The sequence below is a fragment of the Paenibacillus sp. J31R98 genome, from assembly GCF_056269245.1.
Window position 1 is genome coordinate 57,672 of the sequence record NZ_JBWDNO010000002.1, and the last position, 57,671, is coordinate 115,342.

The 57,671-nt window shown below is 45.3% G+C and carries 47 protein-coding genes and 3 pseudogenes (1 of these 50 only partly in view); 13 read left to right on the forward strand and 37 right to left on the reverse strand.

What is annotated here, in order from left to right:
- The 3 genes in view from AC0YNX_RS08520 to AC0YNX_RS08530 are tightly spaced (at most 60 nt apart) and all read right to left on the reverse strand, a layout consistent with a single transcriptional unit that may run on beyond the window.
- On the reverse strand, positions 1-395 hold the 5' end (the start) of the coding sequence (locus tag AC0YNX_RS08520) for a DMT family transporter (protein WP_475815263.1). Its footprint begins 490 nt before the window's first position; only the first 395 of its 885 coding nucleotides appear in the window; it begins with the start codon at positions 393-395; its stop codon lies beyond the left edge, outside the window.
- 60 nt (positions 396-455) lie between these two features.
- Positions 456-1,919 (reverse strand): MFS transporter, encoded by a 1,464-nt coding sequence (locus AC0YNX_RS08525; protein ID WP_475815264.1) that lies wholly within the window; start codon positions 1,917-1,919, stop codon positions 456-458.
- A 25-nt stretch (positions 1,920-1,944) separates the two neighbouring features.
- The gene (locus AC0YNX_RS08530; RefSeq protein ID WP_475815265.1) at positions 1,945-2,382 is read right to left on the reverse strand and encodes a helix-turn-helix domain-containing protein; all 438 of its coding nucleotides are present in this window, start codon (positions 2,380-2,382) and stop codon (positions 1,945-1,947) included.
- A gap of 163 nt (positions 2,383-2,545) precedes the next feature.
- Between AC0YNX_RS08530 and AC0YNX_RS08535 the strand changes: the two genes are divergently transcribed.
- The gene (locus AC0YNX_RS08535; RefSeq protein WP_475815266.1) at positions 2,546-2,716 is read left to right on the forward strand and encodes a hypothetical protein; all 171 of its coding nucleotides are present in this window, start codon (positions 2,546-2,548) and stop codon (positions 2,714-2,716) included.
- Positions 2,717-2,786: 70 nt separating this feature from the next.
- On the opposite strand, the gene AC0YNX_RS08540 is transcribed toward AC0YNX_RS08535, so the two are convergent.
- The 4 genes from AC0YNX_RS08540 to AC0YNX_RS08555 form a co-directional block, all read right to left on the reverse strand.
- Positions 2,787-3,623, reverse strand: coding sequence for an alpha/beta hydrolase (locus AC0YNX_RS08540; RefSeq protein WP_475815267.1), 837 nt, complete (start codon positions 3,621-3,623; stop codon positions 2,787-2,789).
- 962 nt (positions 3,624-4,585) lie between these two features.
- Positions 4,586-5,686 (reverse strand): alanine racemase, encoded by a 1,101-nt coding sequence (locus tag AC0YNX_RS08545; protein WP_475815268.1) that lies wholly within the window; start codon positions 5,684-5,686, stop codon positions 4,586-4,588.
- A gap of 123 nt (positions 5,687-5,809) precedes the next feature.
- Entirely contained in the window at positions 5,810-6,169 is a 360-nt protein-coding gene (locus tag AC0YNX_RS08550; RefSeq protein ID WP_475815269.1) for a hypothetical protein, read from the reverse strand.
- Positions 6,170-6,265: 96 nt separating this feature from the next.
- Entirely contained in the window at positions 6,266-7,105 is an 840-nt protein-coding gene (locus AC0YNX_RS08555; protein ID WP_475815270.1) for a phytanoyl-CoA dioxygenase family protein, read from the reverse strand.
- A 175-nt stretch (positions 7,106-7,280) separates the two neighbouring features.
- On the opposite strand from AC0YNX_RS08555, the gene AC0YNX_RS08560 reads away from it, so the two are divergent.
- From AC0YNX_RS08560 to AC0YNX_RS08575, 4 genes are all read left to right on the forward strand, one after another.
- Entirely contained in the window at positions 7,281-8,285 is a 1,005-nt protein-coding gene (locus AC0YNX_RS08560) for an ABC transporter substrate-binding protein (RefSeq protein ID WP_475815271.1), read from the forward strand.
- Between the two features lie 89 nt (positions 8,286-8,374).
- Positions 8,375-9,160: an ABC transporter ATP-binding protein gene (locus AC0YNX_RS08565; RefSeq protein WP_475816207.1), complete on the forward strand. Its 786-nt coding sequence runs from the start codon at positions 8,375-8,377 to the stop codon at positions 9,158-9,160.
- Entirely contained in the window at positions 9,157-9,993 is an 837-nt protein-coding gene (locus AC0YNX_RS08570) for an ABC transporter permease (protein ID WP_475815272.1), read from the forward strand. Before AC0YNX_RS08565 ends, AC0YNX_RS08570 begins: the two co-directional genes overlap by 4 nt.
- A 105-nt stretch (positions 9,994-10,098) precedes the next feature.
- Positions 10,099-10,425: a hypothetical protein gene (locus AC0YNX_RS08575; protein ID WP_475815273.1), complete on the forward strand. Its 327-nt coding sequence runs from the start codon at positions 10,099-10,101 to the stop codon at positions 10,423-10,425.
- A gap of 374 nt (positions 10,426-10,799) precedes the next feature.
- Here AC0YNX_RS08575 and AC0YNX_RS08580 read toward each other — a convergent pair whose 3' ends face one another.
- The 3 genes from AC0YNX_RS08580 to aroC all read right to left on the reverse strand — a co-directional run bounded on the left by AC0YNX_RS08580 (position 10,800) and on the right by aroC (position 13,398).
- Entirely contained in the window at positions 10,800-11,459 is a 660-nt protein-coding gene (locus tag AC0YNX_RS08580; protein WP_475816208.1) for an HAD family hydrolase, read from the reverse strand.
- Positions 11,460-11,488: 29 nt separating this feature from the next.
- Positions 11,489-12,256: an AAA family ATPase gene (locus tag AC0YNX_RS08585; RefSeq protein WP_475815274.1), complete on the reverse strand. Its 768-nt coding sequence runs from the start codon at positions 12,254-12,256 to the stop codon at positions 11,489-11,491.
- 86 nt (positions 12,257-12,342) lie between these two features.
- Positions 12,343-13,398, reverse strand: a complete 1,056-nt coding sequence (gene aroC / locus AC0YNX_RS08590) for a chorismate synthase (RefSeq protein ID WP_475815275.1) — start codon at positions 13,396-13,398, stop codon at positions 12,343-12,345.
- Positions 13,399-13,500: 102 nt separating this feature from the next.
- Here aroC and AC0YNX_RS08595 point away from each other — a divergent pair, with 102 nt between their 5' ends.
- Entirely contained in the window at positions 13,501-14,397 is an 897-nt protein-coding gene (locus AC0YNX_RS08595) for a LysR family transcriptional regulator (RefSeq protein WP_475815276.1), read from the forward strand.
- Positions 14,398-14,587: 190 nt separating this feature from the next.
- On the opposite strand, the gene AC0YNX_RS08600 is transcribed toward AC0YNX_RS08595, so the two are convergent.
- Positions 14,588-16,282, reverse strand: a complete 1,695-nt coding sequence (locus AC0YNX_RS08600) for a M3 family oligoendopeptidase (RefSeq protein ID WP_475815277.1) — start codon at positions 16,280-16,282, stop codon at positions 14,588-14,590.
- Between the two features lie 724 nt (positions 16,283-17,006).
- Between AC0YNX_RS08600 and AC0YNX_RS08605 the strand changes: the two are divergent.
- Positions 17,007-17,360, forward strand: a pseudogene (locus AC0YNX_RS08605) (IS110 family transposase); the annotation flags it as partial.
- Between the two features lie 918 nt (positions 17,361-18,278).
- Here AC0YNX_RS08605 and AC0YNX_RS08610 read toward each other — a convergent pair.
- The 5 genes from AC0YNX_RS08610 to AC0YNX_RS08630 all read right to left on the reverse strand — a co-directional run bounded on the left by AC0YNX_RS08610 (position 18,279) and on the right by AC0YNX_RS08630 (position 25,950).
- On the reverse strand, positions 18,279-19,631 hold the full coding sequence (locus tag AC0YNX_RS08610; RefSeq protein ID WP_475815278.1) for a hypothetical protein: 1,353 nt from the start codon (positions 19,629-19,631) through the stop codon (positions 18,279-18,281).
- A 306-nt stretch (positions 19,632-19,937) separates the two neighbouring features.
- Complete coding sequence (locus AC0YNX_RS08615) at positions 19,938-20,660, reverse strand: hypothetical protein (RefSeq protein ID WP_475815279.1); 723 nt, start codon at positions 20,658-20,660, stop codon at positions 19,938-19,940.
- A gap of 1,281 nt (positions 20,661-21,941) precedes the next feature.
- Positions 21,942-23,894 (reverse strand): peptidoglycan-binding domain-containing protein, encoded by a 1,953-nt coding sequence (locus tag AC0YNX_RS08620; RefSeq protein WP_475815280.1) that lies wholly within the window; start codon positions 23,892-23,894, stop codon positions 21,942-21,944.
- Positions 23,895-24,581: 687 nt separating this feature from the next.
- A complete protein-coding gene (locus tag AC0YNX_RS08625) occupies positions 24,582-24,839 on the reverse strand; it encodes a WapI family immunity protein (RefSeq protein WP_475815281.1) in 258 nt (85 codons plus the stop codon).
- 298 nt (positions 24,840-25,137) lie between these two features.
- Positions 25,138-25,950: a class I SAM-dependent methyltransferase gene (locus AC0YNX_RS08630; RefSeq protein ID WP_475815282.1), complete on the reverse strand. Its 813-nt coding sequence runs from the start codon at positions 25,948-25,950 to the stop codon at positions 25,138-25,140.
- 85 nt (positions 25,951-26,035) lie between these two features.
- Between AC0YNX_RS08630 and AC0YNX_RS08635 the strand changes: the two are divergent.
- Positions 26,036-26,176, forward strand: a pseudogene (locus tag AC0YNX_RS08635) (sporulation protein YhbH); the annotation flags it as partial.
- Between the two features lie 53 nt (positions 26,177-26,229).
- Here AC0YNX_RS08635 and AC0YNX_RS08640 read toward each other — a convergent pair.
- The 9 genes from AC0YNX_RS08640 to AC0YNX_RS08680 all read right to left on the reverse strand — a co-directional run bounded on the left by AC0YNX_RS08640 (position 26,230) and on the right by AC0YNX_RS08680 (position 37,333).
- Complete coding sequence (locus AC0YNX_RS08640; RefSeq protein WP_475815283.1) at positions 26,230-28,269, reverse strand: glucosidase family protein; 2,040 nt, start codon at positions 28,267-28,269, stop codon at positions 26,230-26,232.
- A gap of 102 nt (positions 28,270-28,371) precedes the next feature.
- Positions 28,372-29,643 carry an alpha-L-rhamnosidase-related protein gene (locus tag AC0YNX_RS08645; RefSeq protein WP_475815284.1) on the reverse strand — a complete coding sequence of 424 codons (1,272 nt, stop codon included), beginning with the start codon at positions 29,641-29,643 and terminating at the stop codon, positions 28,372-28,374.
- 35 nt (positions 29,644-29,678) lie between these two features.
- Entirely contained in the window at positions 29,679-30,575 is an 897-nt protein-coding gene (locus tag AC0YNX_RS08650; RefSeq protein WP_475815285.1) for a carbohydrate ABC transporter permease, read from the reverse strand.
- A 19-nt stretch (positions 30,576-30,594) separates the two neighbouring features.
- Positions 30,595-31,440 (reverse strand): ABC transporter permease, encoded by an 846-nt coding sequence (locus tag AC0YNX_RS08655; RefSeq protein WP_475815286.1) that lies wholly within the window; start codon positions 31,438-31,440, stop codon positions 30,595-30,597.
- A gap of 137 nt (positions 31,441-31,577) precedes the next feature.
- Positions 31,578-33,284 carry a type 2 periplasmic-binding domain-containing protein gene (locus tag AC0YNX_RS08660; protein ID WP_475815287.1) on the reverse strand — a complete coding sequence of 569 codons (1,707 nt, stop codon included), beginning with the start codon at positions 33,282-33,284 and terminating at the stop codon, positions 31,578-31,580.
- A gap of 137 nt (positions 33,285-33,421) precedes the next feature.
- A complete protein-coding gene (locus tag AC0YNX_RS08665) occupies positions 33,422-34,459 on the reverse strand; it encodes a response regulator transcription factor (RefSeq protein WP_475815288.1) in 1,038 nt (345 codons plus the stop codon).
- Positions 34,434-36,266, reverse strand: coding sequence for a sensor histidine kinase (locus AC0YNX_RS08670; RefSeq protein WP_475815289.1), 1,833 nt, complete (start codon positions 36,264-36,266; stop codon positions 34,434-34,436). Before AC0YNX_RS08670 ends, AC0YNX_RS08665 begins: the two co-directional genes overlap by 26 nt.
- A gap of 379 nt (positions 36,267-36,645) precedes the next feature.
- The gene (locus AC0YNX_RS08675) at positions 36,646-36,885 is read right to left on the reverse strand and encodes a DUF7660 family protein (protein WP_475815290.1); all 240 of its coding nucleotides are present in this window, start codon (positions 36,883-36,885) and stop codon (positions 36,646-36,648) included.
- 73 nt (positions 36,886-36,958) lie between these two features.
- The gene (locus tag AC0YNX_RS08680; RefSeq protein WP_475815291.1) at positions 36,959-37,333 is read right to left on the reverse strand and encodes a YhfM domain-containing protein; all 375 of its coding nucleotides are present in this window, start codon (positions 37,331-37,333) and stop codon (positions 36,959-36,961) included.
- A 285-nt stretch (positions 37,334-37,618) separates the two neighbouring features.
- Between AC0YNX_RS08680 and AC0YNX_RS08685 the strand changes: the two genes are divergently transcribed.
- Positions 37,619-38,338 (forward strand): alpha/beta fold hydrolase, encoded by a 720-nt coding sequence (locus AC0YNX_RS08685; RefSeq protein WP_475815292.1) that lies wholly within the window; start codon positions 37,619-37,621, stop codon positions 38,336-38,338.
- Positions 38,339-38,996: 658 nt separating this feature from the next.
- On the opposite strand, the pseudogene AC0YNX_RS08690 reads toward AC0YNX_RS08685, so the two are convergent.
- The 4 genes and pseudogenes from AC0YNX_RS08690 to AC0YNX_RS08705 form a co-directional block, all read right to left on the reverse strand.
- A pseudogene (locus AC0YNX_RS08690) lies at positions 38,997-39,584 on the reverse strand (DNA/RNA non-specific endonuclease); the annotation flags it as partial.
- A 504-nt stretch (positions 39,585-40,088) separates the two neighbouring features.
- On the reverse strand, positions 40,089-41,249 hold the full coding sequence (locus AC0YNX_RS08695) for a hypothetical protein (RefSeq protein WP_475815293.1): 1,161 nt from the start codon (positions 41,247-41,249) through the stop codon (positions 40,089-40,091).
- Between the two features lie 18 nt (positions 41,250-41,267).
- Positions 41,268-41,618 (reverse strand): hypothetical protein, encoded by a 351-nt coding sequence (locus tag AC0YNX_RS08700; protein WP_475815294.1) that lies wholly within the window; start codon positions 41,616-41,618, stop codon positions 41,268-41,270.
- A gap of 136 nt (positions 41,619-41,754) precedes the next feature.
- Entirely contained in the window at positions 41,755-41,916 is a 162-nt protein-coding gene (locus AC0YNX_RS08705; protein ID WP_475815295.1) for a hypothetical protein, read from the reverse strand.
- A gap of 323 nt (positions 41,917-42,239) precedes the next feature.
- On the opposite strand from AC0YNX_RS08705, the gene AC0YNX_RS08710 reads away from it, so the two are divergent.
- Positions 42,240-44,303: a hypothetical protein gene (locus AC0YNX_RS08710; protein WP_475815296.1), complete on the forward strand. Its 2,064-nt coding sequence runs from the start codon at positions 42,240-42,242 to the stop codon at positions 44,301-44,303.
- 79 nt (positions 44,304-44,382) lie between these two features.
- On the opposite strand, the gene AC0YNX_RS08715 is transcribed toward AC0YNX_RS08710, so the two are convergent.
- The 3 genes from AC0YNX_RS08715 to AC0YNX_RS08725 form a co-directional block, all read right to left on the reverse strand.
- Positions 44,383-45,177, reverse strand: coding sequence for a hypothetical protein (locus AC0YNX_RS08715; protein ID WP_475815297.1), 795 nt, complete (start codon positions 45,175-45,177; stop codon positions 44,383-44,385).
- Positions 45,178-45,922: 745 nt separating this feature from the next.
- Positions 45,923-47,617, reverse strand: coding sequence for a right-handed parallel beta-helix repeat-containing protein (locus AC0YNX_RS08720; RefSeq protein ID WP_475815298.1), 1,695 nt, complete (start codon positions 47,615-47,617; stop codon positions 45,923-45,925).
- A 351-nt stretch (positions 47,618-47,968) separates the two neighbouring features.
- A complete protein-coding gene (locus AC0YNX_RS08725) occupies positions 47,969-49,063 on the reverse strand; it encodes a YheC/YheD family endospore coat-associated protein (RefSeq protein WP_475815299.1) in 1,095 nt (364 codons plus the stop codon).
- Positions 49,064-49,257: 194 nt separating this feature from the next.
- Here AC0YNX_RS08725 and AC0YNX_RS08730 point away from each other — a divergent pair, with 194 nt between their 5' ends.
- From AC0YNX_RS08730 to AC0YNX_RS08740, 3 genes are all read left to right on the forward strand, one after another.
- The gene (locus AC0YNX_RS08730; RefSeq protein WP_475815300.1) at positions 49,258-49,437 is read left to right on the forward strand and encodes a hypothetical protein; all 180 of its coding nucleotides are present in this window, start codon (positions 49,258-49,260) and stop codon (positions 49,435-49,437) included.
- 116 nt (positions 49,438-49,553) lie between these two features.
- Entirely contained in the window at positions 49,554-50,183 is a 630-nt protein-coding gene (locus tag AC0YNX_RS08735) for a hypothetical protein (RefSeq protein WP_475815301.1), read from the forward strand.
- 187 nt (positions 50,184-50,370) lie between these two features.
- Positions 50,371-50,781 carry a hypothetical protein gene (locus AC0YNX_RS08740; protein ID WP_475815302.1) on the forward strand — a complete coding sequence of 137 codons (411 nt, stop codon included), beginning with the start codon at positions 50,371-50,373 and terminating at the stop codon, positions 50,779-50,781.
- A 314-nt stretch (positions 50,782-51,095) separates the two neighbouring features.
- On the opposite strand, the gene AC0YNX_RS08745 is transcribed toward AC0YNX_RS08740, so the two are convergent.
- The 5 genes from AC0YNX_RS08745 to AC0YNX_RS08765 all read right to left on the reverse strand — a co-directional run bounded on the left by AC0YNX_RS08745 (position 51,096) and on the right by AC0YNX_RS08765 (position 57,418).
- Positions 51,096-52,196 carry a GerAB/ArcD/ProY family transporter gene (locus AC0YNX_RS08745; RefSeq protein WP_475815303.1) on the reverse strand — a complete coding sequence of 367 codons (1,101 nt, stop codon included), beginning with the start codon at positions 52,194-52,196 and terminating at the stop codon, positions 51,096-51,098.
- A gap of 2 nt (positions 52,197-52,198) precedes the next feature.
- Positions 52,199-53,344 carry a Ger(x)C family spore germination protein gene (locus AC0YNX_RS08750; RefSeq protein ID WP_475815304.1) on the reverse strand — a complete coding sequence of 382 codons (1,146 nt, stop codon included), beginning with the start codon at positions 53,342-53,344 and terminating at the stop codon, positions 52,199-52,201.
- A 6-nt stretch (positions 53,345-53,350) separates the two neighbouring features.
- Positions 53,351-54,802, reverse strand: a complete 1,452-nt coding sequence (locus AC0YNX_RS08755) for a spore germination protein (RefSeq protein ID WP_475815305.1) — start codon at positions 54,800-54,802, stop codon at positions 53,351-53,353.
- Between the two features lie 271 nt (positions 54,803-55,073).
- Positions 55,074-56,468, reverse strand: coding sequence for a mercuric reductase (locus AC0YNX_RS08760; RefSeq protein ID WP_475815306.1), 1,395 nt, complete (start codon positions 56,466-56,468; stop codon positions 55,074-55,076).
- 263 nt (positions 56,469-56,731) lie between these two features.
- Entirely contained in the window at positions 56,732-57,418 is a 687-nt protein-coding gene (locus AC0YNX_RS08765; RefSeq protein WP_475815307.1) for a Crp/Fnr family transcriptional regulator, read from the reverse strand.
- Between the last annotated feature and the right edge of the window lie 253 nt (positions 57,419-57,671).

The window sequence follows — 57,671 nt, forward strand, 5'->3', positions numbered from 1 at the left end:
AATACGATGCAGATGACGCCGGTCAATGCGACGACAGCGCCAGCAAGCTTCGGCAGCGTAAATTCTTCTTTCAGAAAAATCCTTGCCAGCAGCGTCGTCGCAATCGGTGACAGCGCAATAATCAAAGCCGCATTGCCAGCAGTCGAATGCTGCAAGCCTGTGAAATAGAATAGCTGGTTAATGAGCGTACCCGAGATGCCGGCAAACAGCAGAAGCCCCCACTCCCGCTTCTTCGGCCATCGCATCGAACGATTGACTGCCGCAACCGACAAGAGGAAGAGCGACATGACAACAAGCCGAGCAAACGATAAGAAGATTGGCGAGAAATCGCGCAGCATATATGCGCTTGCCACATAATTGCAGCCCCAAAGAAGCGATACTGCCCACAATTTCATATAAACGGAACGATCCGGCATTTCAATAAAATCCCCTTTTGCGAATTCTTGCTCCTCTGATTACTTCGGATGAACCGACTGACCCAGACCGAGCGATCTCTTATTCGAACGCATGTAAGACATCACTGCCGCAAGCGCCATTAGTGCTGCCATAAACCAGAATACGGCATGCAAACCGCTAATGAACCCGCCAAGTGACGATGTATCTCCATTCATGCCAACTTGCGTTCCTGAGAATATCGCCAGCATCGCTTCATGCGGAATGCTGTGCGTCACGATCGGCATGGAGAACGCGATGCTGAGCATCATGCCCATATTCGTTGTGAGCGAGCGAATCCCGGACGCTTCCCCGCGGTATTTGGCCCCGGCTGCATTCATGATGCTGCTGGAGTTCGGAGAGTTGAACAGTCCTGAGCCGATACTAATAATCGTCATGTAGACGGCGAGATGCCAGAATGGCGTCGACAATCCGGTATCGAGAGCGAGCCCTACCAGTCCGAAGATGCTGAGGAACAAACCAAGCGTCGCCGGCATCGTCTCGCCGTATTTATCTCCAAGGCTGCCAGCAAGCGGCGAAACAACGAGCATTCCAGCTGCAAGCGGAATCGTCATTATCCCAGCGACGAGTGCATCCTTCTCAAGCGCACCTTGGAAATAGAAGATCAACATAAACATGACCGCCATCCGGGCAATCGCATTGAGCGTGGCGGATACGATGCCGAAGGAGAAGATCCGGTTCGTGAACAGCGGCAGATGCAAGAGCGCATTCGGATGCTTCTTCTCACAGATTAAGAAGATTGGGAACAACACGAGGAAGGCAGCTCCGGAAATCCAGACTACAGGCGACAACCAGCTTTGAATCGGCCCCCACGTCAATGCGATCAAGAGACCGGTCACCGAGATGACATACGTAATAACACCACAGAGATCGAGTCCTCCAGTCTTCGGAGCGGCAATCTTGTCGTCTTTTACACCCATAACGCGCAAGCCCCATACGACGCCGATAACGCCGAACGGCACATTGAACCAGAAGGTCCATTCCCAACCGAACGCGGTCGTCAGCCATCCGCCGAGCACAGGTCCGATAATTTGACCGACAGCCACGACCATAATGTTAATGCCAAGCGCCTTCCCAAGCTCTTCCCTTGGAAAAGCATCCGCGACTATCGCGGTACTATTCGCCATTACCATCGCTCCGCCGACCCCTTGAAGAATCCTCAGGATAATCAATAGCGGCGCATGATCAGCGAAACCGCACACGAACGAAACGATTGTAAACAACATCATGCCAGCAATATAGATCTTTTTGCGCCCGAATCGGTCAGCAAGCGAACCTGCCATAAGAACCATAACGGTCTGGGCAACCATGTAAGCCAGCATCACCCACATCGCTTGGAGCAACGTGGCATGTAGCCCTTTGAGCAAATCCGGCAATGCAATAATGAGTGTGCTGAAATTAAGAGCGGATAGTAAAGAGCCGAGGCTCGTTACAGACAAAATCCACCATTTTCGCGATTGATCCATTCGTACTCTCCCTCTTCCTGCTTGCTTACTCTGAGCGTTGTTTTAATTGAGTTGCCCGCTCGAGCCGGTTACTGAAGCCTTGCTTAAGTATCTGAAGCTTCTCCAGCTTCTCGTCAATATGCGTAATAATCCCCTTCAGCCGCAGTGCAGCCTCATCAAGCAGCCGATCCTTCTCTTCATCCGACGCGCCTTCACCATAATAAGTCACCCGGATGCGGTCCAGCTCTTCCTCCGCTTGCATAATTTCACGGATCTCAACCAATGACGCCCCAAGTACCTGCTTCAGCTTCAAAATATGCTCTATCCGTTGCAGCATCGCCTCATCGAACAAGCGATGGCGCCCTTCGGACCGGGTCACGGCAGGCAATAGGCCAATCTCCTCGTAATAATGGAGTGTTCTCGCCGTAATGCCTAGTCGCTCGGTTACTTCTTCCATCGTATATTTAGGTGTTTCGCTCGTCATCTGTCCTTCGATTCTCCTTTCCATTAGTCATATTCTCTATCATAACAAAAATTACTTACGTTAACGTAAGTTTTTTGCTAATTCATTACCAGTTTCGCGTTGTGCTCGCATAGGATAATAATGGATGCGGTATTTTGACTAGGATCGTAAGGAGATGAGAAGCATGAACGCGGGGAAAGCAATCCGGTTATTGTTGATCGGATTCGTTATTGCTGTCGTTGCCATCGGTCTATTGCCATTTTTGATTATCTACAGCTGGAGTGACTTGTATGGCCTGTCCGAATTGGATCCGTCTTCCTCGCCAATCGCATATCTGCAGAAGCTGTTGAAGTAACGGAACAGCCACATGTGAAAAAGGCACTCCGCGAATGGAGTGCCTTCTTGTTGTTGTTGTGTCAAGCGCATTATGCCTCGAGCAACCACCGGTGTACCTGCGGAAACAGCTTGCCCCAAGTGGATTCATGATGCGTTCCGCCGGCAACGAAGTCGAATCGAACACGGCTCTCCGGTACCCCGGCTGCTATTAATGTCTCCCTTGCCAATGCAACATGCTCATGGGCAATTTTATTGAAATCAGGCTTGTCGGTTTCCTGATCCCCGATGCTTAGGTAGACACGGAGCGCTGGGGAAAGTGCCGCTTGCTGGATCAATTGGATAATCGCGCCGTTGTCATGCCACATGACGAAGGAAATGCCGCCAACTCGGCCAAAATGATCCGGATAGCGAATAGCGATATACAACGAGACATACGCACCGAACGAGCTTCCGACAAGCATCGTATGCTCTGGTTCAGGTAATGTCCGGTAGTGGCTGTCGATATAAGGCTTGAGCGTCTCCGCCAGAAACTCGGCGTATGCCTGTCCTTTGCCGCCGAAGCCATATTCCTCGTTAATCGTGAAGTTGTATTCATTGTTGCGCTCATTACCGCCATTATCAATAGCGACTACGATCGCTTCGAGCGCAGCTTCCTCCAGCCCTAATTGCTCCAACGTCTCGTCGACGCCCCACTCGCTCCCCCAGGATGTCGCTTGATTGAATACATTCTGGCCATCATGCATATAGATGACCGGATATCTGCGATCCCCTTCGCTGTAGCTTCTCGGCAAATAAATCCAGATTCTGCGCTCCGTCTGCAGCTGCGGAATCGGGAATGCTTCCATAATCCGGACATCACCAGTAATGGTATGAGTGGCCTCGTCATTAAGAACTTCTCTCCAAGGCACAGGAACGCTAATCGTCATGAGTGACACTCCTAGTAATTGAATTTACTAGAATCTTAACGCGCCGCCATTCTGGATGCAATGGATTTTCGTTTGGCCTTCATATAGCTATCCCATATGGCGAATAAATAGACGATGTTGTAAGCAAAAACCCACTTCTCCTGCCAACGCTGGGAAGGTAACCCATCGATGCTGAGCAGCGCTCGCTGCCTGCGCGGCAATCCGGATAAGTATTGGTAGCTAATGCTTGCATCCGACTCCTTTTGGCTACACGCGGATCGATTATGTATCGTCTCCCTCAGTGGGCTCTCGGTGCATTTAGGAAGTCGAGAGCACGCATTCGTTCTCTCAGCGGGATTTCGGCGTATTGAGGACGCTGAGTGCACGTATTCGTTCTCTCAGGCACAGATTATCGGTTAGTTTGTTCAATCTCGGCGCTGAGAGCACATATTTGTTCTCTCAGCGGGATTTCGGAGCATTTTGGAGGCTGAGAGCACGTATAGGTTCTCTCAGTTTCTTTTTCGCGAGGTTTTACCGAGGGGATCACCACGCTGGAGGTACGTGATCATATTCGATGTCACAGCATTTTTCTATAACCCACGGATGGCGCTCGATTACCCGCTGAGAGAGGTTTTTTCCTCTCTCAGCCCTGTTTTTGCTATTTTCGCTGACCGAGAGCGGGTATTTCCTCTCTCAGCGCAGAATTTCAGATTGAGGAACAGTTTTCTCCTTCTGAGAGAGGTTTTTCCGTCTCTCAGCCCTGTTTTCGCTATTTTCGCTCACCGAGAGCGGGTATTTCCTCTCTCAGCACCTGATTACACTCTCAGAGCAGCCCATCGGCCAATTTCCTTGCTGAGCGTTCGAATTTTGAACTCTCAGCTTCGCCAAGGTGCCGATATCGAGATAGATATAGAAAGAAAACCCACCGTTTCAGTTTCAAACGGTGGGTTTCTCTACACTCTAAAACCTTGCTCCGACATAAGCTATCTCGACTTCCCACGCCCCTGAACAACCCAGAACGCTTCGATCACTTCGCCGCGAACGGCCGCAACTTCGTCAACCATGTTCATGACGGCGCAGCAGTGAACGGGCACGATCTCAAGCGTGTCGCCAATCGCAAGCGACTGCTCGCTCTCATCGAGCTCCAGCATACCGTGCTCTTCTGTCATCCACGTGAGCTTGATCCCCGGATGGCCGACGACGTAACCTTTGCCGGTCCCTATCGGTGAGGCTTCCCCATCTGAGGTGAACACCTTGGTTCCAGCATCAATGACGGCTCTGCCAGGTTCAGGCCTGCTGACGACCGTCACCTTCACGGTTAAAGCACAATCTTCCAATGACTGAGCACCAAGAGCGACCTGCATCAGATCTCCGAAAATATAAGTTCCTGGCCGCAGTTCCGTCACTCCCTGCACAGGCGCGGTATATGGCGAACCCGGAGATGAGCCGACGCTCACGATATCGGCAGCTATCCCTTGATCGTTCAGCAGCTGCGCCGTATCGGCCGCTGCCTGCCCTTCCTCCCGCGCGAACCGGCGCAGTTCTAGCTCATCGGCCGCCTGATACACTTGCCCGCCGAAGGTCATGATGCCCTTGATCTCGATGCCCGGCAGCTGAACCAGCTGCATCGCAAGCTCCAGCACCGGCTCTCCGGCCCCCAGCCCGACGCGGCGGAATCCGCAGTCAAACTCGAGGAGAACGCCGATCGTCAAGTTCGCCTCGAGCGCTGCCTCTGATATCGCTTCCGCAACCGCATAGCTGTCAACCGCAACCGTAACGTTGACATGCTTGACTAGTCGAATGAGTCGTTCAAGCTTCTTCTCCCCGACGATGGGATACGCGATCAGAATATCGCGGACACCGCCCGCTACCATCACTTCCGCTTCGCCGAGCTTCGCAACGGTTACGCCGACTGCGCCTGCTTCAATTTGCTTGTGAGCAAGCACCGGCAGCTTATGCGTCTTGGCGTGCGGACGAAGCGATACCCCCGCACGATCAGCAATATCCTGCATTCTCGCAATGTTGCGATCTACGGCATCAAGTTCGATAAGCACGTAAGGCGTATCCAGTTCGCTTTTGTTCATAGGAAGGTCACCGAAGCCTTTCTTTGTCATTGAGCAACCTAGAATGCACTACACTTACACTTCACTTCTATGCAGCACATTGGATTCTCACGACATTCCAGCGACCGAACGGCACTATCCCTTCTAAGACGCAGCTTTAAAAATAACCTGATTCTTGAGCTTCGCCTCTATTTCCTTGTGAAAAGCTTGAAACACGCTGGATTCCTTCTGTTTCAGAAGAAAAACGAGATGCGGATCATCCACTTCCTGATCATCAAAGTAGAGATCCGTCTGTGCGTTAAATTCCGCTTCGTTCCCGTGATAGTACTTCTCTACCAGCTGTTCCAGAATTGGGACAACTTGCTGCTGGAAAGAGATGCTCTGATCCTGCTCTGTACGCAAATCCCCGGCCTGTTTCACGGTTGGCGGCGGTGCTGCTTCATTCCCGCAAGACGCAAGCAGCATCGTACATACGAAAGCTGCTCCAATGAGTGATTTAAACATACCCTATCCCCATGCTTTACATTTCTTAATATCTTGCTTACGAACGTTCGGCCGAAAAGTTGCGCGGGGAACGATGCAATCTTATTCGATATCCGATTAACTCTGAACAAGCTCCGGCTGATGCTCTTTCAACCATGCCCGCAAGGGTACATCCTCGTCTGTCGGCGTATAGTAGCCGTTACAGTTCACCCCGGCGCCAAGCAGCTGGCGACGGATCGGATCGCTCTGTTCCCACAGATGCGAGACGGTCATGTCATCCTTCGTGCGGAGCCAGCGATACCCGTAACCGTAGAACAGCACTTTGCGCGTCAGCTCGCTCGACCAGTTCGGAGTACCGGCATGCCATAGACGCCGATCGAAGAATACCGCTGATCCGGGCTTCACGCATACCGGAATGGCCCCTTCTGGCTGTCCATGGCGATCGACAGGAATTTCGATTTCATCGCGAAGATGGCTGCCTGGAACGACCCAGAAGTTGCCGCGGTCCGGCTCAGATACGTCGGATAAGAAATAAGCAACCTTGAGCGACAGCCTTGGACGCGGATGCGACTCGATCTCTCGATTCACTCGGCCGCTGTCTTGATGCCATCCGAATGTGCCGTCATTTTTGGACTGGCCTGATGGCGGCGTCGCAATCATATGCGCATGGTACAAGTAGATATTCCAGCCAAGAATGCCCCATACCTTCGGCAATACTTTCTCATAATCAACGAGCGATAAGAACGATTCATGATCGGGGATGAAATTCGGATAGAACAATGCCGTCTTCGGGTCATGACCCTCACTGAGCTTACGCTCATAGATGCGGTCAAATTCAGCTGTCAGCCCGGTCACTTGTTCCGGTGAAAGTGCGTCTTCGACAATCAGATAGCCTGTTTCTTCAAAGGTCTTCCGTTCCTCAGCGGTGAGTGCGTAGTTCAAACACGATTGGTTCAACTTCGATTCCCTCCTGCCAATAATGGATTGTACCCCTCTATCATAAACCGTTTTGGTTGCGCTTACGAGAATTATTTCTCACTTTTTTCCATTTATATAGCAGCACACCTTTCACCCTTTCTGGGCTCATGCATAGCATGGAACTACCTGTATAGAAATCGCTGGAGGGATCAGATTGAAAAAAGCATTTATCGTGCTGACTGCCATCGCTGTCATGCTTACATTACTGCTGGCAGGCTGCAGCGGCAAGAAAACAGAAGCGACGAAGGTTCGCATCGGAGAGGTGACGCGCTCCATCTTCTACGCACCGCAATACGTAGCCATTACGAATGGGTATTTCGAGGATGAAGGGCTGGATGTCGAGCTGACAACGACGCCGGGCGGCGACAAAACCATGACGGCGCTCCTCAGCGGCAACATTGACGTTGCACTGGTTGGTTCCGAGACATCGGTCTACGTTTCCTTGCAAGGCTCCGATGACCCGATCATCAACTTCGCTCAGCTGACACAGACTGATGGCACGTTCCTCATCTCGCGTACGCCGATCGAGAACTTTACTTGGGATATGCTGAAGGGCTCCAAGTTCCTCGGCCAGCGCAAAGGCGGCATGCCGCAGATGGCAGGCGAGTTCGTGCTGAAGAAACATGGCATCGACCCGCAGAACGATCTGGAGCTTATCCAGAACGTTGAATTCGCGAATATCGTTCCGGCGTTCACGTCCGGCGATGAGCAGTTCGTGCAATTGTTCGAGCCATCAGCAACGATGCTGGAGCAGCAAGGCAAAGGTTATGTTGTCGCATCGTTCGGTACCGAGAGCGGACACCTGCCATACACGGCTTACATGACGAAGAGCAGTTACATGAAGAACAATGCAGACACTGTCCAAAAGTTCACGAACGCAGTATACAGAGGCCAGCTGTGGGTGGAAGAGCATAGTGTCAATGAAATTGCCGATGCTGTCGCTCCTTTCTTCCCGGATACGGACATTAACCTCATTCGCGGAGTTGTCAAGCGGTATAAGGATCAAGGCTCCTTCGCTACCGATCCAATTATTGACAGCAAGGAATGGGCGAACCTGCAAGACATTATGATGCAAGCCGGCGAGCTGAAAGAACCTTCCGATTTCGGCAAGCTCGTCGATAACTCGTATGCAGAGAAAGCGATCAAAGAAGTCAAATAAGCGAAATAAGCAGCTTCATGAGGAGCTTATTGAAGCCGCCAGCTAGCAGCCCGCGCGGCTTCTTTCCTCATTCCGAAGGAGTGACAGGCATGACAAGTGCTGTAGAAGTCAATCATGTTTCGCATGTTTATGTAAATGAGCATGGCGCCAAACTCGCGCTGAAGCAGATTCAGCTCAGCGTGGAAGCCGGCGAGTTCGTATCGCTCGTCGGTCCGAGCGGCTGCGGCAAGACGACGCTGCTGTCCATTATCGCAGGCTTAATAGCACCGTCGGAAGGCAGCGTTCGGCTGTTCGGTCAGCCGGTGAATGGTCCAACGCCAAGAGTTGGCTACATGCTGCAGCAGGATTATCTGTTTCCATGGCGGACCATCCGCGAGAACATAATGATTGGGCTCGAACTGATGGGACAGGTAACGCCAGCCAAGCGCGAGTATGCGCTGCATTTGCTCGATGAGATGGGATTAAGCGCCCATGCGGGCAGCTATCCGAGCGAGCTGTCAGGCGGGATGCGCCAGCGGGTTGCGCTCGTGCGGACGCTTGCGACGGAACCGGATGTGCTGTTTCTGGATGAACCGTTCTCCGCGCTTGATTTTCAGACGAAGCTGCAGCTGGAGAATTTGATCTGCGAGACGCTGAGGAAACACCGCAAAACCTCGCTGCTTGTCACCCACGACATTGCCGAAGCGATTGCGATGAGCGACCGGGTCATCATCCTGGCGCCGAATCCGGGGACTGTCTACAAGGAATTGGACATTCCTTCGAGCCTCGCTGACTTGCTGCCAACTCAGGCGCGTGAGCAAGACGGATTTCAGCCGTATTTTCGCCTCGTATGGCAAGCCTTTGAACAAATGGAGAGGAGCAAACCGTCGCTATGAACGCATCGAATTCAAATCAACAACCTCAGCAAGTCGCAACCGATCCTGCACAGCTCTATCAAGCCTATAAGAAAGCGCGTAACAAGGAGAAGCTCTACGTACTTATTGCCCGCATCCTGCTCCTCGTTCTCTTCCTTGGCTTGTGGGAATGCGCAGGGAGGCTGAAGTGGATCGACGTCTTCTTATTCAGTTATCCGAGCAAAATCTTCCGTCTGCTGTACGACAAAGCTCTCGACGGCTCTCTACTTCCTCATATCGGCGTCACGGTAGCTGAGACCATCGCCGGCTTTATTCTAGGGACGCTTAGCGGTCTTATTCTCGCAACGCTGATCTGGTGGAGTCCTTTTCTGGCGAGAGTGCTCGATCCGTACCTCGTTGTCCTCAATTCGCTGCCGAAGGTGGCGCTTGGACCGCTGTTCATCGTCGCGCTCGGCTCAGGTATTCTCTCGATTATTGCAACCATACTATCCATTACGGTCATCATCACGACACTGGTAATCTATACGGCCTTCAAGGAGGTCGACCCGAACTATGTGAAGGTCGTTCGCATCTTCGGAGCGACGAGAACACAATCGTTCTTGAAAGTCATTCTTCCAGCCTCCTTCCCTGCTATTATCTCGACGTTAAAGGTCAATGTCGGCCTCGCTTGGGTGGGTGTAATCGTTGGAGAGTTTCTTGTCGCGAAGGAAGGGCTGGGCTACTTGATCATCTACGGATTTCAAGTGTTCAACTTCACGTTAGTGATCAGCAGTCTGTTCATTATCGCGGCAGTGGCTACCATTATGTATCAGATTGTTGCTGCTATTGAAGCGAGAATTGTGAAGAAGCGCTGAAAAAAGGCGCTTGTACCCGCTAGATACGCCAATGCTTCTGCAAGAGTACGAGCATATTCCTAGAGTATGTGAGTGGAAAACTCTTGAAGAAGGACGCTGGTTGATGTGCCATTCTGCTGGATTGGGAAAGTCGTCATCGTTAGGAACGAAGGCATTGTTTTCATCGGGGATGCGGTAGATATCTCGGAGATTTCAGACATAAACGAGAATGCGAGTGAGCAAAGTACGGATACGGACGAAGTCGGGACTGGAACCGGAGCCGAGAGCGGGGTCGATGACGGGATCGGTACGGCGACTGCTAAGCGGAAAGGCAAAGCGAAGGGTAAAGGCAGCGCACAGGGGAAAACGAAGGCTGCCGGAAGCAGGCACCGCGCTGGTGCGGGAAAAGTAGTCGGCGCGGAGTCAAGTACGTGGCGGAAGAAGCGGAAATAACGATAATCGGAAGGGAAATGCGCAGCGCCAACGCGGTGGAAGAAAGAAAGTAAGGACTCAGCTCCAACGCGCTGCGGATAATCCCGAAGTAATCGAATTGTGTTATTTGTATCGGGCTGCCTTTCTCGGGGCGGCTTATTTTTATTGGTGCAAACCTTCTAACGAACTCAGCAGCGCTTATTTACTCGAAAATAGCCCCTTCTCCATTCTAACGAACTCCAGCGTTCTTATTTGGCCGATTTCCACTGGAACCAGGCTCGATTCGGTGGAATAAGGTGTCTGAGGTTCCTTAGAATTCCCAGCACGGCAATTTTGCGTGAATAGCGTGTCTGAGGTTCCTTAGCACCGCTGGAGTTCTTTAGCACACCTGCCGTTTATGCCAGCACAATACGGACTAGCTCTCCCAGATCGTCAATGATTTCGTCAGCATCATCGACTGGCTCGAACTGCTGATTTCGTTTCCAAACTGCCTTCATTCCGGCGTTTCGACTGGCTCTTATATCGTTATCAGGATGGTCTCCAACGAAGAGAGAGTTCTCAGCCGATACCCCAAGTTTAGCTAGCGCGCGATGAAAGATCGCTTGGTCAGGCTTCCGCAGCCCTTCCCATTCGGAGATGAGCACTTCATCGAAATAAGGTTCGACGTGCAGCGCTTTGAAGTTATCATATTGGAATTGACCAAATCCGTTAGAGATCAAAGCGAGCTTGATGCCATGCTCCTTCAACTGTACGAGCATACTTAACAGGTTTGGAAAACCGATACAATGCTTTTGGAAGTTTGTCACATAATCATTCAAAAGCAAGGTCCAATCTAAATGACTAATAGAAAACTCTTCAAGCATCTGTCGATATACGTTGTCTTTCCATACATAACCATGATTATCGAGTTCAATAAAGCGTCTAACGTAGCTCTCTGTATCCACGATCTGCAGCTCTGAATATCGATGCCATTGGTCTCTCACGAATGCTAGTAGAGAGGAGTGACGGTCAAGCAATGTTCCGTCCAAATCAAATAGCACGGCTTGGATTGTTATTCGAATCACTCCCTTTGTCACATGTCGTGCTATTCATCTACCAGGAGCTCGCGCAGCATGCGCTCCTTATTATTCAGGAACTCTTTCATAATGATGTAATGATCCGTTTGCTCCAGCGTTCTCGTCTCTATACCGTCCGTCGTCAAATAATAAATGGTTGACTCTGGATATGCCATCAGAATCGGCGAGTGAGTCGAGATGATGAACTGCGAGTTCTGCTGAATCAGCTCGTGCATATTCGACAACATGGCCATCTGGCGAAAAGGAGACAGCGCCGCTTCCGGCTCGTCCAATATATAGAGACCGTTGCCGCCGAAGCGGTTCATGAAGGTCGCGAAGAACGACTCGCCATGCGACTGTTCGTGCAGCGACTTGCCGCCATAGGAGTCTATCACTGAAGCTCCCAATCCCGGCTCTTTGTCCAGCGCATCAATATTGCTCGCCAGATTGTAATAGCTCTCCGCACGGAAGAAGAAGCCGTCTCTTGCTTTCTTAAGCCCGCGCACGAGCCGAATGTACTCGAACAAATTCGAATGCGAAGCATGCGTCGAGAACGTGAAATTCTTCGTCCCGCCCTCTGGATTGAAGCCCCATGCAACGGCGATAGCCTCCATCAAAGTGGACTTGCCCATTCCGTTCTCGCCGACAATGTACGTCACCTTGGGATGAAACTCCAGTCGTTCGAGATGCTTAATCGCGCCAAGATGAAACGGATATTCGGCATAACTGGAAACACGCTCCCGCTCCAGCTCGATTGAACGTAGAAACGTATCCTGCTCATAAATACGTGAAGGCATGTTGTGCATCCTCCTTCAGTAGGAAGTGATTTATGCGAATACATTATCACACACCGTATTTATTTGGAAATCATTCCTCTATTATTCTAAGCATGCATAGCGTCTTGCCGCTTAATCTGATCTTCAAGAACAAGACATGCCATCGCTTCAACCACCGGTACAATTCTTGGGCAGATACATGGATCATGCCTGCCTCTAGTCACGATGGTCTGCTCCTCCCCGTTCTCCCCTATGGTTTGCTGAGGAACGGATATCGATGAAGTTGGCTTGACCGCAACCCGGAAGACGATGTCCGCGCCCGTGCTGATACCGCCTAGAATTCCCCCTGCATGGTTGCTCAAGAATCCACTTGCGCACATCGCATCGTTATGCTCGCTTCCTTGCATCCTCGCAGCTTCGAAGCCCGCGCCAAACTCAATTCCTTTTACAGCACCGATGGATACCATTGCCCGTGCAAGCTCCGCATCAAGCTTGTCAAAGACAGGCTCGCCAATTCCGGCAGAAAGCCCGCGGATTCTGCATTCCACGATGCCTCCGCAGCTATCGCCAATCGAAGCTAAGTGCTCGATTCTCTCAATCATTAATTGAGCGGCGATCGGGTCGGCGGCTCTTACTGCATTTCGCTCGATCTCTTCCTCGGAGAAGCTGGCACACGCAATGCCGCCGATTTCTTTGGAATACGCAACTATCGAGATGCCCCTCTGTTCGAGAAGCTTACGCGCAACAGCGCCTGCAGCTACTCTGCCCGCCGTCTCCCGCCCAGATGCCCGGCCGCTGCCTCGATGATCGCGAAGACCATACTTCTGCATATACGTAAAATCCGCATGACCTGGCCGGTAACTATGCTTAATATCGTCATAGGCTTCCGGACGCATATCTTTGTTGTACAGAATAATAGTCAGCGGCGTACCTGTTGCTCGCCCCTCATACACGCCCGATACGATATGGACATGGTCGTATTCCTTCCGGGGTGTCGTTACGGACGATTGTCCCGGCTTTCTTCGGTCCATCTGAATTTGAATGTATGCCTCATCTATTTCCAAGCCCGGTGTCACACCGTCAACGATAACGCCAACCGCCTCGCCATGTGATTCGCCGAATGTCGTAATTCTGAATCGTTCTCCAAACGAGTTCGCTGCCATAATCCTATCCCCTTGTCATCATCACTATCGTTTTCTATATTTTAGATCTATAATTGAAATAAAAGAAATCGAAATATTGATGCTTTGTCATAGAGAGGAACTATGTCAACGATGATTAATACGGAGTGGTACCGCATCTTCCTGTATGCAGCCCAATATGGCAACGTAACCAAAGCCGCACAGAAGCTGCACATAACGCAGCCTTCAGCGAGCTATGCTATTAAGCAATTAGAAGAAGCGCTGAACGTTGTCTTGTTCGATCGTCTATCCAAAGGCGTGAAGCTAACCTATGAGGGGCAGCTTCTCTTCGAATATGTAGATCGGGCTTTCACACAGTTCGATCGAGGCGAGAATGAACTGCAGCTTGTGAAGCAATTCAAGTCTGGGCTACTTCGGATTGGCGCGAGCGGTACGATACTGAAAGAAACAGTGCTTCCGGCGCTCGATCAGTTCCATGCTGATTTCCCGGAGATTCGCATCCGTTTAGTTGCAGAGCAGTCGAAGGAACTTGTGCGTCAACTCAAGAATCGAACGCTAGAAATCGCCTTCGTTCATCTCCCGGTCCATGATCCAGAGATTGAGGTTAATCCGCTCGCTTCCGTGCGCAACTGCTTCGTTGTAAGCAATGCGTTCCAATCGTTTCTTGAGGCACCCGTTTCAACGGAAGCTCTGCTCAAGCTGCCGCTGCTGATGCTATCACCTAGCAGTGCGACAAGGCGAGTCATCGAGCAGTGGTTTACGAGTCAAGGCTATACTCCGACTAGCGATATTGAATTAAACAGTATCGATCTATTAATCGAATTTGCGCGTCGCGGATATGGAGCAGCGTTTGTTCCTTATCACTCTGTGAGCCGGTTCATTGAGGCTGGCGTGTTATTTGAGCTGAAGACGGAGGTTCCATTGCCTGAGGGAGAGATTGGAGTTGCCACGATGCGAAGCTCGACCATGACGGCTGCAGCGACGGCTTTCCTTGAGCGGATTGAAGGCTCTGCAAAATAAAGCTGCCAGCTTCACCAACAAGCAATACCACCACTCCTATGCGGATAAGAGAATCCACAAAAAACATGCAGCCTCCTCCTTCGCAGAGAAGTTCATCTGCAAAAAAACAAGCAGCCTCTCTCCTCCTATGCGGAGAAGAGAATCTGCTTGTTTGGTGTTTGCTTGTTATTGTGGAAATATCCTACTCGACTTACAGAGCCGTATCGTCCACGCTGTTCAGCCAACTCTCGATGCTGCCGATAACCGACGAGACACAGCCGTCTTCGAACGGCGAGATCAGACCAGCCACCTTCACAAGCTCCGTGAAGGAGAGGCTGCCGCCTTGACGGCACAGGTTTACATAAGCATCCCATGCCGCTGTGCGATCTTCGTTCATCTGCTTCCAGAACTGGAACGCACAAATCTGCGCGAGCGTGTAGTCGATGTAGTAGAACGGCGAACCAAAGATATGGCCTTGCTTATGCCAGAAGCCGCCGCGCTCCAAGTACTCATTGTCTGCATAATCACGATGCGGCAAATATTTGCGCTCGATATCGCGCCATGCCTGCTTCCGCTCTGCCGGCGACGCATCCGGGTTCTCGTAGACGAAATGCTGGAATTCGTCGACGGTTACGCCGTAAGGGATAAACAGCAAGCCGCTGCCGAGATGCTCGAACCGGTATTTGTCCGCATCCTCTTCGAAGAAGAGGTTCATCCACGGCCAAGTGAAGAATTCCATGCTCATCGAATGGATCTCGCAAGCCTCGTACGTCGGAAAGTTGTACTCAGGCACTGCGAAGTTACGGCTCTCGTAGACTTGGAAGGCATGACCCGCTTCATGCGTCAATACGTCAATATCGCCGGAAGTACCGTTGAAGTTGGAGAAAATAAACGGTACGCCATAGTCGCTAATGTACGTGCAATAGCCCCCACTCTGCTTGCCCTTCTTGCTCACCAGATCCATTAGGCCGTTATCCTGCATGAGACGGAAGAATGTATCCGTCTCCGGCGACAGCTCGGCGTACATCTTCGCGCCGCCTGCTACGATCCAATCCGGATTGCCCTTCGGCTTCGCATTGCCGCTCTTGAAATTAAAATTCTCATCGTAATAACGCAGCTCATCGACGCCGATCCGGTTCTGCTGACGCTGACGAAGCTTCGTTGCCGCCGGCACGATATATTCTTGCACCTGTTTGCGGAAGTTCACGACCATCTCCGCATTATAGTCGGTACGGCTCATTCGCGCGTAGCCAAGCTCAACAAAGTTCGTGAAGCCAAGCTTCTTCGCTATCTTCGTGCGCACCTTCACGAGATCATCATAGATGCGGTCGAAGTTCGCTTCGTTCTCCGCCATGAAGCCGGATGATGCCTCAAGCGCTCTCTTGCGCATATCCCGATCCGTTGACTGTTGGAAAGGTCCGAGCTGCGACAATGTACGTTCTTCGCCTTCGAACATGATCTTCGCCGATGCGATCAGCTTCGAGTATTCGGTAGACAGCTTGTTCTCTAGTTGGAGATCTTCAATAATGTCTGGGCTGAACGTCTTGAGCGCAAGCTCGGCGAGGAGGAACAACTGCTTGCCCCACTTCTGTTCCAGCTGTGCACGAAACTTCGATTCGACCAGCGCACGGTAGTAATCAGTTATGTATTCCTGGACGATCGGACCCTTCTCATCGAAGAAATCCTGCTCCGCTTTATAGAACTCATCATTCGTGTCGATGGAATGGCGTATGCTCGCGATCTGCTGCTGAGTGTCGAACTCGCTGCGCAGCTTGTTAATTGCAGCCATAGCCAGATCCTGCTCTTCATAGCTCACGGCTGACTGAAACTTCGCCAACTCTTCCTTAAACTTCGCCTCAAATGCTGCCACATCCGGGCGCACGTACCGGTACTCGCTAAATTTCATGACGACATACCTACCTTTCGCTAAATAATGAAATAAATTGACGGGCGACTATCCAATTATAGCCTATCCATGCCATTTTCGTGAAGAAGAGAAGACGTATAAAATCAAAGAAGCCCCCCCATTATTCGGAGGGCTGCTCTGCTGGTTCGGATTCTGTTACCGGAGGCTTAAACCTCCTGATGTTATGGTTTCAACCCGATGTCAGCTACTGGTACAATCCGCTTTCTTTATTCCACCAACATGGCAGTATTCCTTGAATAAATTCCAATGGCGCGCTAATATCCAACTGATGAAAAGCATATGTATATCGAAGTCGTTATAGGGTATACATCCGCTTTCACTTTACTTTGAGCAACTGAGTGCTTAAGTTCGTAACGTCTTTTATTCAGTCATCGCCAATTTCCACTTCATTTACCTCACCATGCTTAATTCATCTCATTCATTCTACAAATACTCGTCATCATCCTACCTGTTAGCGGAATAGGTTGCCGATTCGATTCGGCAGCCTATTTCTTGTTACTCTATAGATCTCCGGGATTTTTGGACCATCCCTCCCGCAAAGAAAGCCACCTATTTTATGAGTGCCTCTCCTGTCATATTTGTTTAATTATCGCATCCGTTAGTAATCTTACTCACCTACCATACCGTCATTATCAGCATCGCGCATATATGGATATAACCAGTGTTATATTTAGGTTAGCAAACGAAACTGTTGACACTAAAAGGACCAGACATAGTAGATATATCTAATATGTCTGGTCAGGTTAACTTTCGGGGAATTGTTGTTGGCAACCCTCTCTCCTTCTCAAACGACGAAGAAGGATTTCACACCCTGCTTCGGTGGATCCATTCGCTGCAAGTAACGCATGGTTTAACGGCAGCCATTGTTGGCATGGAACCTACCGGGCACTACTGGCTCAACCTCTCCAAATAGATCTCTGAGCAACAGTTTGAAGTCGTTCTCGTTAATCCTCATCTTGTAAAGAAAAACAAAGAAAACCGAGATAATACACCATCCAAAAGCGCATGGCTCCCAGCCGTGAAGCCTACAATCCTCATAAAACGATGCCACTACAGCTAGCTGCTTAAGCACATCCAACTGTTTCGTCGTACGAATTTTGACTTATTCGTGGGATTTCATAGAAAGCACGGAGTACCGGATGCAGTTGAACCAAAGGGCACCGACCCGTACCGTTATCATGACCGGCCTCCACCCCTTGGACAGGCGTAACGAAGGAATGAGAGGGCTATGACCCGTTGAGACATGGGAGTGAAAACCTCCAGGGGCGGCGTGGAGAATGCGTGCAGTATATGGAAGGATATGGGGTAGCGACCTCCCCCTCTATTTCCTCACTCCTTCATGTTGTTCTGGTCTACAACAATGGTTCACTTACTATCTTTCTGTATTTCTGGCAAGGGTGAAATCCTGCGAATAAGCGAGCATTCGTGAGAAAACTAAATCGTACCGAGGGAGTTCAACGATCGGTATTTCTGAATTGGTACTTCATTAATGCGATCTTCAAGCTTTTCGTGGTAATGAGATCAAGTTCTTGTCATTTGGTTTTGACAAGAACTTGATCCCATAAATACAAAAAAGCCGCGATTTTCGCGGCCATTAATGCGGCTTACAATGTTATTATGTTATTGTCACCCGAAAACTGTGATTTACTTCTTTTTCAGAATTTATACAGGCCTTCAAACCATCCATCACGTGACACAAAGCAGGATCGACAGCATTCAGCATTTCTTTGGCACTGGTTTCAGCGATTTTATCCTTTCGTTTCGTCTGACATCTCTTACACGAACCTACGTAGATTCGGAGTGCCCCAAGTATTCGACGAATCCTTGTGCATCTTTCGTCTGGGTCCTTCCAATTTGCTTCAGAATACCTAAATAAGGTGGGGTCTCACAATTGAGACCACCTTATCATTGACTAGACAAATCGTTACTATGCGAAACCATGAACAAAGGATCTTATTAATTAATTTATCTATTCTTATTTCAATCTATTTATTAATCTATTATACCCATCACGAGTCAAACATCGATTTTTCATTATTAATTCAGGAGAAAGGCCATCACGCAAATCTTTAAGTACTGATAAAAGCGTCTCAACTTCGTCATCGTTAGATTGTTGCTGTTGGTCCTTTGTTATTTTTTCATTGTAACAGTGCTGCTTAAACTGCTCTATTTCATAATCAATATCGACTAAAGGTACAGTACAAATGAGATTTGCTAGTTTTCGTACGTTGTCTACCGAGTTCACGCCTGCCACACCGGCATCCCTCGATAATTTATTGATTAGACTTTCAGCATAACTTTCAGATATGCCACAATCCTTTATTAATTTAGATCTAATTTTATTGTGTCCTGATGAATCGTAATGTTCTTCCTTCTGAATTAGACATATGACCATGTTCTCATTTTTTACGTAACGGAACTCTCGAGCACTTAGTGTGAATTCTCGAGTTCTTTGAGACTTCCTACTAGGTCCAGCAGGTATTGCAAGTTCTATTTTTTTTATTCTTATCTCAAGTTCAGATATTTTTTTAACCGCACGCTGCCTAAGAACAGCATTTTGCTCTATGCTCCAGTATAATTTAGAAGGTTTAAAAATAGCGTTATTAATGTTATTCATAAGTTCCTTGCAGCCATAATAAGTTTGCGGTTGATAATTAAGTAGTATATTAAGATTAGTAATTAATAGATCGACTGCTGGCGTGAATGGTGGCTCTTCTGAATAGTTCTTTACATTGTCATAGACTTTTTCAAGTTCATCTAAGCTTTTAATGAGAATTTGTCTTCTATTAACTCGTATTTTTTTATTGTTATCAATGGTCACATTATTCCCTTCATTGACTATGATTTCAAGGTAAGAACTAAACCGATCATCGTAAAGTTTACCTGTATACGAATTCTCAATCAGGTTTTGCTTCAACTCTAACAATACATTTTTCATAAGTTTATACGCTTGATAACTATGTTCAGTAGTAGCATAAAACGGAATTGAATAAAAAATTCTCAATATTATTTCTTCGACTTTAATATCTGGAAATTCACGAAAATTCATATAACAGCTAAAAATATCCACGCCTAATATATCATTGAGTATACTTTCTCGATACCTACAATCTACAATTCGCTCTGTAAGTGTTCTCATGAGTTCTATATCTTCATCATTGTTCATGTACGTGTGAAGAAAGTTGGAATAATTCCTAAGCATACCTTCCTTATCGTATAACTCATGAGTATTCTGCGGCTGAAAATCAAGCCATTTCCTCAGATTGTCAATCTTGTCAGAATGCTTAAGAGGAAGAATTTCTCTGATAGTATTGTCCAGCCGATCCATTTGGAACACCACCACAAATGTTAATATTTACCTACATATTACCATTATAGTACATGAGCAGTACATGCCGAGTGCTTAATTCTAAGCGCCATTTACTTTAGGACCTAATGGGTATCGTGTATTCCGAGGCTGTTGCTAAATTTTTAGATGCTTACTCTGCAAAGACCGCCCGCATACTCTCTCCATTATACCCTCTAAACAACAGATCTATCTCAAAAAGACTGCCGCCTCACATTCAATTTCTAGTTCGATCTTAGGCAATCATTTCTACTACCCAGTTAGCGTATCCAGTGTTTTAAGGATAAGCTAATCATCGTCATCATTATCGCCATATCGTGAGTTGTAATACTCCTCTTGCTTTTGTTCGTAATAATCTTCCTCTTCTGCGTACTTCTCGTCCCAGTATTCTTCTTCTTTTTGACGATCATCTTCATCTCGCTGTTCTCTATCACGATCCTGGCGCTCATTTTCTTCATGCCGGTATATCAAATCTGCAGCAGAAATGGTTCCGCTGTCATATAACCCTTGTAGGTAGAGATCCGCATCGTAATATTCCGCAGGTCTATTGTCATATCGTGATGATTCATCATCATCCTCATGTATCTCAACCGCGCTTACTGAGTTAGTTACATCGTCAGAGACTGAGTAACTACTGTCGTAAAATCTCTGTGTTCGAGTTGCTGATTTTTCTACATGGGATTCATCGTCAACCTCGTCAGTGGACTCCAGAAAGCTTAAAAATGCATCAATGTGTTGGAAGAGAACCATTGACAGAATCATCACATAACCGGTTACTTCAAATGCCCTATTTAAACCGTATACAATTGATGTGGCAAGAAGTGCAACCAAAAATGCGATAATTCCTTTAATGTTAAACTTGAAGAGTTTAGAGATAATAGCTGATCCGATAAAAACGATCAAGTTTTGATGGCTGCCGGGAATGACAAGATCGTGGACTACAAAAAACTTCGTATAAAGTATTAATCCAATGAGGCCATAAGCGCCTTGCATGAACACGTTAATCCGCATACTTGATTCCTCCTTTAATTATCAGGCAAAACCAGTTTGCATATGTTTCAGCTGAATTCTTCGAAGGCCGTTCCACAAGAGCGGAGTATCATTTTTAGTCAGATCTCTTCCTTTCGTACTTTTTCCCAGAAGTAATTCTTCTCAAGTTTGTCCTAACTCTCTCAATTTCATGATCATAGTTTTCCAGGTTCTTCAATCGAAGAATTCGTAAACTATCTTTTAATTCACCTGGTCTCAATTGATGAATCAATTGCAACAGATCATTTTCGTATTGGCGTAAGACTATAGCGTGCTTAAGCTTTTTTTCCAAAATCCGCTGTAGAATCGACTTATGTTCTCGCCGCTTATGCCACATCAACCCCACCTCCGCCTTCATATAGTCATAATAATAATTTGGAGACGAAGCAACACTCGAAAAGAAACGGTACGGCTAATCAAATGCGTCAACATCACGAGAGGTTGCCTCGAGTATTTTATGCAAGATGTTGATTCAGTTCAGCTACTAGAATTGATCTCTCCTATACAATAATTAAGACATCAAGGCTGGGCTGATTTCGTCGACTTTACGTGAAGGACGATCTGGGACAGTAAGTACGCATCGCACGAGGCACGATGTCTTGAAAATTGATACGGATAATTAGGATTGCAGATATGAAATGCATCTTTCAGGGTTGGCCCCTTACTTCTTGCATGACCAGAAAAAGAATTAAACTCTTCTCGGAAATCTTGGAAATGTATTTTTTCAAGCATGGATGACTCCCCGAGGGCAATCTCCAATTCCTTCTTATCTTGCGAGCCCCATGTATACACCGTATTTAGCGATAAGCATCTGCACTCGTTTATTAGAGCAGAGACCGCCAGGCTTATGGGTACTCCGGTAGCTGTAATTCGTGAGACAAAAGCTTTTCCAATTTTATCTGCGGTCCACGATTTAATTAGTTGGTCGTAGACATACGTACTGTAACGTTTCTTAAGCCTCTTATTTCTATAGGACACGAAACCAAGTTCATAAACGAAGTGACGAGTGGATTCAAACTCTAAATCCAAACATATAAAGTTCAACTGGTTCACCTCTTTATATCGAGATCTAAAGCAACCAAGTAACTCCTTAGCTACATTTATATAAACCAATTCATCAAGAGCCATATAAACCGCCTTGAGCTAACGGAAGCCTATTCCATTCCAGAAACAATCCAAAGGATCGGAGTAGGCTAATGCCGTCTCGCTCTGAACAAGATACGGGGACCATGCAGAAGGCATTACCGCATCATTATTTTAAAATCATCTCGTAAAGCTAAAACCACCATCTGGGAGCCCTTTAGCAATAAACGACATCCCCTTTGCGTTCCACTTGACGTACGTCTTACCTTTTGTTGTGATCTTCTCTGATCCCGTGTACAGGATACCAAGTTTGGCCAATGCCGATGCTTCAAGGTGTGCACTTGATGAGGTAGTACCGGCATCTTTCACCATAATCACGCTGCTGAACGCCTTACCGTTCACAACAGCTTTCTTAACGGGATAATCTGTTTTAAAGTTATAACCTTTATCGATCCCAATTGGCGTCAGAGGCAGTGGGATATTTCCCCAAGGGTAGTACGTGACCCCTCCAAACTGGAGGCTACCCGTTACAAACTCGGTCGGCATGAAAACATTGTCGAGGAATACTCTAGTTACATATGCTTGTGCACTTATTGATAACCCTTTCCCTACATCAACCCCGTTCAATTGAATTCTGAGCGAGGCATATTTATTTGTAAAATTGAATCCGCCTGCTATTGGGTTAGGCACGAGCGGAATGGATAAGTCCCACCTGAAAAATTGAATACCGTTGTAATATTGACTGACGGTACCGGTGGCCCCTAGATAATCAACTGCCCGTTTAGGAAGATATGAATCCCCATTGATCACGATGCCCGGTCCAAATTCGTTGCCGTTAATTTGAACGCGAACTCGGCGATAGGAATCTGCCTTCTTCTTTTCAAGGGCATTCCATGTTGCATTGTCTACGATGCCGGTTCTCGGAAGACCATTTTCTTCCTGGAACGAACTCACGGAATTGGAGGTGATCGACCCGTATATGCCATCTATAGCGGAGAAGTAATAGCCTTTGGCTGTGAGGAGCGATTGAAGATCTGAAACGTAACTTCCGGATGATCCCAAGCTTAACGTAGCTGGTCTTTGGTTGGATGCTTGTAATTGAGCCAGTTTCACGCGGGCAGTATTCACCGTAGAAGACCCATAGACAGCTCCATCGATTATGATGGCCTGATATATTTCTATGGCTTTATCCTTGGTTGTCGGCGATTTGGCGAGCTGTTCAGCGTTCTTTAGAAGGATTTTCCCTTCTGCAACCTTCAGTTGTATTAACTTTTCGCACTGCTTGAGATAGTCTTGGAGAGCAACGTAATCGCTGTAGGATATATTGCCGTAGACCACCATGAGGAATGCGTCAGCATGGTACAATGTGCTCTTCGAAGTGCCAGAGAGGTAAGCATGAAAATCATTGATTACATTCTCAATTAAACTGTAATCCGGATTTTGGCCCGTAGGAACAAAAACTGATTTGTTCTTTGCTTTAGGAATCGCAAGTAAACCATGACTGATTGTAAGGCTTCCTATCTTTGATTCAGGGGTATAGACACTGTTTGTAAACGCATGATTCAACATGTGAAGAATCATATCGCTTTCTTTAACGGAATCAATTGCCCCGAGGTTGTCTACGAAATCCATCGCATTATCAACATTGTTCGCAGTACGAAGTATTTTTTCGGCAAGAGTCGTGTTATTGACAATTTTTAAGGCCAGATCGATCTCTTTGATATTCCGCTGAAAGTCTGCCAAATCAGGTCCGGAAGTAATCAAGGACGAGATCCGTTTGGAGATAAACAGTTCCGGCTTCAATGCATTCATTCCTTTGACTACACTCCCTAATTTATTTAGGGCAACATCCTTTATCACATTTCCATACTCATGCTGAATCATGCTGTCTACGATCGCAAGAATAGGGAACACTGCCGTTCCTCCAAATATAACGATTTTGGAGAAAGTAGACTGGTTTTCTATCGAGTAACATTTGTCCCATTCGAACAGTCCCCCGTACGGGCAAACATCATCACTAAGACGTAAGTTTGTTCCGCCTACTTGCGCAAATGTAAGTGTAGGAGCACAAGTGAGAATAATACAGATTACTAGTGAAACCAACACAGCTTTGGGAGCAAATCGTTTCAACATGTCTGATTCTCCTTCGCTAATAATTATCTCTGAATTATTATTGGCACTCAGCGTCATCTGCGTCATCCTCTAGCCCTTACGCGTGTATACCTGAGTTAAGTCTTATGGCATCGCCCCTTCCGTTGGTAAACTTAACTTTGACTTCGTGTAGTTCGCTTTGCTGTGCTTTTATCATAGGGGCAGGAAGGTCGGAGTTAAACACCACTATTTAGATGGTAAAAATCCAGTTAAAAAAAGGGTATTGTCAGGAAGCCTAAAGTTCGATATAATGTGTAATTTCAAATAACCCTTAAGCTTAAACAACCCGCTTCCAATAATGGGAAGCGGGTTGTTTAAGCATTTTTATAGTGCTTGTAACTGAAAATTGCCTTTTATACGACATCTGAATCTTTATTACAATGTTCCATTGGTAATGGTGTTAAGGTGTAGAGATTGAGATGTCCTCCAATAAATCTGCTCCGTTATTTTTCACATTGCCAATATCCTTAGAAACTGGATATTTAAACATCCTCTCCTCCGGGTAGGGCTTCAGGAAACTCAGAAGGTAGCAAAATCACAGATCATCGTGCGGTTCAAAACAAATAAAAAGTGCTCAACCTTGCTTAAAAGCAAAGTTGGGCACTATCAGATTATGTAGGTGGTTTGTGGCATGTCGCCGTTGATCAAATGTACCCGTTAGTTCAACGGCTACCCAACAATTTGTTTTAATCCATCCAGAGTCTCCACAAAAAAACTTTGATTGTTTTCGATTTCAAATTTCAGTTCATTGACCTCGTGTGCAAACTCCATATAGTAACCTTCAATGACGCACTGCCCTCGATTATTAAATATTACGTCAAACTTTAAGTTCGCTTCGTGATTCGTAAATGTTGCAACTCCGTCAAAATCAGCGTAACACCGTACCAACTGATTGTAGAACTGGAATACTTCACCGTTGAGAACCACAACTCCCCTTTAACGTAATAGTTCCCACTTTTGATTTCCACGGTACCTCTAGCATCATAACCACCAAAATGACTTGTCATGTTCGGGAAATCGAAAACCTCTTCAATGGTGATTTGTACAAAACTGTTCTGTTTGCCTCGCGCAACAAATTCATACACAGATAATCATCTCACTTCGGTGGAGTATTTGTTTTGTTCAACTAATCTGCCCTTTACTTCAACAAAAGCAGCAGCTGATCCTCTGATCTGCTGCTGCTTTATTGATTGAACTATAGTGCCCGTTAGTTGAATGAGATCACTCACTTACCACCACTCAAAAAATTAGGATGATGGTACCAAATAAATTCAATCCAAGGTGGCGCTACATCAGTAAAATGTCCCCAACTCCCAGGCAAGTCCCCAGGATAATTACTTTTTATCTCAGAAAAATATGCAAGTACAAATTGTTCCTTTATTAAGCCGTTCATAATCCTACTCAACGTTTGCGTGTATTCTCTTGGCTCTTGAATTTTATCTGGAGACTTAGAACGATCATACACCCAATCTTGATCTGGATATGATGTGAGCGTTTCATCCTTATACGGATTTCTTACTATATAACCACTACCATTCCAGTCCTCATGTGAGAGTCCAGAGAAGAACGGGTTAGCACACATTAGATAATAGAATCCGCCGATTTTTGTTACTCGAGATACCTCATGAAAAACAACTCGTGAATCTGGAACAAATGTAAGTGAGTATGGATGCCATACTCCATCAAATGAATGATCTGCAAAGCAAGATAAATCGCGCATATCACCTTGAAATACATTAACATCTACTCCATAATGCTCAGCAGCCGCTTTATCTCGTTCTAATTGAGTATGTGAAATGTCCAGAACTGAGACATTAGCTCCCAGCAAAGCGAAAGCCGCAGACTGCTGTCCACCTCCGCTTGCCAAACATAAAACGTTCTTTCCTGTCAGGTCATCCAAGATACCCATTCGATCAAGACCTAAATAATCACGAGCAGACTCTTTATTAAGATCAAGATAAGGACGTGAGAATAGAGCATCTGATTTTGCCAACGATTCCCATCTTGCTTGATTAAATAAATACACTTCATCTTTCATCTTTTATCCTCCTAGTGAAATTTATGTTAATCTATCGCGGATTATCAGGTGAAGTACTGTTAACCCGTCTTCAAACGGCACTGCTCAATTGACGCGTTTTGGCACGCTGATGTCAGCCTATAAGCACATCAATTTGCCGAAATTCATGTACTACGTTATCCGTGAGAAAGGCGAAGTGTACAACGCACTGAAGTCGCTCTTCCGCAAGCGGGAATTGGTCGTATAAGCGTCAAATAGAACCTCCAGCACACTTGAAAAAGTGGCTGGAGGTTTCTTGTTCTACTCTGCGGAAGTTAACATGACCAAGAAGGATTCATCCATTCTTGCCGACTGGTCAAATACCAACGTCCCTTTCTCATAAACCATTAATTGCTTCCATTCACCGTTTCTAGTCACTTCCACATCGAATACCGTTTGAAATGCCTGAATATCACGCAGCGCCGCTGTTTCCCAACCCACTGGCAGCTGCGGATTGCAGGTAAATGATTTGAAGCCGTTCGGTCGTATTCCAAACAATCCTTCTATAAAAATTCTAGCGTATAGACCGCTTTCGGCAGACAAGTGACGCTGGTTCCCCTCCGGGAAAGCTTCCACACAATACGGAACATGCTCGCCAAGCAGCCTTGCTGTACTCAGATGCTCTAAATGTTTTAGAGCAAGATCTGGCTCTCCTACCGCAAATACGCCTCTAAGTGCATATAGTGTCGACCGATCCCAGAAGGTTTGATCTCCGGCCTGCGTGCTCAGACCATTCGTTGTCCATAGCCTAGGAGAGAACAGCGCCTCAAGCGTACCTTCTTTCCTAGTGTCGATTCCCATGACTAACGGAGCGCATATCCATGAACGCAAAATATCGTTGCCTTTATAATAGTGGTACGTAGAATACCCTTCAACTTCACCGCCGAAATAAGATTCGATCGCTTCCTTCAGCTCCTCTGCCTCACGAACATAGCCTTCCTGTTCGAGCGGTTCGAGTTCCTTGGCAAGCATCGAGGCGCTAAGTAAAGCATCATATACGAGTGAGGACGTGAATAAATTAGCCTCTCCGGCGGGAAACCGGTTTTCTAGCTCGTCAGAATCACTTTGGATAACCCCGTGCTCATTCTTCTGCCGTCTTGAATATTCCAATGCCCACTTAATTCCAGGCCAAAGTTTCTCAGCAACATGGCGATCTCCGTATGCCAGACTGAACCTTGCAGCCCCATAAGCGAACATGGCACCATCCCCGCGGTCACCTGCTCCGTTCCATATATCCGTTCCTTCGGCAACGATGCTCGAAACAAGCGCCTTGCCGTATTCCGGATCCATATGTTTCATATACAGCTCGTATCCGTTGATACTTTGTTCAATCCCTGCCGCATAGCCTAGGAACGGAAAGAAAGGGTTTATATACTCGCACTGATCATTCGTCCATAAGGCTGCATAATAATCGCCGCCTCCCGGTCCGTGCATAAGTCCATTTATCGTTTCGAAGATGCTCTCGCTTCCACGAAGTTTAGCGTAATCGAACGCCGTATTTAATATCCGATTCGGCGTTTCCAGCCTTAAGGAACGGAACACGCCATCGATAAACTCGCTCCGCTTCTCCTCTTCCTCTAACGCGTTAAACGACACTTTCTCGTTTTGTACAGAGGCGGTAAAGAGACAGATAAAGGTGCGGGCCTCATCAGGTGCTAAGGTGAACTGCTCGGAGTAATCGGCTCCAGCACTATAATTGCCTGCCTGATCCGCTAATGCAACTCTTAGTTCATAAACAGCGCCGGAAACACCTAGCTGTGAATCAGTCACGTGCATATACGCAGGCGATTGTACCTCGATTTGCATGTTGTTTGGGGTACTGTTCCGGATCGTCACCTTCTCGATGATGGCCCTCTGAAGGACGGCAGGCACAATTGTTCTATTTATGTCCAACCCCTCGACAGTCGTGCTATCAATTTCCAGCAATCCTTTAATTCGGATGAGACGGGGAAATTCCGCTTCTATTTGTTTGCCGCCGACCTTTAGGACAATCGATTCCGTCTGGGTGAAATTGTGCGATAAGCTTCCTCTCGTATCGTTAGGAATTATGCGCAGCCCCGGAAATACCGCATGACGATGCAGTTTCAGAGCCCCTTGTTCATCGACGCCGTAACTAATGATCGCTGAAGTATGAAACCCGCTCATCTCGATATGATCGTAATGAGGAATTCGAGTATCATTTACAACATGCCATACGATGCTGCCGTCTGCCTCTAGCACATGCCTCATACGCTCGCCTTCAGGAGCCTTGTCGCTCGTTTGACACCAGGACGGAAATACGGCTGGTCTCTTCTTAGTCATATGAAATTCCTCCACTAACGCGGTATCGTATTAAATTACTTATGCATAAAGAGAGCTGTCGAGACTTTCTCGACAGCCCGAGGCCCATTAATTGTTGAGCCTTCACTGACTAAGGTGATTTCCTCCAGTCTCTCCCTCACGAATGGAAATCAGCTGATTTCCGATAAGTACCTGAAGAGCAGGACCCTTCTGATTGGTAACGGTGATTTGGCCGCGATTCACTTCGATGCAGATCGTATTGTCCAGCAGTGCAATGCCTTCCGCCTTCACCCACTCGACATCTTCAGGCAGCTGGGGAGCAATCACAATCTGCTTCTGATCAGCTAGTGGCCTTAAGCCCAATAAACCAGTGACAATATTGCCGATGACCGAGTAAGAGACTTCCGGATATTCCCGGCGCGGTGTCCGTTCGTCGCTAAGCTTTAATAGCGCTTTATAAGCCTCTTCCTTCTTACCCATTGCATAATAGATATTCGGCAAATGCGACATTTCCTCCACATTCGTAACGCCGCAGCGAATAATGTCCTCTACAACAAGCTGCCGCTTCACCTCTGAGGTAATCAGCCCGAAATAAATCGGCATATAGTGCGCGGACATGTAGTACTCCGTATAGAAGCTTCCATCTTGCAGTATAGCCGAGCTAAAGCGCTCATCCTTCTCACTCCACCACTGCGTATCAAACAGCTGCTGGAGTCCTTTAGCCAAGGTGTTGAAGTGCTCCGCCTTGTCGTTCTCACCGCGAAGCCTTGCGATGGCGCTATACGCAGCATAGGCTCCGTATTGAGCAGCGATCAAATCGCCTCCCACCTTCGGAGTAAGCGCGTCTTCCACATAGGACGCGATTCCCCTTCTCCCTTCGCCTTTTACGTGGTCAGGAATGCCATCACCGTCACGGTCCCAGCGCTGCACATACTCATTCAGACTCTTCTCATAGAAGTGAAGGAACCTTTCATCATGCAAGTAGTCTGTATCTCCGCTCCACAAATATTGTCTGTAGCAGCAATTAACGATGTCAAAATTGGCGGGAAGGTTGTACCAGAAGTCATCGTCATTTGTATAATCATCCGGGCAAGGAAGCCCGTCTTTCGTAATTTCCCAGAACGTGCACCAATCTTTGGATTCACTGATATGCTCCGCAAACTTAAGCAGCATGTTCTTCGTATAAGCGCCTAATCCGAGCACAGCAGCTCCGGTGCTCTGATGCGCCACATCACGCATGCAGAATGCAGCGCGTCCTGGCAGCGAAGCCTCATACCACGGTCCGACTGGATCGCTGCTAAATGCATAAGCGAGCGCTTGTTGTTTCGCCCAATGAGCTGCCTCTTCAAGCTGCATGGATGAGGATTTCAACGTAAATAGACTTGAAATTGACATGTGAAGATATGCCTCCCTGTTTCACGATTGTTGAATCAACCTTTGACGGAGCCTAGTGTAATTCCGCCGATAAAATATTTCTGCAGGAATGGGTACACGCATAGAATAGGCGCAGTTACGACGATCGTCGTAGCCGCACGCAGCGTCTGCGGTGATAAGCCTTGAAATTTGCGCAGCAGCAGCTGCTGGTCGCGAATTTGTTGTGTCGCTTCAACCTCCAGAAGAAGTCGCCGTAAATACACTTGAAGCGTATCGAACTGGCCGTTGAAGTTGTACAGAATGACATCGAACCAGGAATTCCAGTGCCCGACTGCTGCATAAATAGACACTGCCGCAAAGACCGGCATGGCGACTGGGATAACGATTTGCAAGTAAATGCGAAGCTCGCCAGCGCCGTCTATCCGAGCAGATTCAAACAGCGCTTCTGGCAAATCCGAAATATAGGAAGCCATAAGCAGCATAAAGTATGCATTCATAAGGCCAGGAATCCAGTACACATGGAATGAATTTGTCAGTTGCAGCTGATTCATTAGAATATAAGTGGGAATGATGCCGCCGCTGAAATACATCGTAATAAAGAACAGAATGCGCATAAATTTGCGTCCGGAGAAGGTCCGAATGCTGACGATATAGGACAACAATCCGGTCATGAATAAGCAAGTACCTGTCCCGATGATAACGCGCAGAACGGACCAGCTTAATCCTTTAAGAAGCTTCTTGTTCTCAAATAACATACTATAGGCGGACATCGAGAACTTTCTTGGGAAGAAGTATATTCCTCCTCGTGCCGCATCTTTCCCGTCATTAAAGGAAAGCGCCAGCAGGTTAATGAACGGGTAGATGACTACAAAACCGAGCAGCAGCAGTACACAGATAATAGCAACGTCCGCGAAACGACTCGCAAACGAGGTCCGGTATGAATGGCTCTCCATTGCAAAGATTCCTCCTTCCCTAGAAAATGGATGATTGCGTATATTTTTTGGACAGTCGGTTCGCAACAAAGACAAGCACCAGTCCCAGTATGCTCTTCATAAGTCCGACAGCTGTACCATAGGAATAGTTGCCAAGCTGTACGCCGTAACGGTAAACATACGTATCAATAACCTCATAATGGTCTTGTGTGAGCGGATTACCAATGAGCAGCTGCTGCTCAAATCCGGCATTAAGTATGCCGCCAATCGCCAATATGAGCAGAAGCACAGCCGTTGAGCGAATGCCTGGCAGCGTAATATGTCGGATAAGCCCAAACCGGCCCAGTCCGTCAACTCGTCCCGCTTCATACTGCTCTTTATCGATACCGGCAATCGCGGACAAATAAATAATGGCGGAGAAACCCATGTCCTTCCACACATTGCTGCTTACAAGAATACCCCAGAAATAATTGCCATTCGTCAGAAACTGGATCGGTTCGTCAATGATTCCAATCATCTGCAAGAGATCATTCAGAACGCCATTACTCCCAAGGAGTGTAAAGATTATGTTCGCGACAACAACCCATGAAATAAAGTACGGAATATACGATAGGGATTGGATTGTCCTTTTGAATATACTGCCTTTCACTTCATTCAACAGCAGTGCCAAAATAATCGGCGCGGGAAAACCAATCATGAGGTTCAAAAAGCTGATAACGAGCGTATTACGCACAATTTGTAAACAATCCGGTTCGTTGAAGAAGCGGATGAAATTGTCCATTCCAACCCAATTCGAGAACATAGAGTTGCCGGGAACATAATTCTGAAACGAAATGAGCAGCCCATACATCGGGTAATACGAGAAAATAAGCACCCATACAATCATAGGTAAACTGAGGAGCCAAATTTGCCTTTCGCGTCGTACTCTCTTCCATAATACGGCCATACGCTAACCTCCAATTCCAATCGCTCAAAAGAAACGGGGGAGTCGTCCGAATCAGGAACGATCCCCCGCTTACCGCCCTACTGTGTTTTAGCCAAATTGTCTTTATATGACTGCGTCCGGAATGCTTCAATATCTTTAAGACCTAACTTGTTCGCTTTATCGCGCATGTCGTTGAATGCCTTTACAGCACCCTCCTCGGTTTTGCTCATGACGGCAGTAGCAAAGCCGGTTTTGACCAAATCTTCGATCTGCTGGTTTACGATCGTAAGCGGATTATCCGCTGTAAATACGATGCGTCTTGCCGTATTGTCATAAATGGTATCCTTGAGATTCGTGTTCATTAGCGCTTTCCATTTGTCTTCCATGTTGAAGTTCTGGTCATAAAAAGCAGTGCTCTTGTTATCGTCACTCATCAGACCTTGCGGAGAATCCAGCCAAATTTGGCCTTGACCTGTAATTTCATCGGCCTTCTCGTATTCAAACGTCCCTGCGAACAGCTTCTTCTTCTGCTCTTCAGTGAAGGCCCACTTGCCATTGCCATCGATAGTCCACGTCGATTCAGGCAAATTCGGGATACCCCAGCCGATCAAACGCGTTCCCAATGGCGTCATTCCAAAATCAAGGAACTTAATGATATCTTCCGGATGCTCTTCTTTATCCGTAATGACAGTGTAGTTCCAACCCGTCGTATCCTTTGGCGACAAGTATGCAACTTCAGCACCCGGCGCTTTCAAGCCAATTTGCACATAGCGCTGATTGTCTGTCCAGCCTTCCATCGTCGTCTTCCACACTTCATGACCGGCATTCCACGACTGCCACCAAGGTCCGATATGGCCGATAACCTGCTCATTCGAGAATTTCAGCTTCCAATCGTCAAACTTATTCAAGAAGCTGTCCGGGTCCATAAGACCTTCACGGTAAAACCGGTTATAATACTTGACTGCCTCCACACCTTCAGTTGTATTCAGCCAGTTGGTCAAGTTATGATCCGCATCTTCCTTGTAACCGTCCTTCAATCCCCAAATGCCGAGCACATTGTTCACACTAATTTGCTCATTCCAAGAAATGGCGTATGTTTTCTCACCTTGTGCATCTTTCGGATGTGCAGCTACCATCTGCTTCAGCACATTGTAGTAGTCATCGGGAGTATCAATCTTTGGAGATCCCATCTCTTGATACCAGTCCCAGCGGATGTGCGCGCTGAAGTCTGGAATAGGCAGGTAGCCCCAGCCTCTTGGTAACCCCCATAACTTGCCGTCTTTATCGAGATACGAGTTATATTTGGCACCGAGCTCCTTCTTGATGTTCGGGCCGTATTTGTCTACCAAAGGTGCTAAGTCGATAAGCTTGCCTTGCACCCGCCACTTGTCCATCGTGTCGCTGTCCATCGCAGAAATAACGCCCTTATAATCGTTGGAGGCCAGCATTAGATTCATCTTCTCTTTACCGTCTACATCGTACTGCGTCTTCTTAATGTCTACGTTAAACTTCTCCAGAAAGTAATCGTGAATCGCTTTAAAATTTTTGGCCACTTTGTCAGGATTGTCTTTGTCGGCATTATAATAATCGACAGTAATCGTCTTGTCTGGAATTGTCCAGCCATATTCATTTACCTTCGGAGCAGCTGTTGTCGTATTATTCTGCTGCGTGTTTGTTTCCTTTTGATTAGCTGTGTTGCCGCTGTTGCTTGGTTCCTCGCTGTTGTTATTTGAACAGCCTGCCATTAACCCGCCTGTCAATAAAACCGATCCTAAAACAATTGCCGCACTTTTTCTAAGTTTCATTGCTTAACCATCCCCCCAAGGAGTTGTTTTTCTTTATTGTGATTACGCTTACATCCTAAATAGTAAGGGAGATGAGCCCTGCTTGAGAATGTACATATCTTCTCGTATATGTGTTTTTCATCACTGATCGGATGCGTTTACAGCAGCTTTCTATATTCACCTGGTGTGACCCCGACAGTCTTCTTGAATAGCTTTGTAAAATGCGGGTAATCCGGGTACCCCACGCGTTCGCCGATTTCATAGGTTTTGAGACTCTTTTGCTCGTTAAACAGCTCCTTAGCCCTCTTAATCCGGTACTCGATTAGATAGGATATGAACGACTTACCAGTCTCTTGCTTAAATAAATTATAGAAATGGGTAACCGAAATATTCAGCTCTGACAACAGCTCGTCAAGTTTAAATTGCGAATCGGTATACCGTGTCTGAATGACCTCAATTGCCTCTTGTATGATAGTCTGCTTTCCCCAATTCCGGCTTGCTCGTACTTGTTCGATGACGCGAAACAGCATATCGTGGAACTGGCAGACCATCTCTGGCAGCCGCTCTGCCCAAGCCAATTGAAACGTTTGAGTCATCCCCCGCTCCTCCGACTGGTGACGAAGCGTTGCAACTGTATCTAGCAATACCACTTTCTTCTGCTCATCCGAAAGCCTGCTTTCGTTCACCTTATGCAGAATACGTTCAGCCGAAACCTGAACACCGGACTCATCCACCTTCCAAATCCGGTCAAGTAGTACCGATGCTTCACGCAAACAGTGGCGCGTAAGCTCGCCCTTCGCTAGTGAACCGTCGATGTTCTCCTTATACTTTGCGTACAGTCTAAGCAAAAGCTCTTTCACTGCTGAAGCGCGCATCGGCTTCAATATATAGTCGGCCACGCCGAAGCGGATCGCCTCTCGTGCATAATCAAACTCGCCGTATCCGGACAAGATCACAATCTCCGGATTCAAGCCTCTTTCCTGTATTTTGCGAATAAGCTCAAGTCCGCCCATTACCGGCATGCTAATATCCGTAATGATGACATGAGGCCGCTCCCTCTCTGCCATTTCTAGCGCCTCCTGACCGTCCATAGCATCCCCTACAATAACAAAATCAGGATGCGCATCGGTCAAAATTTTGCGCAAGCTCAGCTTAATCATATGCTCATCATCAACTAGTAATATGCGGTAGCTCATGGTTATCCTCCTTAGCTGCATCATGCAAAGGCAATGTAATTTGAATCACGGTTCCACGCTCGCCTGAGGAGGCGATATAGAGCCCGAATGGCGTACCGAACAGCATCCGCAGCCGAGTGTGCACATTATGCAGGCCGATGGAGGGCGGACCATCTCCCTCCTGCCTCAAGCTGCCGCTAACCTCCTCTTCACTCTGTGAGAAGAAGCTGTTATAACGTTTCATCAAATCTGGATGCATCCCTTTTCCAGTATCGGATATTTCCAGCACAAACCGATTGCTATCTTCAATTCGGTTTGCAATTCGAATAATACCTGGGTGGATGCTATGCCCCTCATAACCGTGTTTGAAGCAGTTCTCCACAATTGGCTGCAGCATCGAGCGTACAGCCAGGACAGAAGAAGCCGTCTGTCGATCGACCTCGATCTGATAGGTGAACGCTTGGTAGCGTTCGGATTGAATCGAGAGATAAGCTTCAATATGGCGAATTTCATCTGCAAGCATGACGCTGCCATTCGGATTCTGCACATTATAACGGAACATCTCTCCCAGGGAGACAATCATATTGCTAATTTTCTCATTGCCCTCTAGGATGGCGTTGGAATTAATAAATTCAAGCGTATTGTATAGAAAATGAGGATTGATCTGCGCCTGCATCGCGTGCAGCAGCGATTCCTTCTGTTTGACCTCCAGCTCCTTCTCGCGAAGCTCCGATACATGCACAATTTCGATGAGCCGTTTAATCTCCTCTACCATTTTGTTGAATCCACGAAACAAGCTGCCGATTTCCTGACTTCCCTCGTTCGGCGCTTTAACCGTAAAGTCACCCAGCTCAGCACTTTTCATGAGCCGAAGCAGCTTTACAAGTGATTTCGTAATGGAATACACAACACCACTGGCAGCAAGCATAGAGAGCAGAAATAGAAGAACCAGCACGAAGATGGAGATCCGGCTTACCGTAACAATGGACTCATTCAACTCCGAGAGAAGCACCTCAGAAATGAGCGTCAAGTCGGTCCGATTCGAACGAATAAATACAATCAGCTTCTTGCCTTGATCCGTTTGAACAGTAAACGCTCCGCTTTGCTTCGTTCCCATCTCTTTCAAATAGGCATCCGAGACGACCTTTGGCGTTCCATTCCATTGCGGGTGATAAATGATTTGGTTCGCTGAGTCTGCCACCCAAACAAAGCCTGTTCGTCCAAGCTTCACTCGCTGAATGATGTGCACCATCTCATCGCGCTTCAAATCGACGATGAGCATCCCCTGCTTCATATGGCTTTGCGGCGGCGTAAACTTCATCGCCATCGCGACAACTTCATTACTCGGCGTCTCTTCAAGTCCCATAATTTGAAATCTGCCGGAAGCCTTTACCCGGCTGAGATAAGACTTGTACCGCTGCTCCGCCATCATAAAGCTCGAGCTTGATGTCGCTTTCATCCGATCCGAAATAAGCGAAATGCCAAATATATCTTGACGATTCATCACAATTTTGGAAAATAGCTCTTTCTCGATGCGATACGATAGCTCGTAGCGCTTTATCGGATCTTCATTCGGATTATTTAGGAAAGCGCCCGTCAGGTCACTCGCGAGCATAGGAAGCATCGTACGCTGTACTTCGGTAAAGTACGTCTCCAAATTCGCATTTACCTGTGTTACCATCTGAATGCTGGAATCGATGGCATTACCCTCAATTACGTTGTAAGTTCTCTCGTACCAAATCAACCCGATGACAGGCAGTGGAAAATAAAGAAAAATCATAATGATGAGCAGCTTCTTCTGCAGCGAGATTTGATGCAATAGTTTCATGCTTGTCCTCCTAGTATGAAACTCACATGTCGTTGAATAATCATTAAAATTTAATATAGCCTATTCCTTCGTGAATACGCTATCTTTTCTTAATGGAATAAATGATAAAAAGACCACATCATAACCGCAAACAGCGGTATCGATGTGGTCTTTTGGGACATAGAATGTTTTCATCAATAAAAGCTCATCTCTTTGCGGCAGAAAAGTTCGATGGCCCCTCCTTCACGCAAATCAATAGAAACATCTCCTTTATAAAGACGCAAATGTTTATTAACTTGTTGCAGTTACCTGCCCGTTAGCTCAACAGGCTGCCGATGTCGGCAGCCTGTTTTTTGTTCTTACGCTATCACACCCATTGGTTAAACAAAACCATGATTCTTTATTCATAAATCTTGGACGCATATAAAATATCAGCTAACACTTTCCACGTTGGTTGTTCAGGAATCGACTGGTTAGTATTTGAATAGTATCCTTCCATAGTCTCTATCCATGCTTCCATCGCTTCAAGGTACATCTCTAATGTTGGATTTTCCCAATCTTTCTTATTTATAACCAAGTCTTTTCTAAGAGCAGAAAAGAACTTAAGAAAATCCTCTTTTGTCTTTATTTCGTTTATCATTTCATGCAACTGCAAATAAACCCATCTCGGCTTCCTGTGTGTATTTTTTATTGAATTATTGTGTCCCGTTAGTTCAATAGTAACTCATCATCAGTTGGTAAACCTCTCCAGCCAATTTCTTTGATATTGAGTAAGTGGTATTTGTATTATTTACGTTCTCAATTGTTCCAGCCTCTTCAGTTATCCAAAGAAAATAGGTTTCTTTGTCCAACTCAACTTTATATTGCGGGTATGACATATCGGCTATGCCTGGGTTCTTTGTTGCATGCTTAAATGCTCTACTGAAAACGGATATATCATCTGTATCCGTAATTACTTTTAATGAATTCTGCTCCATCTCTTGAAAGCTTTTCATTTTATAAATATTAATTTGTTCGATTTTTTCGTTTGTGCAGCCTGTCACAACGAACACAAAAGCAAAGAGTAAAACAAACATTCGAAATTTCATTAAATATTCCCCTTTTATCTTTGATGCTTCATAGACGTTTTGTTTGTAAATTATGTTACCTTCGCCTAATTGGAAATTGGAGGAGTACTGCTTTGCTATTATGTTATGCTGCCCGTTAGCGCAACGATTGACAACTGAGCAGAGCTTCACATTTTATGTCGATTATTTATGAACGGTTACCCTCATGTCTCGCATCTGGTATTCAGTGTCATTTACAAACATAAAGTAGTATGAACGGAGCGTAAGATAGCGTCAGATACACGTATTCTACGGGAGGAGATACGATTGAAAATCTTTGTTCTGGTCCATGGTGCTTGGGGTGGAGGTTGGAACTGGCGTTTTGTTGCAAACTATCTTCGTGCAGCAGGGCATGAAGTACATACACCAACTCTCACAGGTATGGGTGATCGTTCCCATCTTGCGAGTTCAAATGTAAATCTGGAAACACATGTGCAGGATATCGTCAATCTTTTGTTCTATGAAAACCTAAGTAACGTAATTTTGGTTGGACATAGTTACGGCGGAATGCCGATTACAGGAGTGGCGGATAAAGCTTCAGAAAGACTAGATCACCTTGTTTATCTGGATGCAGCTATTCCAAGTGATGGGCAATCCTTTTTCGATGTCTATCCAGATAGCAGAGACTGGTGGGTGTCCAGAGCACAGAATAATGATGGATGGTCAATCAAGCTTGATCCTGCCGATTTTCCACATGTAGCTGAAGCCATTCCAAATAAACCGATACTTGAATGGTTTATTGAACGTATGGAGGGGCAGCTTCACCCCTTGGCTACACTGTCCCAGCCTGTTCAATTAAAGTCATTAATTCCTCGTACTTTCATTTATTGCACACAGATGTCCCATACGTCTAGTTCAGATGAAGTGAAAAATAGTCTTGATCCTAGCGTGAATTTTGTAGATATAGAGACGAACCATTTCGCTCCTTTCAGTGCCCCTGAGCTGGTGGCACGGGTACTGTTAAAGATCGCTCAAGGTGAAAAATGAATAACCAATCGTATATTCCGCTAATCTGCCCCGTTACTTCAATGAAAAACGGCAACCGATCGTTTGGCCGGCTGCCGTGTCGTATCTCGTATCATGAAACCATCGTTCCCCGTCAGCTTAATGAGTAATGAAGAAGTATACTTCTCGTAGTTGAGTAAAGTACTCGTTACTTCATTGAAGACAAGGAGCTGCCACGGCCGGATTGCCTATTTGGCACGACTTAAAATTCACTATCAGCACCTAAAGACTCTAAAATCACATTGTATTCAATTCTACCAATAATAGTGGATTTAAACATCTGTTCTGACTCGACACCTGTATCTTGAATTACATAATGTTCTGAGTCCAGTTTCCAAACATCACAATGAATTATTCGAACATTATCTTTGTTTCTGCCGATCCAAAATTGCAGATGTTGATCTCCTTTCACATTTTCAAGTATATCTTCTTTCCAATTCATTTCATTCAATAGTTCCTTTATTTCTACGATCCTATCTGAGTCGTTTATCTGCACAATATTCAAAGAGCCTTGTTTAAAATACATTGTTTCTGTGGCCTTATTATTGCATCCTATTATGGCACCAAGTAGAAATAAGAAAGGAATTACTCTTCTGAAGGTCATCTTGTCTTCATCCTTTATTTTATGATAATAAGTTGTTTGATTACCATGTCGGTTGAGTGTACTATCTTGAGGGGTGATATTATAAGCATTCGATACCCCTCCGAGAGAATCGGCAATGACATGTCCTTCATCTAATACTTCGCTTTCGACACCAGGGACTTTCGCCTCATCAGAGCAATATCTACCAGACGATGAAACAGACTCGTTACTGTCATCTTGTAGAATGATTTCGTCAGCAATGACACGCACTAGTTACCCGTGTTCGTTTGTAAATGCCCAGTATTCACGGTCCCCGTAACCAACATCCACAACGACATTAGGTTCACGATGCCCAGACAAATCACAACCATCCACTTCAATAAGTTTGTATCCTGAGAATAGTTCGTTATTTGATTGGGCTGGTGTTTCATCGGTTACGGGTTCGTCAACAACCGTCTGGGTAGTTTCTTCTCCTTCTGTCTCTTTAATGACCTCGGTAATAGTTTCTTCAGGTTCTTTATCAACTGTGGTTACTTTTTGTTGAGCATCTTCTGTATTTGAAATAGTTAAATTTTCTGCATTGGTACAACCAACCATTAAGATGATCATTAACAGTAAGACTAAATAGTTCATTTTCTTTTTCATTTTAGGACTCTCCTATAATAGTTTCATACCTGTTCATTTTAAAAATGACGACTTTAAGTTATCTTGTTCTATTATCTTAACATAAAAGAATATTATCATTTTAAATTATCCTGCCCGTTCGTTTAATAACCAGTGCATTTCCAGGGATCCAGGATTGTATAGAAGTTCTTGTCCTAATACGGCTTTGTATAGAAGTTCTTATCGTGAGCTGACGAAAAGAACTTCTATATAATAAATAAAAAAAGCCGCAGTTTATGCGACTTTCATTGTATAGATGTTGTTGTCGTCCTACAAAGAACTTGATGTCATTCGGGCAAGTGGCATCTGTGATTCAATATCCCCCGATTGATAAAGCAAAGCTTCGCGTTTTAAATCTAGACAATAAAATTGCACCTCCATTTAGACGGGCGTCTATCAATTGGGGTGCAGTTCATTGTGATCAGCTGTCTTTTCGTCTAGAAAAGGCTTGGAAGCATGGCTTTTGCCATCGCTTCCAAGCCTATGTTATGGGGCTGGAGGGAAAACTATAGCGTCAAGTGATCTATCGAAAATCTGTACAAGCGTAATATTTTCTTCCGGAGTGTTACGCTGAATCGAAATAAAATAATTGTAGGTTCCTGGATTTTGGGGAATATCTGTCCAAGTCAAGTTTAGCGCATTTGCAATAAATGCACTACCGGATCCGGATATAGGTATATTAACTTCATGAAGGAAAATAGCGTTGAGTGCGAAACCTGGATTTCTCTCTAGTCGAAAATAAAAGTCGTACGTGAATTCTGTACCATTAGCATTAACAACGTAATTAACCATCGAATCCAACCTAACCTTTTGGTTAGCTACGGTAGTTGTTACGGGGAGAGTTAAAACTGTGGTAGTACTTGGTGCAGGAGATAAAGTAATAACGCTTTGGTCTTCTTGAATATAAAAGTATGTGCTCCCTACCCCAGTAGCTCCAGTCACGCCGGTCACGCCGGTAGCTCCAGTAGCTCCGGTTGCACCCGTACCCCCTGTAGCTCCAGTAGACCCGGTTGTGCCTGTAACCCCAGTCACGCCGGTAACTCCAGTAGCTCCGGATGTACCCGTAACCCCTGTAGCTCCAGTAGACCCGGTTGTGCCTGTAACCCCAGTAACCCCAGTAGTACCAGTATCGCCCGTAGTTCCAGTAGCTCCAATAGCCCCGGTTTCTCCTGTAGCCCCTTGAGCACCAGTTCCTCCCTGCGCCCCGGTAACTCCTTGAACTCCAGTAGCCCCAGTAGCCCCAGTAGCCCCCTGGGGACCGATAGGTCCGGTAACGCCAGTAGTCCCTTGAGTTCCCGATCCCAGAAGTTCATTGGATACAAGACGATGGGCAGTAACTAATTGTCCGGTTGAATCTTCACCCCAGAATGATATCTCAGTAGAATCAGCAGCCGGACCGCTGGTAATAAAAACAAATTGGAATGCGTCATAATCTGCAGGGTAATTCTTAGTGACCACTCCATTAGGCTGAACGGAGAATAATTCCTGTTGATACAAGGATCGAGCACCATGCAAAACATAACCTTCCAGCAGAACAACAGCATAATTGACAGGATCGCGGTTATCGACTTTTATTGTGATTTGTTGCGTTGGCCGCATTCCGCCTGCAAGCTCGTTTGGAATCGGGCCAGTTGATAGTACTGCCATTCTATCACTCCTTTCGCGTTAGACTTCAAATTCACCTGCTACAAGACGATGACTTGCTGTTAACTGTCCGAACGAATCTTTTCCCCACAAGGAAATTTCAGTAGAATCAGCAGCTGGACCGCTGGTTATCAGAACGAATTCGAATGCGTCATAGTCTGTGGTGTAATTCTTGGTAACCACTCCATTAGGCTGAACGGAGAATAATTCCTGTTGATACAAGGATCGGGCACCATGTAATACAAATCCTTCTAGTAAAACAATCGAATAATCGACAGGATCGCGGTTCTCTACGATTATCGTAACTTGTACAGTCAGCCTGATTCCGTCTGAAGGCTTGTTCGCAATTGGTCCGGTTGATGATACTCCCATCCATTCACCTCTTCCTCACGTTAGACCTCTATGGAAATTAATACGAGTTATCATATGATCAAGTCAAACACACGATTTGGACTTTTTACATAAAATGTATTTAACAAACGCTAAGACTATTCGATAATTAATAAGGTTAACAATTCATCCAGCTCTTGCTCACATTCGGCAGCCAACGCAGCGGACCATCGAGCAGAGCTCTCACGAATAAGACTACCTTCGGGTCAGCGCCAACTGCCAACTCCTCTTCCCATCCCCGCTCCAATTGCCCATCCTTCGGTTTATAACCAGCGTACATTATGACAGGAAGAGATGCCCAAGACCAACCAAATCACTGGACGGATGTGGGAATCGCATCCGCACCCTCACTGGTCCCAAGCTGACTGCGAAACTTTGTTGACCTCTCCCGCCATCTAGATCTTCAAGTGCTTCACTTAATGGTTCTCAATACGACAGGCAAAACCAAAGTCGATCAGATACAACCGACCTCTGCTCGTCATCACGTTCTCGATTAATCTTACGGCAATTCACCTTTTCTTTTTTCCTGAATAACCATAATAAGTAAAGTCCGCCTATGCAGATGTAGTGAAACAAATGCAAGAATGATGGAGGATTTCGTTCATGTATAATCAAGGTTTATTTTACTATGGCTATCCATACAGCTATCCTTATTATTACAACTATTATCCAGCTAATCATGATGTCCGCAACTATATAAGTTATTTCAGATTCCCTGACGAGCTTCAAATACCGGATTCAGCCAAAACGAAGCGGGTCTATCCGATCGGGGAGGAGTTTTTTGTTCCTGAGTTTAAGCTCGCTCAATGCGGTTCAAGTAGATTCAATGCCTATTACGATCATCGAGGGTTCAAAATTAGTATGAACCGCGTAAAACGTACAGTCCGTAGCGCGACCGATCGTGCCAAAGCCATCGGAAGGAAATGGAATGAAGAATTCAATAAGCTACTAGGGGATAATAGTGCTGAGATTAGACGAGTGGAAAAAGAAATAAAAGAAAAGTGGCAACTTCTATACTTCTTAGATTGTCCTCCCGACCAGATTGAAACAGCATCACATTGCAAAAATAATTCCAGAGTCCAACAACTTTATGCTGAGATCAAAGCATTGGAAAAAAGGCTGCAGAGTTTGCGGAGCAAACGAGGATTTTTCGATACCATTGACAGCGCAAGGAAGACTTTTCAGAATAACATCAATGATCTTGCAACTCAGCAGATTCCAAATGTCACTTGGCCCAAGAGCTGGCCGGCATTGGATGAAATAGAATTATTTCCAGCTCTTGTCGATCAAGAGCTGGAGTGGCCTAAAACATTGAAGGAATTAAATATCGATCCCGATTTGATTCAGGATATTCAGCTTCCGGATAATATAAAAGATATGCTTAATATCCCCGAAGATCTGAAAGCCCAATTGGACTTGGACACGTTGAAGGATCAAATCCAGTTCGATGATCTGCAACATTCTGTCGAGCAAGTTCTGACAGACGTAAAAAATAAAGCATTAGCCGAGCTAGATAAATATAATATGTGTCTGTTTATTAAGAACAGTCCGTATAGGTTGGAAATTCAGCTGGAATATGTTTCAAGTATAAGAGCTCTCGTAGAAAATTATATATACGGATGTATCGAGAAAGCTAAAAATGCCGCCTTGTTCGTATTAATCGGTTATATCCCCTCTATCATCAATTCATATGGGGCAACCATTCCATTGGCGTTATCCAATGCATTCTCTACGTTTTGGGCCACGCTCAAAAAATGTTTTTTTGATGTGTACAACGCTTTTAAGGATGATATTAAAAACCTGATCAATGTAGATGATTTCGCCGGTTTTATCGAAGCCATCGAAAAATACGTCTCACTCGATATTGTATTGGAGAAACGGACGGTACCTTGGGACAATAAAGGCTCTTTACTGGATTTAGTCAGCGGTCGCGCAAGCGAGTGGAAATTCCGCCAGCTGCCTTTCGATATTCCTTTCGATACCGAATATACGCAGAGCGATCCGCAAGTCGAGGTTTCCGTCGATGATTACGTGCTTGATGCAGAATCGTTAAGGCAACTCATCGATAAATGCGCAAAGCATGGGATGTGGATTTTTGTGATTTATAACCAAAAAGATGTGTTCGGCAAGTGGATCGGTACCTGGCTGAATGTCAGAAGCTTTACGAATGATATTTTGTCCGGATATACCATTACAAGAACCGCTGCCAGTAAAGTGAAGAATAATATGCAAATTCCATTAAGCCATATTAGAAATTTAAAATGCTATAATTCTTTAATGGATTCAACCGATAACCCGGAAGACAAATTTAACAAACACCATTTCATGAATTCTTGTACTGCAGATTATTGGGGTGTATTCTTCGGCAAAGGCTTTATCGATATTGGAAGAGGCGTGTACATCTATTACGAAATTCATGAATGCGGCGTGAAAACAGGCTTTTATATCGATGGATCGTTGAAATCGGAACTATTTATTCCCCGCTTTGGCAATCGGGTTGAGCATGTGTATATTCATCCGTTGACACCGACGCAATCCTACAGAATTTCGATTGAAATTATGAAAAATGAGGATGAGATTCAGGAAAGATTGCTGATAAGGTTTGACGAAAACGTACTCGACGGATTGGTGAACATTAACGCTTGGAAAATGAAGCTTCCGTGGTAAATAGAGGAAAGTAGAACAGGCTGCCGATATTCGTCGTCAGCCTGTTCTTTGTTGTATTAGCCAGAGAGTAATGTACCCATTACTGTAACTTTTTTGCGGCTAATTGTTGATTTGCATCGTTGTAAAGCGCAACTTCAATGCGGTTATATGTATGGGAACCATCATCATACCGATACGTTGTTTTTAATAATCCAATCGTATCTACATGGGAAACTCCGCTTACGGCTTGGACAGTAACGATTTCTTTCGGCTTATCTGACGCAACATCGATGATTTCATAATTAGATACTGGATCTACCCAAGGCTTCATTTTATTCAATAAATCATTCGCTGTTTCTTGAGGTAAATGGTTGTATCGATCTTTCGATAACGTTATTACGGCTGTTAAACCGCTCTCATTATCAGTAAACGCGACTTGATAGTCCCCATTATATTCGATTTTAAAACGTTTTCTAAAGGCTTGCGCATCGAAGTTATACCCTTTGTTTGGATCGGTAAATATCAATTTCGGTTCAGGAGTATCCAGACTTAAAACATTAAGTCCTGTCGTCCCGCCACTGCCTCCGGAAACCAGGTAAAGTAAAATTTCTTGTCTCCCGTTATTCAGCAAGTCCTTAAACTCCATAGTTGCAGCCATATAGGTACCATCCTTATTGTCAAAAACAGCTGCTTGCTTGCCATCTACCGTAAGCTTCCATTCATTCTCATAATCGTGCTCATCTTTCTTATTCAGTAACTCGACAACTTCCTTTGTTTCGTCGCCGTTTAAATCAACAAGCTCCTTTTGTTTCACCGTAAACTGCTGCTGTGGGGTTTGAAATCCCAATATAAAAATAAGCGACAGTGACATTGCAAGCATAGATGCAAATCTCATCTGTTCATAGCTCCTTTCGTTTGTTTGACAGGTTAATTTAACCAATTGCTTGGAAGTCCATACAGTTCACCAGCATATAAATTTGTGCTTTTTGTGCTAACAAAAGTTCTCGAACTTAAAAAAGCTTGATTTCACATGCTTTTATTCAATCCATTATGTAGGTGGATTTGTGTCCATTGACACTTCGCGAGTCAGCTTCAGCTAAATTCTTGTCATTTTCGGAAATGGGGATCAAGTTCTTGTCATCGGTTCGTGACAAGAACTTGATGTCTTTAAATAAAAAAGAACCCCCTACAAACCGTGCTGCCACTTATATCGATACCCCCGCCATCTCTTGAGTTGTCAAAACTGTAATGAATCAATTGACCATCATAATATAACTCCTGGAAGATTTTTGCATCCATTGTATTACACACTTAAGCTGGTGTTTTTTCATCTACTTGTTTGAGAAACTGAGCCCATTTGTCTATGTTATAACTATTTCCAACTCCGAAAAGGATTACATCTTCATTCTGAACGGCTTCTTCAAATGAATAATGCCCGATTATCGGAGGAAACTCTCCATTTGCTGTTATTACATCATCTCGAGTGCCGCAGGCAGTGAGTAAGAGTGTTGAGGCAATTCATTCCTCATCAACCTCAGAAAGATGATTATTAAATAAAAAAGCCGCGATTTTCACGGCCTTTAATTTGGATTTCATTTACCGATGAAAATGTTGTTTTGTTTGTTCTTGTCTTCCGATAACTATCCGCTTTTGTAAATGTCTGAAATAAAGGATAATCCGGCAACGTTAGGAAAAGACATATATTGATCGTAATTAACGACAGTGAAGGAGACGATTATTTTATATTGGCCAGCTGGCAATAGATCTGTATAGATAGAATAACAGCGAATATTTTGGAAATTAAAAGGAGACGCAAGAATAATGGGAGTTGGATCCATGCTTCCATCCAGCAGTAATTGACCTAATGGCGAAGTACTTACGATCGTATTCGTAGTCGCATCGACCAAATCGATCTGCGCTTCCATTGCGTTATCAGCAAATGCAGTTAAAGTGATCATTAATTGTCCGTCTTCTAATACCGTGAAGGGAGCCGTGGCCGCAGCGAAGCCGAATATTTGACTAGGTGCTGTTGTGGAATTCCAGACAGGTATCGGATCGGGAACTGTTCCGAAAGCAGGATTATTGTCATTAGCGAATTTCTGTAAGGCAGGCCATGTATAGAATTGAGAAACCTGGATGGCAAGCGTGCCTACCCCGGCAGCAGCGGCTGCAATTGCCGCAGAACGATCCGATGCCACGAATACATTCGTTGCATTGCTGACTAGCCTTTGCACGGGAATTAGCAGTGATGGAGCAACAATCGGATCCTCGGTCAAGAATGGCATGTATATGGTTACATTATCCGGATCGATGATGGCTTGACCCGTTCCCGGACCACCGCCGTTAACCGATGGACCACTTGGATCCCCCCACCAGTTATTCGTTGCATCCAGTTTTAAATTAGGCAAAGTTTGATTGTAACTTCCGGCTTCCACAATTAATCCAGCTATCAGATTGCCTATGATGCTATTGTGTTTGATTCGAATGTTGGAGTTCGGGGTTTCGACAAATTGCAAACGGACTTCTATGCCATAGTCTCCATTACTGCTCAAAATATTGTTTACAAGCGTAATACGATCATTAGCTCCTGCTAAAATGATCCCAAACACACTATTACTCATCGTATTTTCTAGAAAACAAACATTTTCGGCGGTTAGCATATATATCCCACCATCAAAGGTGATTTCATTGTTGGAAATGAGTATGTTAAAAACAGGAAAAGACGCCCCTAAGAGAAGCAACGCAGCATTTTGGTGACTCGTAAATTTATTGTTATTGATGGTTGCATTAGACAAGCCTGAATCCGTATAAATGGCGGTGCCGCTCGACGATCCTGGTTGATTGTTATCTGTGATGAAGTTTTGTCGGACAAGACTTTCAATCGTTCCGGTCGAATTCATATTGATTCCAATGACATTATTTCGAATAATATTATTGAAAAGCCAGAATCCCGCAGAAGTATTCGTTGTCGATATGCCCGGTCCAACTGCGTTGTTTTGAATCGTAAAGCCGTCGATTACGATCGCCTCGGCAGTCAGGACGAATGTGCCATTGGCAGTATTCCCTTGAACGATCGACTCTTGAGCAGGACTGCCAGATCGTGTTCGGGCATCTATGCCGTATTGAGCGCCATGCAACTGCATTGGTCTTAGGACGTTAATCAGCGACTCATTATATACACCGACTGCTACCTGTACGGTCCCTTGCGTTGCCACAGCGTTAACGCCTTCTTGTATGGTAGCGAATGCATTGATTCCAATAATCATTCCTGGACCGACGACGGTACCGGCAGGCAATCCAGCCCAACTGCTATCCACGTACACAACCTCTGGCATTTACTATCCTCTCCTCTAATTTGACTTAGCTTGAAGCAGACGAATACGTATTTGGTTTTATTAATAGTTTCATGTATTTCACGAATACTATATTTACACCAATGTATAGTTATTATTGTATGACTGTGAATTACATATGATTGGGTTTATATTCCATATTTAACAACGCGTTTAGTATACCTGAGTATAACCTTCAATGAAAAGGATACCAACCTCGAGGGTCAGAACTTTCAGCTGTAGAGAATAAATTAATTGTTAATGCGAGCTCACCGCAAAATAACTTATGACCGCGCATCGAATCTGTCACACAGACCAAAAAGGAGCTGCCGTGTAGCAGACCCCTCAGCTTGTTTACCGTATATGAATAGATGTTTCACTCATAGGTTCTGCAGACTCGTTTGTGGAACCTGTAGAACGAGAGAGATAATAAGCATATTCCAATGGTCTGCTATAAACTAGATTTTTATGTTTTAAAGTCTTTATATCTTTGTATATACTTTTTTGAGGTTTTCCGTTCAGTTCAATTATCCACAGCTTTCCTCGTTCGTCTATAGCGAAATCCACGCTTAATTCTCCCAAAGAACCTATATGAGCTTCTGCTGCTTGCGCAGCCGCAATGCTTACCTCATGAAGAGATTGGAAAACCTCACTGGATTTATCCTGACTAAATAGTAAGGGAATAATTTCTTCAGCATTATAGATGAATTCACACATACTTGTATTGAAATAACGTTCATAAGCCACTCTGCATGCGAGTGTGGAAACCGTCCACTCTCCCGAAATATCTTTTTGAACAAGGACACGAATATCTAAATATCGGCGATTAAGCCGCTGGATAGTTATCCCTTGCTGAACCATATAGTTCTCTGAACCGAGAAGTTCATTTAGTTTTCTCTGATAGCTTTCATTGCGTCTGCAAATATACCTCGGAGCCAAAGAATGCAAAGAAATATTGACATCCCCAAGATTCGTTTGTTCAACCCGATATACAGACTTTCCCTTGAATCCATAAGCAGGCTTAATATAAACGACATGATATTTCTCTAATAGTTCCGATACATTCGCTTGATCGTAAGAAAGAGTTTCTGGAATATACGGGTTTAACTCTGACTGTTTTAATAGATTGTAGAGATCCCATTTATTGAAGTAGTTAATCTTGTTGAAGCATTTGTTTGGGCCGATCGCGTCCTCAAGACGTTGAATCGTGATTGTTTTTTTGTTGTATGACCGATTATAAACGACGTGAGGGAAAGCGAAGGAGCTTTGTTTCCATACGCCCTTATTCAAGCTGAGTCCGTTAATTCGTTGATTCTCCCAATTAATATCTGCTGGAGTAAAGGAGAAGAGGTGAAGGTTCAAACGGTCATAACGCTGATAAAGCTCCAAAACACTCCTTCTATCATTTTTATTGGATACTAAAATCCCTACTAATGGCCGATTCTCCATACTCTCCACTATCTCCACTCCCTAGTCTTTAAACCTATAACAATCTAATCTGGGAGTAGATATTTTGAAAGGGACAATCACATGGTAGGAAGGAAAATCGGGCTAAAATCACCACCCATTTTTCGATTTTTTAGGCATTTATTGCCAGTTATCTTCGTTCGTTTGAATATGATGAAGCACCTCAATAATAGGAGATGAATCTATGGGTAGAAGTAAATGTCCTCCGGGTCCTCCGGGACCGGAAGGACCTCGAGGGCCCCGAGGACCAGCAGGGCTTCCAGCAGAAGGAGCCCAATTACTTCAAGGACTTGCTGGAGCAATCGGAGAAGCTGGACCTGCCGGGCTTGCCGGAGCGCTTGGACCAGCTGGATTAGCAGGACTTGCCGGAGCAATTGGCGAGGCTGGACCAGCTGGGCTTGCAGGACTTGCAGGCGCACTTGGAGCAGCTGGATTAGCAGGAGCAACTGGACCAGCGGGACCTGTGGGACCTGTGGGACCTGTGGGACCTGCGGGGGTTGCAGGACCAGCAGGAGCTGCAGGACCAGCGGGAGCAGTAGGACCACCGGGACCAGCAGGACCTGGGGGATTAATTCCATTTTCAACGGGGATCATTATTAGCGGCGCTACAGTCGTATCAGCTGCTCCCATTTTAATGGGTTTTGGTAGTCACACGGTTGAAGTTATTGACGGTTCCGGAGAATCGACAATGCCTCCCGAAGCAGGTGGGTTTGCTTTCCCAATTCCCTTTGCTGGTACGATTCAAAATTTGCAAATAAGTGCTGATCTACTGGTTGCTTCTGTAGTTTCTATTAATACACTCGGTCTTCAATATGACTTTACAGTATTCCTCGCACCGTCAGTTCCTAATAACGGGATTAATCATAGCGCTTCACCTTACGTGACCACTCCACTAACTAGCTCGCTACGATTCGGATTTCCGAATAATATTATTACAGCGGGCACTTTCCAAGCCGCAACGAATATAAACGTAGGATCTTTAGTAGTTGCTGCTGGTGATCGTATAGGAATTCGTATAAGAACGCTTGAGTCTACGGATCCCTCTGCAGCTGACATCACCCAACTTTCATTTAGCGCCAGCCTATCTTATACTCCTTCTTAATAGACAACTTACTGAGTTAATCTGCCCTAATCATAATAAAGCTGCCGTTCCCCGGCAGCCTTAACTTGTTTATTGGCTAGCTGTTTTGTATGTTCATGAATCAACCAAGGTTTGAAAATGGATAATGGAACGTATGGAGAAATTCAGGAGCATGATAAAGATTCTGCACTTTAGGAATTGAAGTCAAATGACGAGAAATGAATTGTCGAAAATTTTTTACGCTTTAACGCACTACTCCACTAGTTACCAGCGTTTTCTTCAATCACTTTTTACCAATTTATATGTTGCTCCAACGGCAACTCCAATAGCTACAACGGGAGCGGCAGCTACAGCGGCTGTTGCACCAGCCGCTATTAGCATCCCGCCTATCGCGGCCTTTAAACGACAAAATGGTGCCGATAGCCTTCCAATTATTTTGTCGGACGACAAGAACTTCTATACAAAAACGACAAGAACTTTTGGGACGTGTCTGGTAAAAAATGAACGCTCCGCTAGAGAACGAACGAGCATCCTGGATCAAGTAACCGACGACTCTCTCCGAGCCCATGAGTTCTGCCACGACGAGTACGAGCCACTGATTGATAGACGTAAGAATTAATAATTGACCTCATAGACAAAAAGATCGTTCTATCGCCGTTTCCCGCTGAATAGAACGATCTTTTCTTTATATGGCGTGTTTTTTTATCTGTCCTTAATATAGCTTAGTTATATTTATTTAAAAAATACTGTCTATAATTAGCGCAATTAGTTGATTCAAATCAAACCAGGAGTGCGTAATTATCCCTCCCCATAAAATGCAACCTACCGTTGTAAGTGAAACAAAGATGATCTTTTCTTTTATGTTGATTCGCTTCTTATTAATTAAAATGAGGCCACCAATAATAAATAGAACGTACAATAATAGAAGGATTATCATGTGACAGTTTCCTTCGCTATCCCTCTCCTTTGTATCCAAGTCATTAGAACGAGGAAGAATGGAATTAAAATGGCAAACAGGAAGTAATAAGTAAACAAATACTTTTCGACCCATTCAAAATTATCGGTAATGTTTTTAAAATAAAGCGCATAAGCGGAAATCACCCAAATTAGTGGGTAAGCCACAATTGCCCTGTTTTGAATATTCAACAATTGACATATGGTCAGAACGGCGCAATAAATCAATATGCTAAGTTTTAAAAACACCATCCCGATCACGTTTATCGAAATGAACGCTTCCAAATGTTCGATATAATTGAAGAACTGCATATCACGAAAAACAATATAAATAGGGTTCACAAGGTGAGACCCCCGGTATACGCCTACAATACCAACGGTGAAAAAGAGGGCTAAGGCAAACATGGTACCAGCCACACCTATACCTAGTAAGTACGGCTTTTTGATCTTTCCTTTTTGCGCAAATGGAAACAGCATCATAAACGATACTGTCTCCATATATGGGAATCCAAGCGCATATTTCGTATGCAGGAAAGTCTTCCAAATGTGAATATCGTGATGCGTTGTGAAACGGTGCCAATTCCATTCTTTCAGCATAAAAAAGTAAGGAATCCAAAACATGAGTATCAAGAATGGTGCTAATATAGCACTCGCCGATGCAATCGATTCGATACCTTTAACCGCGGCATAAGCACATACGAAAAGTACCATTACATTAAATATGGATATAGGTGATCTAGGCATAATGCTGTTATGCATATAATCGCTCAAATTCCGTGTGACCCACGATGCGATCTGTATGAAATAGACAAAATAGAGAATGCCCACCAACCCTCCTAACCATCTACCAAGCACCTTCACCGCAATTTGTACAAGATTTAAACCGGGGTGATATTTGTACAAATATAGCCACCCTCCTGCAAGGATAAGGCCGTACAAACATGCCCATAATTCAACCGAGAAGGCATACTGCTTCGCCTCAGCGATAAGTCCTTGCGGCAATACGATCACCGTCGTACCTATAACGAATGTTAAGGTCATCGTGAATATTTGCCAGGAGTCCAGTTTAACGCTTTGCATGTTTATTCCACGCCTTCCTGCGAATTGTAAGGGCTTGTTGTATTGCCAAACGATAAGACATTAGAGCTAACATGCACATTGACCTCTGCTTGTCTCCATTTATTTGAATCTGCTCCAAGATCCTGCAAGCCTAACAAGTCCCACCCCTTCTCATTTGCGAGCTTGACTAGAGCATCGGCCTTTTCTTTAAAATGGTTATTAAATGCAATCTCAATTTCATGAAGATTTTTCTCGGACCATGCATTCGATTGTTCATTCGAAATAATTTCTAATTTTGCATGAATCTTAATGGTAAGGCGATTGGACGATTGTAACCACTTACGTTTTACATGAATCTGGTTGGCTTCCACGTATACACGTGAACCGTTTATATTCAAAGATTCCAGAGTCCTCGTAGCGTTATTGTTCAGGACCGAATTCATTTTTTCCATTGGTTTATTGATTCGTCCGACCATTTTAGCTTTCATGAGCACAGCACCGTCTGTCAAACTAAGACCCGCGCTTGCATTAATATCATCCAATTGGCCCACATTGGATGCAGGCGCTGAGCTGTTGTAATGAATAATTGGGATGACCATCGCTTGCTGAAGGGGAACTCCTTCTGCTATGTCTTTCATGTGTATGGGAACAGACTTCGAACCGTTTTTTTTCGCATTCAAATCCATTAAGGATCGGAAAAAGCGTCCAGGTACGGGTTCAAGCGGTGTAAGGGTATTTAAAACAACTGAGAGTGGGGAGTCGGTAATTAGCACAATGACGTTTGTCCTCCGCTCCGGACTTCGCTCGAGGTAATTTATTAAGTCCATAAAGCCTTTTCTCGCATACCGTTCGGATATAATATAGCATTGCATGTGGGCCGTAAATAGCAGCCGGGGTATAGCGCTTGTAGACTTTTCGGACATGATGCCAAAGCCATCACCCTCAAACCGATACGAATAAACAGTAGCCTTGGTAGGAGAACCACCATTTAAAGTTGAAACACCGGAAGGGTTAATAATTTGAAAATAGGCAACTCTTTCTCCATTTTCAGGCTCCATATCCGCCCCGCCAATATAGGTGATCGCCAATTGATTCATATCCTTCATATCCCAGCAACCGGAACAAAGAAGCAAGCTGATCAAAGAAATAATAAAGACAAGCGCCTTCACCGACGTTCACCTTCTTATCTTCTTGGGATGAAATACCCTGGGTAAGCGTGACATGTACTCCTGGGGTGCACGAACAACTGTATCCTTCCAGTCGGATAGGATTAGTGGCGAGACGGGGGTCAAATATTTGACCCCGAACGAACGCAGTGAAGATAAATGAATGATTAGGAAATAAGCACCGCACAAAATGCCAAACAAGCCCATGACACCTGATAGAACCATAAAAATAAACTGCAACATTCTCTGTGCAATGCCAAATGTGTAACTAGGAGAGACGTAATTCGAAATGGCCGTAAGTGAAACGACAATCACCATAGCAGCAGACACAAGCCCGGACTGAATAGCCGCTTCACCCAGGACAAGCGCACCGACAATGGATATGGCTTGTCCAGCTAAACGTGGCATACGAAGACCAGCTTCGCGAAGCAGCTCGAATATAATCATCATAATAATGGCTTCAATAAGAGCCGGAAACGGGACTGCTTCTCGTTGTGCAGCCAGATTGATTAGCAGCGTCGCAGGAAGCATTTCTTGATGATAGCTCACAACAGCGATATAGAGCGCCGGCACGAATATGGAAAGCATAAAGGCGAACATCCGTAGCCAGCGAAGAAGAGTAGCAACACTGGCCTTTTGGTAATAGTCTTCTGGAGAACTAAACAATTGGAACAATGTAACAGGACCTATAAGTACGCAAGGGGTTCCATCCGTAATAACCGCTACCTGTCCTTCTACCAATTTTCCCGTCACCACATCCGGACGCTCCGTGGTAATAAGTAGCGGAAATAGAGTGACTGTTTTATCTCGAGTCCACTCCTCGATATATGCACTTTCCAGAATGCTGTCTGTTTTGATGGAGAGAAGCCGTTTACGAAACTCTTCGACAACCTGCTCCGATGCGATATTTTGTATGTAGGTTAGGTACAATTTTGTTTTCGTAATAGTTCCGATTACCATTTCCTCAAAAATAAGGTGTTCACTTTTCAGTCTTTTACGAATTAATGCTACATTGCTCCCAATGTCCTCAATAAAGCCTTCACGCGGGCCTCGAATGACTGCTTCCGTCTGCGGTTCGGAAATAGTGCGATACTGCCCTTTCGAGACGTCATAACTTAAAGCTGCCTCCCCCTCCAAAGGGACCAGCAGACATTTCCCCTCAAGGATACTTTCCACACAATCATCCAAACTCGTTAGCTCTTGTCTGCGAATTGATAGAACATTGTTTATTAAGCTGTTAATTGGAGATTGTTTGGAACCATTCTCTTGGTGATTGCTTCTAACAATAGGACTAATAATCCACTCCTCGACTTGATTATCGGCTACGATTGACCCGAGGTACATGCAAAAAATATCGTAACGGTTATACAGTTGGAGAGTATGACAATTAAAGTCTGGAGAGTGACCCAAACGCTTTACGATTTCACCAGTCAGATCCCTACCAGACATCATTTGCGGCATTGTCACTCCTCCTGAGAGTTTATAAAAACTGTATATCCATCTGCAGAGGCAGATATACAATTTCTATAAGAACGGAGAGGACCAGATTCGTCGGACTTGCTCAAGTGCTACAGGCCGACATGCTTTGATGATTAAATACAGATTTAGCTCATCGAACCTTATTAACGACTTAGAGCACATTGCTGGTTGTTACTTATTCCCTTCTTATTTGCATGATGATTTCATTAAAAAAAAAGCCGCCATGTATGCGACTTTTTAATGAGAAATGCGATTATAACCGAGATGGCAAACTTGACAAGAGTGGGCCGAGTCCCTCGGCAATAGTCAGATGGGTGATAACGGCATCGCGCAACCTCGAGTAAGGAAGTTCGGACAACATCGCTGTTTGGACCGTAGCAACGATTTCTCCTGCCTCAGATCCAATCATCGTAAAACCAAGAATGCGGTCATCGTTTTCGCTGACCAGAACTTTCATAAAGCCTAGTGTTTCATCCGTCGCTTGAGTCCGTAATACGTTGCTCATCGGCAATTTCGCGACGTGCACAGTTATGCCTAGGCTCTTAGCTTCACCTTCACTCAATCCAACCCTAGCGAGCGGCGGATCAGTGAACATGCAGTATGGAATCAGCCTATCCTTGGTGCTGCGATTTCCTCCCGCAAGATTGTCCCTAATTATTCTAAAGTCGTCCACGGAGACGTGAGTAAATTGCGGGCTCCCAGCACATTCTCCAATAGCCCACACATCTGGCGTACTTGTTTCCAGTCGCTCATTTACACTGATATTGCCACGATCATTAAGTTCAACGCCGGCCAGTTCAAGCCCGATATCGGCGGTGTTCGGAATACGACCAGCCGCGACAAGAAGGTCACTACCTTCGATTTTTTGCTCACCTGAAGCTGTACGCACGGTGACGCCGACATTCTCTCCAGATCGGCCATGGACATAAACCAATTCGGCTCCCAGCAGAATCTGAATACCTTCATCGCTTAGTATTCGCCGCATTTCCTCTGCCACATCAGAATCTTCCCGACTCATAAGCTGAGGTCCACGTTCGACAATTGTAACGCGGCTGCCGAAGCGACGATAAGCCTGGGCCATTTCGATTCCAACATAACCTCCTCCGAGAACTATCAAATGTGAAGGCAAGTAGTCTAGTTCTAGAGCTTCAATATGAGTGAGCGGCTGAGTAAATTTGAGTCCAGGAACGTTCGGAATTGCAGCTCTCGATCCAACGTTGATAATTACCTGATCGCCTGACAGCACACGGGTCCCACCATTATTAAGGAGTACTTTAACTGTTTTAGGCGCCACAAATTGTGCGCTTCCCATGATTAACTCGGCGCCGCTCGTCTTGTAGGCGTTCAAATGAAATGCATTCTCTCGGTCAATCATGTCGCGTTTTCGCTGGCGAACCTGCGCCATGTCTGTATTAACGGGACCTGTCACCGTGCCGAACTGAGTGGCATGTTGGACCAGATGCGCGACTTTCGCGCTATAAATCTCGTTTTTACTGGGCAAGCAGGCGACAGCTGGGCATGACCCCCCGACCCACTGGCGCTCTACAACGGCAACCCTTCGTCCTGATCGTGCCAAGTGCCAGGCAAGCAACTTGCCGCCTTGGCCGCTGCCAATGATTAGTGTTTCAAATTGTTCTGGTTTTGACATTAGAACCCTCCTCAACTGAATCTCGGATTTTCAAACAATTTTGACGTATTGTCTGGATGAAAAAGCATTAATACAAATTCTATTGCCTTCCAAGAGGGGCATCGTCTTGAACTTTTTCTTTCCGATACCTTTTTTTAAACATTGAGTAAGAAGAGCAATAATTCAATAATAAGCCGAAGAACAATAAAAATATGTGAAATAGAGCACTGACTTTCGTACAGAATCTTTCCCTGTGAACAACTTCTTACACGTGTGAATGTACATCATCTAGATTCGAAAGGGTGCAAATTGACTGCCAGCTGTACTGACAAACGGGCAGATTTAATGACGCCTTCTTTGGCAAGCTCGCTCATCACGGCACTGACCCTTTCACGGCTGACACTTAACATGTTGGCAATCTCCTGATGCGAAAGCGGCAAATCGATCACTATGTAACCATCCTGAATCTGGCCGAATTTGGCACTCAGTGTTGACAGTAAATGAAGAATCCTCCCTCTTATATCACTGAAAACAAGCTGCTCCAATTGATCATCTCTCTCCTTCAAGCGATCGCTGAGTGATTGCAAAAATTTGAGTGCTAGTTGCGGCCGATTTATCATCAGCCGTTCGAACTGAGCATCAGACATGGAACAAATAAGAGATGGTTCCATTGTTTCGATAAACATATTCTTTGTCCCGAATGAAAACGTTTTCAAATGCCCGTACACATTCCCTTCCGAGAGAATGCCAACCGTGAATTGCTTCCCGCTAGTGCTTAGCTTATAGAGTCTTAATTTACCTTCCTTAACGAAAAAAAGACCATCACTCACTTTGTCAGGAGTGTGAACTAACATGTTTTTCGAGAAGCTGTTAGCACGATCAATGATGTTTAATTCATCAATCTCTTTCATTTCCTCTTTTGAGATCTCTTCAAAAATGCTGATTTGTGATAAAAACCATAGCTTATCCATCAAATCACCCCTCCATAAACCATACGGTTCGCCCAGCATCTTTGCTGTTCTGGACATAAATAGTAATGTCTTCATCAGTTTTCGACTAAGTTATTGTAATTGTTCCTTCTACCAAAAGATAAAGCGCATAAGTTATTGAATTTCTCTGAACAACGCCTAGTTCCAAAATTAGGGATGCTACGAACTCTCTCGAGTATGTTTTATCTATAAGCCGCACTCATTTTTCAAAAGTATACAGACAAGTACGTAGAGT

Excerpts from the sequence above, each read along its gene's own strand:
- AC0YNX_RS08525 (WP_475815264.1), bottom strand. The coding sequence starts at position 1,919 with ATGGATCAATCGCGAAAATGGTGGATTTTGTCTGTAACGAGCCTCGGC.
- AC0YNX_RS08530 (WP_475815265.1), bottom strand. The coding sequence starts at position 2,382 with ATGACGAGCGAAACACCTAAATATACGATGGAAGAAGTAACCGAGCGA.
- AC0YNX_RS08535 (WP_475815266.1), top strand. The coding sequence starts at position 2,546 with ATGAACGCGGGGAAAGCAATCCGGTTATTGTTGATCGGATTCGTTATT.
- AC0YNX_RS08540 (WP_475815267.1), bottom strand. The coding sequence starts at position 3,623 with ATGACGATTAGCGTTCCTGTGCCTTGGAGAGAAGTTCTTAATGACGAG.
- AC0YNX_RS08545 (WP_475815268.1), bottom strand. The coding sequence starts at position 5,686 with ATGAACAAAAGCGAACTGGATACGCCTTACGTGCTTATCGAACTTGAT.
- AC0YNX_RS08550 (WP_475815269.1), bottom strand. The coding sequence starts at position 6,169 with ATGTTTAAATCACTCATTGGAGCAGCTTTCGTATGTACGATGCTGCTT.
- AC0YNX_RS08565 (WP_475816207.1), top strand. The coding sequence starts at position 8,375 with ATGACAAGTGCTGTAGAAGTCAATCATGTTTCGCATGTTTATGTAAAT.
- AC0YNX_RS08570 (WP_475815272.1), top strand. The coding sequence starts at position 9,157 with ATGAACGCATCGAATTCAAATCAACAACCTCAGCAAGTCGCAACCGAT.
- AC0YNX_RS08585 (WP_475815274.1), bottom strand. The coding sequence starts at position 12,256 with ATGCCTTCACGTATTTATGAGCAGGATACGTTTCTACGTTCAATCGAG.
- aroC (WP_475815275.1), bottom strand. The coding sequence starts at position 13,398 with ATGGCAGCGAACTCGTTTGGAGAACGATTCAGAATTACGACATTCGGC.
- AC0YNX_RS08595 (WP_475815276.1), top strand. The coding sequence starts at position 13,501 with ATGTCAACGATGATTAATACGGAGTGGTACCGCATCTTCCTGTATGCA.
- AC0YNX_RS08600 (WP_475815277.1), bottom strand. The coding sequence starts at position 16,282 with ATGAAATTTAGCGAGTACCGGTACGTGCGCCCGGATGTGGCAGCATTT.
- AC0YNX_RS08610 (WP_475815278.1), bottom strand. The coding sequence starts at position 19,631 with ATGGATCGGCTGGACAATACTATCAGAGAAATTCTTCCTCTTAAGCAT.
- AC0YNX_RS08615 (WP_475815279.1), bottom strand. The coding sequence starts at position 20,660 with ATGCGGATTAACGTGTTCATGCAAGGCGCTTATGGCCTCATTGGATTA.
- AC0YNX_RS08620 (WP_475815280.1), bottom strand. The coding sequence starts at position 23,894 with ATGTTGAAACGATTTGCTCCCAAAGCTGTGTTGGTTTCACTAGTAATC.
- AC0YNX_RS08630 (WP_475815282.1), bottom strand. The coding sequence starts at position 25,950 with ATGAAAGATGAAGTGTATTTATTTAATCAAGCAAGATGGGAATCGTTG.
- AC0YNX_RS08640 (WP_475815283.1), bottom strand. The coding sequence starts at position 28,269 with ATGACTAAGAAGAGACCAGCCGTATTTCCGTCCTGGTGTCAAACGAGC.
- AC0YNX_RS08645 (WP_475815284.1), bottom strand. The coding sequence starts at position 29,643 with ATGTCAATTTCAAGTCTATTTACGTTGAAATCCTCATCCATGCAGCTT.
- AC0YNX_RS08650 (WP_475815285.1), bottom strand. The coding sequence starts at position 30,575 with ATGGAGAGCCATTCATACCGGACCTCGTTTGCGAGTCGTTTCGCGGAC.
- AC0YNX_RS08655 (WP_475815286.1), bottom strand. The coding sequence starts at position 31,440 with ATGATTGTATGGGTGCTTATTTTCTCGTATTACCCGATGTATGGGCTG.
- AC0YNX_RS08660 (WP_475815287.1), bottom strand. The coding sequence starts at position 33,284 with ATGAAACTTAGAAAAAGTGCGGCAATTGTTTTAGGATCGGTTTTATTG.
- AC0YNX_RS08665 (WP_475815288.1), bottom strand. The coding sequence starts at position 34,459 with ATGAGCTACCGCATATTACTAGTTGATGATGAGCATATGATTAAGCTG.
- AC0YNX_RS08670 (WP_475815289.1), bottom strand. The coding sequence starts at position 36,266 with ATGAAACTATTGCATCAAATCTCGCTGCAGAAGAAGCTGCTCATCATT.
- AC0YNX_RS08675 (WP_475815290.1), bottom strand. The coding sequence starts at position 36,885 with ATGATAAACGAAATAAAGACAAAAGAGGATTTTCTTAAGTTCTTTTCT.
- AC0YNX_RS08680 (WP_475815291.1), bottom strand. The coding sequence starts at position 37,333 with ATGAAATTTCGAATGTTTGTTTTACTCTTTGCTTTTGTGTTCGTTGTG.
- AC0YNX_RS08695 (WP_475815293.1), bottom strand. The coding sequence starts at position 41,249 with ATGGCAGTACTATCAACTGGCCCGATTCCAAACGAGCTTGCAGGCGGA.
- AC0YNX_RS08700 (WP_475815294.1), bottom strand. The coding sequence starts at position 41,618 with ATGGGAGTATCATCAACCGGACCAATTGCGAACAAGCCTTCAGACGGA.
- AC0YNX_RS08705 (WP_475815295.1), bottom strand. The coding sequence starts at position 41,916 with ATGTACGCTGGTTATAAACCGAAGGATGGGCAATTGGAGCGGGGATGG.
- AC0YNX_RS08710 (WP_475815296.1), top strand. The coding sequence starts at position 42,240 with ATGTATAATCAAGGTTTATTTTACTATGGCTATCCATACAGCTATCCT.
- AC0YNX_RS08715 (WP_475815297.1), bottom strand. The coding sequence starts at position 45,177 with ATGAGATTTGCATCTATGCTTGCAATGTCACTGTCGCTTATTTTTATA.
- AC0YNX_RS08720 (WP_475815298.1), bottom strand. The coding sequence starts at position 47,617 with ATGCCAGAGGTTGTGTACGTGGATAGCAGTTGGGCTGGATTGCCTGCC.
- AC0YNX_RS08725 (WP_475815299.1), bottom strand. The coding sequence starts at position 49,063 with ATGGAGAATCGGCCATTAGTAGGGATTTTAGTATCCAATAAAAATGAT.
- AC0YNX_RS08730 (WP_475815300.1), top strand. The coding sequence starts at position 49,258 with ATGAATCTATGGGTAGAAGTAAATGTCCTCCGGGTCCTCCGGGACCGG.
- AC0YNX_RS08740 (WP_475815302.1), top strand. The coding sequence starts at position 50,371 with ATGACGAGAAATGAATTGTCGAAAATTTTTTACGCTTTAACGCACTAC.
- AC0YNX_RS08745 (WP_475815303.1), bottom strand. The coding sequence starts at position 52,196 with ATGCAAAGCGTTAAACTGGACTCCTGGCAAATATTCACGATGACCTTA.
- AC0YNX_RS08755 (WP_475815305.1), bottom strand. The coding sequence starts at position 54,802 with ATGCCGCAAATGATGTCTGGTAGGGATCTGACTGGTGAAATCGTAAAG.
- AC0YNX_RS08760 (WP_475815306.1), bottom strand. The coding sequence starts at position 56,468 with ATGTCAAAACCAGAACAATTTGAAACACTAATCATTGGCAGCGGCCAA.
- AC0YNX_RS08765 (WP_475815307.1), bottom strand. The coding sequence starts at position 57,418 with ATGGATAAGCTATGGTTTTTATCACAAATCAGCATTTTTGAAGAGATC.